The organism is Candidatus Dorea massiliensis AP6 (assembly GCF_964245105.1).
GTDB lineage: Bacteria > Bacillota > Clostridia > Lachnospirales > Lachnospiraceae > Laedolimicola > Laedolimicola intestinihominis.
The window spans coordinates 1-55,727 of sequence record NZ_CAXTKW010000017.1 but is presented as its reverse complement, the minus strand read 5'-3'; the positions used below and the strand labels follow the sequence as shown (position 1 = coordinate 55,727).

59 protein-coding genes and 1 riboswitch (1 of these 60 running past the window's edge) are annotated in these 55,727 nt (G+C 51.2%); of the genes, 53 read left to right on the top strand and 6 right to left on the bottom strand.

Translation table 11 applies throughout. From position 1 onward, the window contains the following. A protein-coding gene (gene srtB, locus ACESZP_RS15815) for a class B sortase (RefSeq protein WP_499709668.1) crosses the window boundary here: on the top strand, nucleotides 1-482 show its 3' portion. The gene continues 268 nt to the left of window position 1, outside the view; the window shows 482 of its 750 coding nt (coding positions 269-750); its start codon lies beyond the left edge, outside the window; the stop codon is at nucleotides 480-482. Between the two features lie 6 nt (nucleotides 483-488). Next, on the top strand, nucleotides 489-1,148 hold the full coding sequence (locus ACESZP_RS15810; protein WP_499709667.1) for a Spy0128 family protein: 660 nt from the start codon (nucleotides 489-491) through the stop codon (nucleotides 1,146-1,148). An 83-nt stretch (nucleotides 1,149-1,231) separates the two neighbouring features. Here ACESZP_RS15810 and ACESZP_RS15805 read toward each other — a convergent pair whose 3' ends face one another. Continuing rightward, nucleotides 1,232-1,825: a folate family ECF transporter S component gene (locus ACESZP_RS15805; protein ID WP_499709665.1), complete on the bottom strand. Its 594-nt coding sequence runs from the start codon at nucleotides 1,823-1,825 to the stop codon at nucleotides 1,232-1,234. A gap of 90 nt (nucleotides 1,826-1,915) precedes the next feature. Next, a riboswitch (THF riboswitch) is annotated at nucleotides 1,916-2,023 on the bottom strand. A 245-nt stretch (nucleotides 2,024-2,268) separates the two neighbouring features. On the opposite strand from ACESZP_RS15805, the gene ACESZP_RS15800 reads away from it, so the two are divergent. The 4 genes from ACESZP_RS15800 to ACESZP_RS15785 all read left to right on the top strand — a co-directional run bounded on the left by ACESZP_RS15800 (nucleotide 2,269) and on the right by ACESZP_RS15785 (nucleotide 5,589). After that, a complete protein-coding gene (locus ACESZP_RS15800) occupies nucleotides 2,269-3,105 on the top strand; it encodes a putative manganese transporter (protein ID WP_440321771.1) in 837 nt (278 codons plus the stop codon). A gap of 131 nt (nucleotides 3,106-3,236) precedes the next feature. Continuing rightward, nucleotides 3,237-4,058: a CPBP family intramembrane glutamic endopeptidase gene (locus ACESZP_RS15795; protein ID WP_499709664.1), complete on the top strand. Its 822-nt coding sequence runs from the start codon at nucleotides 3,237-3,239 to the stop codon at nucleotides 4,056-4,058. A gap of 88 nt (nucleotides 4,059-4,146) precedes the next feature. Continuing rightward, nucleotides 4,147-4,488 carry a hypothetical protein gene (locus tag ACESZP_RS15790; RefSeq protein ID WP_499709662.1) on the top strand — a complete coding sequence of 114 codons (342 nt, stop codon included), beginning with the start codon at nucleotides 4,147-4,149 and terminating at the stop codon, nucleotides 4,486-4,488. A 63-nt stretch (nucleotides 4,489-4,551) separates the two neighbouring features. Beyond that, on the top strand, nucleotides 4,552-5,589 hold the full coding sequence (locus tag ACESZP_RS15785) for a DUF5692 family protein (RefSeq protein WP_440321766.1): 1,038 nt from the start codon (nucleotides 4,552-4,554) through the stop codon (nucleotides 5,587-5,589). 86 nt (nucleotides 5,590-5,675) lie between these two features. Here ACESZP_RS15785 and ACESZP_RS15780 read toward each other — a convergent pair whose 3' ends face one another. Both ACESZP_RS15780 and ACESZP_RS15775 read right to left on the bottom strand, forming a co-directional pair. Next, nucleotides 5,676-6,320: an SdpI family protein gene (locus ACESZP_RS15780; protein ID WP_178038587.1), complete on the bottom strand. Its 645-nt coding sequence runs from the start codon at nucleotides 6,318-6,320 to the stop codon at nucleotides 5,676-5,678. Nucleotides 6,321-6,323: 3 nt separating this feature from the next. After that, nucleotides 6,324-6,590 carry an autorepressor SdpR family transcription factor gene (locus ACESZP_RS15775; protein WP_499709660.1) on the bottom strand — a complete coding sequence of 89 codons (267 nt, stop codon included), beginning with the start codon at nucleotides 6,588-6,590 and terminating at the stop codon, nucleotides 6,324-6,326. A 269-nt stretch (nucleotides 6,591-6,859) separates the two neighbouring features. Between ACESZP_RS15775 and trxA the strand changes: the two genes are divergently transcribed. The 3 genes from trxA to yfcE are packed head-to-tail and all read left to right on the top strand — an operon-like array spanning nucleotide 6,860 to nucleotide 8,611. Next, nucleotides 6,860-7,171 (top strand): thioredoxin, encoded by a 312-nt coding sequence (gene trxA, locus ACESZP_RS15770; protein WP_499709658.1) that lies wholly within the window; start codon nucleotides 6,860-6,862, stop codon nucleotides 7,169-7,171. A gap of 1 nt (nucleotide 7,172) precedes the next feature. Then, nucleotides 7,173-8,048 carry an NAD(P)/FAD-dependent oxidoreductase gene (locus tag ACESZP_RS15765; RefSeq protein WP_499709657.1) on the top strand — a complete coding sequence of 292 codons (876 nt, stop codon included), beginning with the start codon at nucleotides 7,173-7,175 and terminating at the stop codon, nucleotides 8,046-8,048. Between the two features lie 14 nt (nucleotides 8,049-8,062). Next, the gene (yfcE, locus tag ACESZP_RS15760) at nucleotides 8,063-8,611 is read left to right on the top strand and encodes a phosphodiesterase (RefSeq protein WP_178038583.1); all 549 of its coding nucleotides are present in this window, start codon (nucleotides 8,063-8,065) and stop codon (nucleotides 8,609-8,611) included. A gap of 120 nt (nucleotides 8,612-8,731) precedes the next feature. Here the strand turns inward: yfcE and ACESZP_RS15755 are convergent, their stop codons facing one another. Beyond that, entirely contained in the window at nucleotides 8,732-9,016 is a 285-nt protein-coding gene (locus tag ACESZP_RS15755; RefSeq protein ID WP_178038592.1) for a metalloregulator ArsR/SmtB family transcription factor, read from the bottom strand. 366 nt (nucleotides 9,017-9,382) lie between these two features. Here ACESZP_RS15755 and ACESZP_RS15750 point away from each other — a divergent pair, with 366 nt between their 5' ends. From ACESZP_RS15750 to ACESZP_RS15600, 31 genes are all read left to right on the top strand, one after another. Further along, entirely contained in the window at nucleotides 9,383-10,606 is a 1,224-nt protein-coding gene (locus ACESZP_RS15750; RefSeq protein ID WP_349164005.1) for a C40 family peptidase, read from the top strand. Nucleotides 10,607-10,884: 278 nt separating this feature from the next. Then, entirely contained in the window at nucleotides 10,885-11,259 is a 375-nt protein-coding gene (locus ACESZP_RS15745; protein WP_349164004.1) for a GntR family transcriptional regulator, read from the top strand. Nucleotides 11,260-11,261: 2 nt separating this feature from the next. Further along, a complete protein-coding gene (locus tag ACESZP_RS15740) occupies nucleotides 11,262-12,134 on the top strand; it encodes an ABC transporter ATP-binding protein (RefSeq protein ID WP_499709656.1) in 873 nt (290 codons plus the stop codon). Further along, entirely contained in the window at nucleotides 12,131-12,778 is a 648-nt protein-coding gene (locus ACESZP_RS15735) for an ABC-2 transporter permease (protein WP_349164002.1), read from the top strand. Before ACESZP_RS15740 ends, ACESZP_RS15735 begins: the two co-directional genes overlap by 4 nt. A gap of 115 nt (nucleotides 12,779-12,893) precedes the next feature. Beyond that, nucleotides 12,894-13,850 carry a D-alanyl-D-alanine carboxypeptidase family protein gene (locus tag ACESZP_RS15730; protein WP_178038578.1) on the top strand — a complete coding sequence of 319 codons (957 nt, stop codon included), beginning with the start codon at nucleotides 12,894-12,896 and terminating at the stop codon, nucleotides 13,848-13,850. Between the two features lie 108 nt (nucleotides 13,851-13,958). Next, nucleotides 13,959-15,491, top strand: a complete 1,533-nt coding sequence (gene cls / locus ACESZP_RS15725) for a cardiolipin synthase (RefSeq protein ID WP_499709653.1) — start codon at nucleotides 13,959-13,961, stop codon at nucleotides 15,489-15,491. A gap of 23 nt (nucleotides 15,492-15,514) precedes the next feature. Then, the gene (locus ACESZP_RS15720; RefSeq protein WP_349164000.1) at nucleotides 15,515-15,934 is read left to right on the top strand and encodes a CBS domain-containing protein; all 420 of its coding nucleotides are present in this window, start codon (nucleotides 15,515-15,517) and stop codon (nucleotides 15,932-15,934) included. Between the two features lie 209 nt (nucleotides 15,935-16,143). Next, complete coding sequence (locus tag ACESZP_RS15715; protein ID WP_499709651.1) at nucleotides 16,144-17,538, top strand: acyl-CoA carboxylase subunit beta; 1,395 nt, start codon at nucleotides 16,144-16,146, stop codon at nucleotides 17,536-17,538. A 13-nt stretch (nucleotides 17,539-17,551) separates the two neighbouring features. Next, a complete protein-coding gene (locus ACESZP_RS15710) occupies nucleotides 17,552-18,364 on the top strand; it encodes an OadG family protein (RefSeq protein WP_499709649.1) in 813 nt (270 codons plus the stop codon). A 31-nt stretch (nucleotides 18,365-18,395) separates the two neighbouring features. Continuing rightward, on the top strand, nucleotides 18,396-18,767 hold the full coding sequence (locus tag ACESZP_RS15705) for a biotin/lipoyl-containing protein (protein ID WP_186873490.1): 372 nt from the start codon (nucleotides 18,396-18,398) through the stop codon (nucleotides 18,765-18,767). Between the two features lie 37 nt (nucleotides 18,768-18,804). Further along, complete coding sequence (locus ACESZP_RS15700; RefSeq protein WP_178038572.1) at nucleotides 18,805-19,953, top strand: sodium ion-translocating decarboxylase subunit beta; 1,149 nt, start codon at nucleotides 18,805-18,807, stop codon at nucleotides 19,951-19,953. An 88-nt stretch (nucleotides 19,954-20,041) separates the two neighbouring features. Next, on the top strand, nucleotides 20,042-21,448 hold the full coding sequence (locus ACESZP_RS15695) for an oxaloacetate decarboxylase subunit alpha (RefSeq protein ID WP_178038571.1): 1,407 nt from the start codon (nucleotides 20,042-20,044) through the stop codon (nucleotides 21,446-21,448). Nucleotides 21,449-21,651: 203 nt separating this feature from the next. Then, nucleotides 21,652-22,878, top strand: coding sequence for an aminoacetone oxidase family FAD-binding enzyme (locus ACESZP_RS15690; protein ID WP_178038570.1), 1,227 nt, complete (start codon nucleotides 21,652-21,654; stop codon nucleotides 22,876-22,878). Between the two features lie 11 nt (nucleotides 22,879-22,889). Beyond that, complete coding sequence (gene cmk, locus ACESZP_RS15685) at nucleotides 22,890-23,546, top strand: (d)CMP kinase (RefSeq protein WP_178038569.1); 657 nt, start codon at nucleotides 22,890-22,892, stop codon at nucleotides 23,544-23,546. Between the two features lie 9 nt (nucleotides 23,547-23,555). Then, nucleotides 23,556-24,407, top strand: a complete 852-nt coding sequence (gene ispH, locus ACESZP_RS15680; RefSeq protein WP_499709647.1) for a 4-hydroxy-3-methylbut-2-enyl diphosphate reductase — start codon at nucleotides 23,556-23,558, stop codon at nucleotides 24,405-24,407. Next, nucleotides 24,388-25,497, top strand: a complete 1,110-nt coding sequence (rpsA, locus tag ACESZP_RS15675) for a 30S ribosomal protein S1 (RefSeq protein ID WP_178038567.1) — start codon at nucleotides 24,388-24,390, stop codon at nucleotides 25,495-25,497. The genes ispH and rpsA overlap by 20 nt, the downstream gene beginning before the upstream one ends. Nucleotides 25,498-25,609: 112 nt before the next feature. After that, on the top strand, nucleotides 25,610-26,539 hold the full coding sequence (locus tag ACESZP_RS15670) for a putative ABC transporter permease (protein ID WP_499709645.1): 930 nt from the start codon (nucleotides 25,610-25,612) through the stop codon (nucleotides 26,537-26,539). Between the two features lie 37 nt (nucleotides 26,540-26,576). Beyond that, on the top strand, nucleotides 26,577-27,887 hold the full coding sequence (rsxC, locus tag ACESZP_RS15665; protein ID WP_499709643.1) for an electron transport complex subunit RsxC: 1,311 nt from the start codon (nucleotides 26,577-26,579) through the stop codon (nucleotides 27,885-27,887). Between the two features lie 15 nt (nucleotides 27,888-27,902). Then, nucleotides 27,903-28,853, top strand: coding sequence for an RnfABCDGE type electron transport complex subunit D (locus ACESZP_RS15660; RefSeq protein ID WP_499709641.1), 951 nt, complete (start codon nucleotides 27,903-27,905; stop codon nucleotides 28,851-28,853). Continuing rightward, a complete protein-coding gene (gene ruvA, locus ACESZP_RS15655; protein ID WP_178038563.1) occupies nucleotides 28,850-29,476 on the top strand; it encodes a Holliday junction branch migration protein RuvA in 627 nt (208 codons plus the stop codon). The genes ACESZP_RS15660 and ruvA overlap by 4 nt, the downstream gene beginning before the upstream one ends. An 11-nt stretch (nucleotides 29,477-29,487) precedes the next feature. After that, nucleotides 29,488-30,498, top strand: a complete 1,011-nt coding sequence (gene ruvB / locus ACESZP_RS15650; protein WP_349163993.1) for a Holliday junction branch migration DNA helicase RuvB — start codon at nucleotides 29,488-29,490, stop codon at nucleotides 30,496-30,498. A 34-nt stretch (nucleotides 30,499-30,532) separates the two neighbouring features. Next, complete coding sequence (locus ACESZP_RS15645) at nucleotides 30,533-30,970, top strand: cell division protein ZapA (RefSeq protein ID WP_178038561.1); 438 nt, start codon at nucleotides 30,533-30,535, stop codon at nucleotides 30,968-30,970. Nucleotides 30,971-31,022: 52 nt separating this feature from the next. Further along, entirely contained in the window at nucleotides 31,023-33,251 is a 2,229-nt protein-coding gene (locus tag ACESZP_RS15640; protein ID WP_499709638.1) for a U32 family peptidase, read from the top strand. Between the two features lie 4 nt (nucleotides 33,252-33,255). After that, a complete protein-coding gene (locus ACESZP_RS15635; protein WP_349163990.1) occupies nucleotides 33,256-34,644 on the top strand; it encodes an FtsW/RodA/SpoVE family cell cycle protein in 1,389 nt (462 codons plus the stop codon). Beyond that, nucleotides 34,565-36,076: a peptidoglycan D,D-transpeptidase FtsI family protein gene (locus tag ACESZP_RS15630; protein WP_499709636.1), complete on the top strand. Its 1,512-nt coding sequence runs from the start codon at nucleotides 34,565-34,567 to the stop codon at nucleotides 36,074-36,076. Before ACESZP_RS15635 ends, ACESZP_RS15630 begins: the two co-directional genes overlap by 80 nt. Before the next feature lie 86 nt (nucleotides 36,077-36,162). Next, a complete protein-coding gene (locus ACESZP_RS15625) occupies nucleotides 36,163-36,615 on the top strand; it encodes an NUDIX domain-containing protein (protein ID WP_178038557.1) in 453 nt (150 codons plus the stop codon). A gap of 115 nt (nucleotides 36,616-36,730) precedes the next feature. Then, nucleotides 36,731-37,048 carry a hypothetical protein gene (locus ACESZP_RS15620; RefSeq protein WP_349163987.1) on the top strand — a complete coding sequence of 106 codons (318 nt, stop codon included), beginning with the start codon at nucleotides 36,731-36,733 and terminating at the stop codon, nucleotides 37,046-37,048. A 4-nt stretch (nucleotides 37,049-37,052) separates the two neighbouring features. Further along, nucleotides 37,053-37,946 (top strand): DUF2953 domain-containing protein, encoded by an 894-nt coding sequence (locus ACESZP_RS15615; protein ID WP_499709634.1) that lies wholly within the window; start codon nucleotides 37,053-37,055, stop codon nucleotides 37,944-37,946. Between the two features lie 131 nt (nucleotides 37,947-38,077). Continuing rightward, the gene (locus tag ACESZP_RS15610) at nucleotides 38,078-38,500 is read left to right on the top strand and encodes a spore germination protein GerW family protein (protein WP_178038554.1); all 423 of its coding nucleotides are present in this window, start codon (nucleotides 38,078-38,080) and stop codon (nucleotides 38,498-38,500) included. A gap of 72 nt (nucleotides 38,501-38,572) precedes the next feature. Continuing rightward, the gene (locus tag ACESZP_RS15605) at nucleotides 38,573-38,734 is read left to right on the top strand and encodes a hypothetical protein (RefSeq protein ID WP_178038553.1); all 162 of its coding nucleotides are present in this window, start codon (nucleotides 38,573-38,575) and stop codon (nucleotides 38,732-38,734) included. 81 nt (nucleotides 38,735-38,815) lie between these two features. Further along, a complete protein-coding gene (locus ACESZP_RS15600) occupies nucleotides 38,816-39,745 on the top strand; it encodes a TraX family protein (RefSeq protein ID WP_499709631.1) in 930 nt (309 codons plus the stop codon). Between the two features lie 84 nt (nucleotides 39,746-39,829). Here the strand turns inward: ACESZP_RS15600 and rpmB are convergent, their stop codons facing one another. Beyond that, nucleotides 39,830-40,015, bottom strand: coding sequence for a 50S ribosomal protein L28 (gene rpmB, locus ACESZP_RS15595; RefSeq protein ID WP_158362047.1), 186 nt, complete (start codon nucleotides 40,013-40,015; stop codon nucleotides 39,830-39,832). A 245-nt stretch (nucleotides 40,016-40,260) separates the two neighbouring features. Between rpmB and ACESZP_RS15590 the strand changes: the two genes are divergently transcribed. The 4 genes from ACESZP_RS15590 to ACESZP_RS15575 are packed head-to-tail and all read left to right on the top strand — an operon-like array spanning nucleotide 40,261 to nucleotide 46,172. Next, nucleotides 40,261-40,617: an Asp23/Gls24 family envelope stress response protein gene (locus ACESZP_RS15590; RefSeq protein ID WP_499709629.1), complete on the top strand. Its 357-nt coding sequence runs from the start codon at nucleotides 40,261-40,263 to the stop codon at nucleotides 40,615-40,617. Between the two features lie 24 nt (nucleotides 40,618-40,641). Then, complete coding sequence (locus ACESZP_RS15585; protein WP_499709627.1) at nucleotides 40,642-42,282, top strand: DAK2 domain-containing protein; 1,641 nt, start codon at nucleotides 40,642-40,644, stop codon at nucleotides 42,280-42,282. Nucleotides 42,283-42,285: 3 nt separating this feature from the next. Further along, complete coding sequence (gene recG, locus ACESZP_RS15580) at nucleotides 42,286-44,343, top strand: ATP-dependent DNA helicase RecG (RefSeq protein WP_499709625.1); 2,058 nt, start codon at nucleotides 42,286-42,288, stop codon at nucleotides 44,341-44,343. 20 nt (nucleotides 44,344-44,363) lie between these two features. Continuing rightward, nucleotides 44,364-46,172: an ABC-F family ATP-binding cassette domain-containing protein gene (locus ACESZP_RS15575; RefSeq protein WP_499709624.1), complete on the top strand. Its 1,809-nt coding sequence runs from the start codon at nucleotides 44,364-44,366 to the stop codon at nucleotides 46,170-46,172. Nucleotides 46,173-46,231: 59 nt separating this feature from the next. Here the strand turns inward: ACESZP_RS15575 and ACESZP_RS15570 are convergent, their stop codons facing one another. Continuing rightward, nucleotides 46,232-46,819, bottom strand: coding sequence for a TetR/AcrR family transcriptional regulator (locus ACESZP_RS15570; RefSeq protein WP_499709622.1), 588 nt, complete (start codon nucleotides 46,817-46,819; stop codon nucleotides 46,232-46,234). A gap of 242 nt (nucleotides 46,820-47,061) precedes the next feature. On the opposite strand from ACESZP_RS15570, the gene ACESZP_RS15565 reads away from it, so the two are divergent. The 9 genes from ACESZP_RS15565 to ACESZP_RS15525 all read left to right on the top strand — a co-directional run bounded on the left by ACESZP_RS15565 (nucleotide 47,062) and on the right by ACESZP_RS15525 (nucleotide 55,652). Next, nucleotides 47,062-47,832, top strand: a complete 771-nt coding sequence (locus tag ACESZP_RS15565; RefSeq protein ID WP_499709621.1) for an ATP-binding protein — start codon at nucleotides 47,062-47,064, stop codon at nucleotides 47,830-47,832. Between the two features lie 194 nt (nucleotides 47,833-48,026). Beyond that, the gene (locus ACESZP_RS15560) at nucleotides 48,027-48,188 is read left to right on the top strand and encodes a hypothetical protein (RefSeq protein ID WP_499709619.1); all 162 of its coding nucleotides are present in this window, start codon (nucleotides 48,027-48,029) and stop codon (nucleotides 48,186-48,188) included. Further along, nucleotides 48,185-48,940, top strand: coding sequence for an ATP-binding protein (locus ACESZP_RS15555; RefSeq protein WP_499709617.1), 756 nt, complete (start codon nucleotides 48,185-48,187; stop codon nucleotides 48,938-48,940). The genes ACESZP_RS15560 and ACESZP_RS15555 overlap by 4 nt, the downstream gene beginning before the upstream one ends. Nucleotides 48,941-49,112: 172 nt before the next feature. Beyond that, complete coding sequence (locus ACESZP_RS15550) at nucleotides 49,113-50,489, top strand: aminopeptidase (protein ID WP_499709615.1); 1,377 nt, start codon at nucleotides 49,113-49,115, stop codon at nucleotides 50,487-50,489. A 95-nt stretch (nucleotides 50,490-50,584) separates the two neighbouring features. Further along, on the top strand, nucleotides 50,585-51,730 hold the full coding sequence (gene fucO / locus ACESZP_RS15545) for a lactaldehyde reductase (RefSeq protein WP_499709613.1): 1,146 nt from the start codon (nucleotides 50,585-50,587) through the stop codon (nucleotides 51,728-51,730). A gap of 156 nt (nucleotides 51,731-51,886) precedes the next feature. Continuing rightward, nucleotides 51,887-52,342, top strand: coding sequence for a MarR family winged helix-turn-helix transcriptional regulator (locus ACESZP_RS15540; RefSeq protein WP_499709611.1), 456 nt, complete (start codon nucleotides 51,887-51,889; stop codon nucleotides 52,340-52,342). Then, nucleotides 52,329-53,672 (top strand): MATE family efflux transporter, encoded by a 1,344-nt coding sequence (locus tag ACESZP_RS15535; RefSeq protein WP_499709609.1) that lies wholly within the window; start codon nucleotides 52,329-52,331, stop codon nucleotides 53,670-53,672. Before ACESZP_RS15540 ends, ACESZP_RS15535 begins: the two co-directional genes overlap by 14 nt. Before the next feature lie 355 nt (nucleotides 53,673-54,027). Then, nucleotides 54,028-55,116 (top strand): hypothetical protein, encoded by a 1,089-nt coding sequence (locus ACESZP_RS15530; RefSeq protein WP_499709608.1) that lies wholly within the window; start codon nucleotides 54,028-54,030, stop codon nucleotides 55,114-55,116. Nucleotides 55,117-55,382: 266 nt separating this feature from the next. Next, complete coding sequence (locus ACESZP_RS15525) at nucleotides 55,383-55,652, top strand: TnpV protein (RefSeq protein ID WP_499709606.1); 270 nt, start codon at nucleotides 55,383-55,385, stop codon at nucleotides 55,650-55,652. The last annotated feature ends 75 nt before the right edge of the window (nucleotides 55,653-55,727 follow it).

Sequence of the window (55,727 nt, the reverse complement as noted above, 5' to 3'; positions counted from 1 at the left end):
TGCTGCAGGGAGAAAACGATATGATCTATGTCAATCAGGACGTCTACGGCGAATTTTCTCTGTCTGGCGCAATATTCCTGGCCAGCGCGGACAGTCCCGATTTCTCCGACAGCTACAGCCTGCTCTACGGTCACCATATGGAAAATGGCGCCATGTTCGGCGATGTGGCGAAATTTACAGAAACAGCGTATTTTACAGAGCATCCGGACGGCGTCCTGTATCTGCCGGATAAGGAATTGACTATCCATATTTTTGCGTGTGTGGAGACGGACGCCTATGATGAACAAATCTATCACAGCGGAAAAGACGTGGATGCTTCAGGGCTTCTGTCTCATATCAAAAAAAAGGCGGTACAGTATCGGGAAGCAGTTCGGGGTGAGAAGCTTATCGGGCTTTCCACCTGCGCAGATGATGTGGGAACCAATGGACGCGTGGTAGTATTCGGCTGGCTGGAAGAAACGTCAGCCGGAAGGGAGGTGTAAACACCTGTGAAAAATAAGAAAAAAAAGGTCTGGAAATGGGCGCCGCTTTTCGTTTTTATTCTTAGCCTGTGGCTGCCGGTGAAGACAGAGGCGGCAGAAAAAAGCTGTACGCTCACCATACCGGTGCAGGTCGAAGTGAGTGGTGAAAATATCCCGGGCGGTAAAGATTATAAAGTAACCCTGGAAGCGGTGACAAAGAACGCGCCGCTGCCCATAGAGACCGTGAAGACCCGCACCGGCGCGGGCACGATTACCTTCGGCCCTGTCACCTATGGAGAGGTCGGAACGTATCAGTACCGCATTTCCCAGGATACGGACAGCGCCGAACGCTTCAACTATGACCGGACGGCTTATCTGGTGGACGTACAGGTGATCCGCCGGGGCGATGGAACCCTGACGGCAGAAGTGGTGGCAAAGCGGGAAGGAAAGCAGGAAAAATCCGACGCGATTCGCTTTGATAACCGGTATGATGCGCCGAAAAATCAAAGCTCCGGAGGCTCCGGTGGACACCGGAGTGCAGTCAGAGCCGTCCGGACCGGCGACACACAGCATCCGCTGATGTGGCTGTTGACAGCCGGGGCTGCGGCAATGGCGATAGCACTGATTATCAGAAAAAGTATCGCGAAGAAACGCATTTACAGACAGCGCATGTCGGTTTACCGATAGGCGAAAGGAAAGCAAAAAAAGAACCGCAGCCGGAACCCGATTTTCCGGCTGCGGTTCTTTTGGTTATAAAATCAGCGCTCCATTTAAGATCTGGACACGCTTGCGGGAGTCAGAACACTGGAAATAATCTTGCTGAAGGCCTTCATGAAAATGAAGAGCAGTACCGTATTGATCCCAAGGGAAACGATACATTTTACAAGACGGATGGTGAAGAGATACTTCCATTCCATGCCGTACATAAAATGCAGCCACAGGGTATTCAGCGTGCAGGCCTCCACAAATTCAAAGAAGGCAGCCGCGAAAACACGAACCGGGGTTACCCTGGAGCGATACAGAATCAGGCCGAACGCAAAACCGAGAATCGCGTAGCTTATGGTAAAGCCCGGGAAAAAGGGACCGGTCTGCGGAGCAGCGAAAAAGCTGACCACATCGCCTGCGATACCTGCCGTCATACCCATCACCGGACCGCCGTAGGCAGCTGCAGCAGCCAGCGCCAGGAAAGCAAAGCGGAATTCCAGATACGGGGTAAGCTTCAGATTAAAAAAGGAAAGAGCTACGTACGCGGCCACGAAAAGACCGCACAGACAGATACTCTGTACCTTCCGGAGATTGTTAAACTGTTCACGAAAGGAAAGGGCATCCTTGGAAAAAAAACTGCATAAAAAATACACCTCCATACTTGTGTGTGAGAAACAGGTTACAAAATAAATAATATCGAGACTGCTTATGAAGCCCGATTCCTCCACACATGAGATGTACTCATCTGTAGCAACGGGTGCGGATAATATATCGTAAGACCGAGTCAAAGCTCTCCTTTTCGTTTCGCGGCGACTCCCCAGCCTGCGAACACTTGACGCATAAAATCCTACTTCGCTATTATTTATTTTTCGTTCAGATTGTATCCGAACAGGTACATTATAACATAGATTTTCCAAAAAGCAAGAAAGATTATCAAAAATTTAACGAAACTTTGAAAAAGCCTCCTTGCATAATCCTTCAGAACATGGTATCCTAAAAACCAATGTCGATTTTGGCATATCGCAAATCATTCCTGTGACAAAAATTTCTTATCGTAAAGCGAGGGCTTAGATAAGACGTTTCGATAGAAAGAGGTGTAAAAATGATACTGGATGCAATCCTGGACGCGCTTCTGGATACCGCGAAGACCGTGCCGTTTCTGTTGGCCGCCTTTCTGCTTCTGGAGACGCTGGAGCATTATTCCAATAACTTTATGAATCGTGCCCTGGGAAAAATGGGCAAGGCAGGCCCTCTGGTGGGAGCCATCTTTGGCTGCGTTCCCCAGTGCGGTTTCTCCGTAGCAGCGGCGAACCTGTATTCCGGCGGCGTTATCACTCTGGGAACCCTGATGGCCGTATTCCTGTCCACCTCCGACGAGGCCATCCTGATACTGTTCAGCCATCCGGGCAGCGGCCGGGTCATCGGACAGCTTCTTCTGGGCAAAATGCTGATCGGCATTGTGGCCGGATACCTGTTGGACTTTTTGCTTCGTAAGAAAAAGGAGCACAAGCACATCGAAGATATGTGCCGCGGCTGTGGCTGCAGCGACGACAGCGGCATCGTAAAACCGGCTGTGCGTCATACCATTCAGCTGACCATCTATGTCTTCGTTTTCACCGCCATCCTGAACATCGTACTGGGATGGGTGGGTATGGACGCCCTGACCACCTTCCTGGGCAAAGACACCTGGTTCCAGCCCTTCCTGACCGCGCTTCTGGGACTCATCCCCAACTGCGCTTCCTCAATTCTCATCACTGAGCTCTACCTGGCCGGGGGCCTGAGCCTTGCGTCCGCCATGGGCGGTTTATGCGCCGGAGCAGGCGTCGGCCTGGCAGTCTTATTCCGGGAAAATCATCCGGCGAAGGAAAATGCAGCCATCGTAGGTCTCCTGTACCTGCTGTCCGCCGGAGCGGGCCTGTTGCTGGAATTTATTTTATAGTAGAAATCAAGACAAAGGGATTCTGTAAAAAGCAGGATCCTTTTTATATAAAGCTTCTGAAGGTAGCCAGACCGGAACAGATATGATAAGATAGAAAAAAGGGACAAAAGAAAAGATAAACGGAGGTGCCTATGAAAAAAGCAGGAGGATATTTAAAAAGCATATTGCCGCTGGTGGCTATGCTGGGAATACAATTTGCGGCTTCTACGGTTCAGATGATAAGGTTCATGGTGCAATATGGCGTGGAAGAGGGAACACAGATATACATGAACGATACCATGACGGTATTGCTGATCTCTGACGTACTGCTGCTTGGTGTAGCAGGCCTCTGGTATTATATCAGTGTGGTACGGTGGCGGGAGAAATACGGGATCCGGGAAATGTCACTGTTTCAAAAAAAAGATCTGGTAAGCCTGCTTCTGATGGCGGTGGGCGCGCAGTTTCTGATAGGGATTCTGATGAGCGGCTGGGAGGTGCTGGATCCGAAATCCATGCAGGAGTACACGGAGCTGATAGAAGACGCGGGTCTTGGAGAAAGTGGAATTTCCGCGATCCTGGCGACGGTCATCATTGGCCCGATTGCGGAGGAGTTGATCTTCCGCGGCCTGACGGTCGAATATCTGAAGCGGGCGGGAGCCTCCTTCTGGGTGATCAATATCCTGCAGGCTCTGTTTTTTGGCATTGCCCATCTCAACCTGGTACAGGGAAGCTATGCCTTTCTGATAGGCCTTCTGGCCGGATATCTGGTGCTGCGCTATCGTTCCATCTGGGCTGGGATTGCCTTCCATATGCTGTTTAACGGGTATTATCTTTTGGAACCGCTGGTAGCCGGAGCCTTGGGCTTTTTGCCTGAGGTGCTGCAGGCGATCTGCTTCGTGGTATTCGGCCTGCTTCTGGTGGCGCTGCCCCTGCGGAGACTGATACGGAAAACAGAAGAACAGGACATGGAATAAAACCGAAATGGGATTTGAGAGATGACTTTTTCACCAAGCATCTCTCATTTTTTTGTCTATGTTTCCGGATTGACCGGTAGCCTGGGCTATGATACAAAAGCTGGAACGGCTGTTCTGCGCGATTCCCACCAAGTATTACAATATCGGCCTCAGTCGGCTCTTTGAGGTGGCCCGGAAGTATCCAAAGCAGTACAGATACCTGATGGAGGCGGTGAATCAGGGCTGGATCCTTGCGGAGCAGTATCTGGAGCGGGGCGTACGGGAAGGTAAGATCCGAAAGGATATCTCCGTTCCGGTGGTAATGGGGATGATCCGGGGAACGGTAACCTGTTTTACGGAGAGCGATATTCTCTATAAAAACGGGCTGACCTACGAGCAGGGAAAAGAAGAGATGGTTCAGATCATCATGAAGGGGATAAGAGCAGCGTGAAAGACGCTTCCCGCAGTTACCTGTTGTGAGGATTGCAGAAATAAGAAAAAGGAGAGTGAGACAATGTTTTTTCAGATTTATGGAGAAACCGCAGGCTGGCAGCTGTTAGGCTGGCTGCTGGTCTTTGCCGGACTGGTATTGATGAACGAGGTGGCAAGACGGACCAAATGGGGCGGAATCGCGTGTTTCCTGGCTCTTCCCGCAGTGCTGACGGTGTATTTTATCGCGATCTACATCGGAGCGGCGGCGGGCGCAGAATGGGCGTTGCAGAATGACACCTACGTACATATGAACAGCTGGTTCCATTACGCCAAGCTGTACGCGGCGACGGCGGGCTGTATCGGATTTATGGTACTGAAATACAATTGGGGAAAACTGGGAAAATCACACTGGTTTAAAGCCTTCCCCTTTGTGATTGTGGCAATCAACATTCTGATCGCGGTGGCCTCTGATTTTGAATCCGCTATCCGGGCCGGATCTCTGGCAGGCGGCTGGTGGCTGTCCTCAGAGGGCGTATGGCTGTATGGCGGCTGGTGGAATGTGCTGAATGGCCTGGCGGGTCTATTCAATATCGTATGTATGACCGGCTGGTGGGGCATTTACTCCTCTAAAAATAAGCAGGATATGCTGTGGCCGGATATGATCTGGGTATACATTCTGGCATATGACATCTGGAATTTCCAGTATACCTATCTGAATCTGCCGACCCATTCCTGGTACTGCGGTCTGGCACTGCTTTTGGCACCCACCTTTGCGGCGGCTCTCTGGAATAAGGGCGGCTGGATCCAGAACCGTGCCAATACCCTGGCTCTGTGGTGTATGTTCGCACAGGTATTTCCGCTGTTCCAGGACGCCAGCCGTTTCACTACGGTGACCTCCGTCTACGGCGAGGGCGGCATAGCCGCGGCAATGGGAAGCACTATGCCGGTTACCGCGAATCCTACGGCGCAGGGACTGATTTCTGTGATTGCGTTTGCAGTCAACGTATTTAGCTTCGCTTATATCCTGAAGCAGGCGAAGGTACAGAAGAAGAATCCGTGGAAGGAAGAGATTTTCGTGGATACGAAGGATTATCAGGAGGCAATGGCCAGAACCAGATAAGGCTTTGGAACAGTTACAGGGGCGTGCTCGGGACGGAAAAATTCCGCTCCGGGCACGCCCCTTATTGAAGATATTGAAGAAACGGATTATGAGCCGGATTGCTTCCGGTATACCAGCCAGGAATATACGTAGAGCCAGAGGGTGCCTGCAAGAATAAAGCCAAAGGCCAGCACGGTCATAAGCCTGGAGGGGAAGACACCGGACAGGATCAGGAGAATTCCCATGATACAGAAGAGAACGCCGCCCATGGCGTGGGTTTTCTTCCAGACATATTCATTTTCCAGGGTCCAGGGCGTCTTGATTCCCATGGTGTAATTGGTGCGAAGCTGCGGCATATAGTTGCCGATGGCCAGAAAGAGAATTCCCACGGCCACGGGAACCACCTGCTCGATCCGCACCGGAAGGCCGAAAATGACAGCGTCGGTAGCCCAGGTAAGGCAGATCAGAAACAGGGTCATAGTGTAAATAAAAATATCAAAGGCCTTCTTATGGAGCGTGTAGCTTTTCTTCCTTGGATCGATATAGGGCAGCAGCTTCATGAAAAAGAACAGGATACAGGGCAGCGCCGCAAGGAACAGGGTCACGTATTTGTTGGAATAGCCGTTGACCGTCCCGTCAAAGCCCCAGTGGGTGGGGACGATGTCCGGCATTCCCGGCAGCAGGCAGGCGTGGGCCAGCAGAGAGACTATGGAAAGTCCGATAAAAAAACAATCCTTTTTCGTTAATTTCATTTCTTAGTTTCCTCCTTTGGAAAAATCAAAAAACCATTTCATAAGTTCCTGGAAAACAGTCATATTCAGGCTGTAGACGATATTCTGGCCTCTGCGCTCGTCCAGCACCAGTCCCGAGGACTTCAGGACATTCAGGTGATGGCTGACGGAAGGCTTGGAGATATCGAAGCAGCCGGCGATTTCCCCGGCAGTCAGATCTCCCTCGGTCAGCAGCTCCAGAATCCGCCGCCGGGTGGGATCCGACAAAGCCTTAAAAGCATCATTTAACATAGTGACTCCTTTCCTGATATTCAGAAACCGATATTTAGATAGTTAGATGAATATCTAAATATCTAAACACAAAATAGCACACAGGAATAGAAAAGTCAAGAAAATTTATAGATGATAAATTTTACATAAAGGCGGCAGAAGCTGGACACATTGAGAACAGGAAAATGTAGATTTTTCATTCTGGATGTGGTAGAGTAAAGCAGTAAGAAAAATAAAACGCGCCGGGCCGGGAGAACCCGGCAGCGGGCTCATATAAGGAGGTTATCATTATGGCAGTGATAGAGATTACAGAAGCAAACTTTGAGACAGAGGTATTGAAGTCTGACGTTCCCGTACTGGTGGATTTCTGGGCTGTATGGTGCGGACCCTGTCAGATGCAGGGGCCTATTATCGACGAGCTGGCGGAAGAGGTACAGGGCGTTAAATTCGGCAAGCTGAATGTGGATGAGAACATGGGACTGGCGCAGAAGTTCCGCGTTATGAGCATTCCGACCCTGATGCTGTTCAAGGATGGACAGGCCGCAGCCACGGTCGTAGGTCTGCAGTCCAAAGAAGCTGTAAAGAAGCTGCTGGGAGTCTGAGATGGCATACGACGTAATCATAGTAGGCAACGGACCGGCCGGGTTGTCGGCGGCCCTTTACACCAGCCGGGCGAATCTAAAGACCCTGGTCATCGGCAAGGACAACGGCGCCCTGACCAAGGCGGATAAAATCGAAAATTATTTCGGCATGGCAGAGCCCATATCCGGCTGCGAGCTGGTGGAGAATACCAAGAGACAGGCGAAAACGTTGGGAGCAGAGCTTACAGAGGACGAGATTTTCCATATCAGCTGGAATGGAAGCTTTCGGCTGGAAGGCCGGAGGGAAACCTATGAAGCGAAGGCCGTGCTGCTGGCTACCGGAACCGCGAGAAAGACCGCGAATATCCCGGGATTTTCGAAGCTGGAGGGCCGTGGCGTCAGTTACTGTGCGGTCTGCGACGCATTCTTTTATCGTGGCCGGAAGGTGGGCGTCCTGGGAAATGAGGACTATGCCATCCATGAACTTGGTCAGCTTCTGCCTGTAGTCGGCGAAGCTGTGATCCTGACTAACGGAAAAGCGCTCACTACAGCAGCTCCGGAGGGCGTGGCTGTGATAGAGAAAAAGCTGATTTCCGTAAATGGGGAAGAACAGCTGGAAAGCGTAAGCTTCGATGACGGTGAGACCCTTGCCCTGGACGGCTTATTTGTGGCGCTGGGAAGCGCCGGAGCCGCCGAGCTGGCCCGGAAAATCGGAGCCATGACAGAAGGACGGAACATCAAAGTGGATGAAGAAATGGCCACCAACGTACCGGGACTTTACGCAGCCGGAGACTGCACCGGAGGTCTTTTGCAGATTTCCAAGGCAGTAGGCGAGGGCGCAAAGGCTGCCATGAGCATGATCCGTTTTGTGCGGCAGCAAAAAAATAATTCAAACTGAAGGAGAAACAAAAAATGAAACTGATGATAGCGTCAGATATTCACGGTTCCGCGTATTACTGTGAAAAGCTTCTGAAAGCCTACGATGAGGAGAAAGCAGATAAGCTGCTGCTGTTGGGCGACATCCTGTACCACGGTCCCCGCAATGACCTGCCGAAGGATTACGCGCCCAAGCAGGTGATTGCCATGCTGAATCCCAGAAAGCAGGATCTGCTGTGTGTGCGCGGCAACTGCGATACGGAAGTGGATCAGATGGTGCTGGAATTTCCGATACTGGCGGACTACTGCATTCTGTATCTGAATGAGCGGATGATTTTCGCCACCCATGGCCATGTGTTCAACGAGAAGAACCTGCCGCAGCTTAAAAAGGGTGACATTCTGCTCCACGGACACACCCATGTGCCTGTATGTAAGGAGACGGAGGACTATATTTACCTGAATCCCGGATCCGTATCCATCCCGAAGGAGAACAGCTGGCATGGCTATATGATTCTGGAGGATGGCACATTTGTCTGGAAGGATCTGGAAGGAAACGTACAGAAGGAATTCTGCCCGCAATTATAACGGATAGCTGTCTGTATGGCAGGGCAATTCATGGAAAATAGTGTATGAAAAAGAAAAGCTTCCGAATCCATGCGGTAAAAACCGTTTGGAATCCGGAAGCTTTTTTGACAACATCCTCTCTTATTCTTCGATATGCTCGAGACCCTGGCAGAGAATATTGACCACATGATCGTCGGCCAGAGAGTAGTAGATGGTTTTGCCGTCCCGACGGAACTTTACCAGGCGGCTCTGCTTTAAGACCCGCAGTTGGTGGGAGATAGAACTCTGGGACATTTCAAGCCCCGCGGCAATATCATTGACACATTGTTCCCCGTCACGGAGTACAAATAAAATTTTGATCCGTGTGGAATCCGCGAATACCTTAAAAAATTCAGAAAGATAATAAACCTCGTCATCGGCGGGCATCAGTTCGCTGCTCAAAATGCGATCCCTCCTTTTTCAAATGATTGAGAAAGCTATATTGATTGTAACACAAGAAAAAATCGGTGACAAGAACAATATTTGAAAATATGATGATATGAGAATATATATATGCTTATTCATATATAAAAAACAGTGGAAAAACGTCGGAAATCTAGTATATAATATGAGATATTCTGCCACAGACTGGAGCTCCTGAAAAAGTGCTGTATAGATAAAAGTACGCAGATGGGAATTTTCCAGAAAAAGGAAACTGAAATTGCCCATTATCACTTGAAATAAGGCAAAAAACCAGCTATAATTAGAATATCTATGAGCAGGGAAAAACATAAGAATACGGAGATTATTTTGATGAAAAAATTCAGATATACAGGTAAGAAAATGGCAGCCCTGGTGCTGGCCGGGGTGATGGGATTTTCTATTACGGCGTCGGCGACCACAGAGTCAGAGATTAAGAAGCAGCAGCAGGCGACCCAGAAGCAGCTGGACGAAATCAATTCCCAGATGAAGTCCATCGAGAGTCAGCGCAACAGCGTGCTCAGCCAGGTGAATTCCCTGAACTCCGAGCTGACGACCCTGGTGCTGAATATCGAGCTTCTGGAGAGCGATATTGAGGCCAAGGCCGAAGAAGTGGATCAGGCTCAGGCTGATTACGAGGCGGCCAAGCAGAAAGAGGAAGAGCAGTACGAAGCCATGAAGCTTCGGATTCAGTACATATACGAAGAGGGAGATATGGATTATCTGTCCCTGTTCCTGCAGGCGGAGAATTTCTCCGATTTTCTGAACCGGGCGGATTTCGCCCAGGAGATTCAGACCAAGGACCGGGAAATGTTCCTGGAATATCAGGAAACCAAGCAGGAGGTAGCGGATCTGCTGGAGGAGCTGGAGCAGGAAAAGGCTGATATGGAGGATCTGCAGGCGGAGTATGAGGATCAAAAGAGCGCCACGGAGGCCGCTTTGTCGCAGAAGAAGGCAGAGCAGGCAGATTATGACAGTCAGCTGGCTGCTGCCAAATCCCAGGCAGCGACCTATAAGAAGCAGCTGCAGGATCAGCAGAAGCAGCTCAAGAAGCTGGAAGCTGAGCGGAAGAAAAAGGAAGCGGAAGCGGCGGCAGCGGCGGCGAAAAACAGTGAAGCATCCAAGTCCGGCACCATTTCCACCGGATCGAATTCCGGTTCGGGCAGTTCCGGTTCCGGGAGCAGCTCCGGATCTTCCACATCCGTTTCCGGAGGCGGATCTGGCGCGGCGATTGCAAGCTATGCCCTGAAGTTTGTGGGTAATCCCTATGTATCCGGCGGCACCAGCCTGACGAACGGCGCGGACTGTTCTGGCTTTACCTGGGCGGTCTATCAGAATTTTGGGATTTCCATTCCCCGACAGTCTGACGCCCAGGGACATTCCGGCAAGTCTGTCAGCTATGCGGACGCCCAGGCGGGAGATATCATCTATTATGGCGGCCATGTGGGGATCTACATCGGCGGCGGACGCATCGTCCACTCCAGCACACCCAAGACCGGCATCAAGATCAGCTCGGCTACCTACCGGGGTATTCTTTCGGTGCGGAGATATTATTAAAATGAAATAAACAGACAGCGTGTACAGGCGTCTGCTTTCGGGAAACCGGAGGCAGGCGCTTTTTAGGTAACAGGAAATTCCTATGGAATCCCCCATTACCTAAAAATATTATCGCACTGCGGCGGAGAGGTAGCATGTCGTTTACACGACCCGCCGTAAGTAGCATCCTGCAGTATCAATTCGTTAAACAGAATAAAAAGTGGTTGACTATAATGTATATATATGATATATACATTATATAAACACAACACACACAAAGAAAGCAAGGAAAACAGCCTATGAATATCATCATCAGTAATTCCAGTGGCAAGCCCATCTATGAACAGATCACAGCTCAGATTAAGGGGCAGATTATGAATGGATCCCTGAAGCCGGGAGAGGCGCTGCCTTCCATGCGGCTGCTGGCAAAGGAGCTTCGGATTAGCGTGATTACCACCAAGCGGGCCTACGAGGAGCTGGAACGGGAGGGCTTTATCACCACGGTAGTAGGTAAGGGAAGCTTCGTAAAGGAAGCAGATCAGGAATTTGTCCGTGAGGAGCGGCTGCGGGCCGTGGAAGGGCACCTGCAGGCAGCAGTGGACGCGGCCAGACAGTGCGGTATGGACGAGACGGAGCTTGTGGACATTTTGAAATTACTATTTGAGGAGGCGTGAATATGAACAGTGCCATAGAAGTAAGACATCTGACGAAGCAGTATCCGGGTTTTGCACTGAAGGATGTGAGCTTTCAGATCCCAGAGGGCAGCGTCGTGGGCTTTATCGGAGAGAACGGTGCGGGAAAAAGCACGACGATAAAAGTGATTCTGGATTTGATAAAGCGGGACGGCGGAGAAATTACACTGCTTGGCGAGCCGGACGGCGCAAAGGGCGAGACATTGAAAGAACAGATCGGCGTGGTTTTTGATGAGAACTGCTTTCCGGATTATCTGAACCGGAGAGATGTGAATCGGATGCTGAAGGCCATCTACAGAGGGTGGCAGGAGGAACGCTTTGGAAAGCTCTGTGATCGGTTCGGGCTCCCGGGGAAGCAGATGATCAAAGAATATTCCAGAGGCATGAAAATGAAGCTTTCCATCGCGGCGGCCATGTCCCATCAGGCCCGGCTTCTGATTCTCGATGAGGCGCTTAGCGGTCTCGATCCGGTGATGCGTGCGGAGATTCTTGATATGCTCCGGGAATTTGTTATGGACGAGCGGCATACGGTGTTTCTGTCCTCCCATATCACCAGCGACATCGAGAAGATCGCGGATTACATTTTGCTGATTCATAAAGGGGAGATTCTTCTGTATGAAGACAGGGATACGCTGTTGGAGGAATACGCCTTGATCCGATGCAGCGCCGAAGAGGCCGCGAAGCTGAATCCGGCCATCGTGGTGGGCGTCCGCCGGGGCCGGTTCGATACGGAGGTGCTGGTGCGGAGCCGGAAAGGGCTGGAGGCAGATGAGTATCTGGTTATGGATCGGGCAAGCCTGGAGGATATTCTTCTTTATACGGCGGGAGAGCCGGGAAATGAGAGGTGTGCGGGATGAAGGGACTGATTTTGAAGGATTTGTATACACTGCGGCAGATGGGGAAGATCTATCTGATTTGCATGGTGTGCCTGGTGATCTGGGGCCTGGTTACAGACAATCCAACCGTGCTTTCCAGCCTGCTTCTGGTATATGGGCTGATGCTTTTAATTACGACAGCCTCCTACGATGAAGCCTCCCATTTTAACCGGTACGCGCTTACCCTTCCCCTGACGCCAAAGAAACTGGTACAGGCGAAATACCTGTTTGCGCTGCTTCTTTTCACGGTTATGGTGACGCTTGGGATTCTGGTCGGCGCAGGTATGCTTGCGGTGCTGGGAGCAAAGGCAGAGATGGGGTACGGAGAGCTTCTGGCGTCCACATGTTCCATCAGTTGTATTTATCTGATGACAATTGTTTTCATATTGCCCTGCATCTATAAATTCGGTGTAGAAAAGTCCCGGTTTTTATTTGTAGCGACTTACCTGCTTGTATTTGCCGGCTTCGCGCTGCTGTTCAGTATAGATAACATGAAAACATGGCTTTCCGGACTGGGTGATCGGGGATTCCTGTCTATAGGCGCAGTCTTCGGAGCGCTGGCTATCGTGGGGCTGATTGTGTCCTACCACATTTCCATCCGGATTGTGGAAAATAAGGAATGGTAAGGAAGCGCATTCACAAAATCTTAAGAAAGATTTCAGAAAAAGGGTCTGGCAAATCAGGCTCTTTTCTTTTATACTGAAGAACGGACAAAAGACGACAAAAAACGAAGGAGACCTTATGACCGGACGACAGAAAAAAAGAGCCTGGATTTTCACAGGAGCGGTGTGTACCATGCTTGGCATGGGTGCTTTTATCGGCCAGGTATATGCCCAGAGCCTGGAGGAACCGGTGCTGACTACGTCGGAGGAAGCGCTTCCGGATGTGCTGGAAGCGGAAGAGACGAAAGAATTTGTGACAGAATATACAGACGGTGAAGAAAAAACGGAGGATACGGAGGAAAATCTGCCGGAGGACTGGAATCTGATTCTGGTCAATAAGACCCATCCGATTCCGGAGGATTATCAGGTGGAGCTGAAAAGCATTGGCAGCGGACATCAGATAGACGCCCGGGCCTATGATGATTTCAAGGCTATGATTCAGGCGTCCAAGAAGGATGGCGTGACCATCTATGTAAGTTCATCTTATCGGGATATGAACAAACAGATTACACTGTATGAGAAGAAGACGGATTCCTACCTGCAGCAGGGTTATTCTCTGGAGGACGCACTGTCAAAGGCAGGACAGGTGGTGGCGGTGCCGGGCACCAGTGAGCATCATCTGGGGCTGGCCATTGATGTGGTTTCCTCTGAGTACCGGAAGCTGGACGAGAAGCAGGAGAATACGAAAGGCTTTCAGTGGATGAAGGAGCACAGCTGGGAATATGGCTTTATCCTGCGCTATCCAAACGGAAGCACGGATATCACGGGTATTATCTATGAGCCCTGGCATTTCCGCTATGTGGGCCTGGAAGCGGCAAAGGAGATCTACGAGAGAGACATTACGCTGGAGGAGTATCTGGGCGCAAGGCCGGTATCCGAGGGTGAGGCAGTAACCTACGATTACAAGCCGGAGAAAAAACAAAAGCAAAAACACGAGGCACCGGTAACAAATGAAGAATCTGTGCCGGAAGAAGCGCCGGCAATAAATGAGACACTCATGCCGGAGGAAACTCAGGCAGCCGGTGAAGGACTGTAAACAAAAAGTTACAGTCCTTAATTTTTTGTAAAATCAGGTTCCTGCCGGTTGGAAAGTATCAGAAAATATGATACCATAGATCGGTACGAAAGAGAGGGGACATAAAGCATGAAGAAGATTCTGGGAAAGCTGCTGAACCGGATTGTGATATTCGGTATTCTTCTGGCTGTTCAGCTGGGTTGGTTTCTGCTGACTTTTACAAAGCTGGTTAATTATTCCACGGGCCTGTCCCTTGTTTTCCGGATTATAAGTATCCTGGCAGTGCTGTGGATCATTAATACGGAGGATAATCCGGCCTACAAGATCGCGTGGATCATCCTGATTCTGGTAGCGCCGCTTCTGGGTGGCCTGTTCTATATGGCGGTAGGTCACAAGCGCCCGGCCAAGGGCATGCGAAAAAGGCTGGATGCGGAGCGGAAGCGTACGGAAGGGGAGCTTAAGCAGCAGGAAGAAATCATGGAACGGCTTGGCGAGATGGATCAGGGAACGAAAGGAGAGTCTTATTATCTGGCCGAAGCCGGAGGCTATCCGGTCTGGGATCATACTTCAGCTGTTTATTATAAGATTGGAGAAGAGTACTATACTTCTCTTCTGGAAGAATTAAAAAAGGCGGAACACTTTATTTTTATGGAGTTCTTCATCGTAGGCGAGGGTAAGATGTGGAACAGCATTCTAAAGGTTCTGGAGGAAAAGGCTGCGGCCGGTGTGGATGTGCGATTTATCTACGACGACTTTGGCTGTGTATCCCTGCTTCCGCCCGCCTACAGTCTGATTCTGGAATCCAAGGGCATCAAGAGCTTTGCCTTTAATCCATTTATTCCATTATGGTCGTTGGTAATGAATAACCGCGACCATCGGAAGATAGTGGTTATCGACGGTCATACGGCTTTCAGCGGCGGCGTGAACCTGGCGGACGAGTACATCAATGAAAAGGTGCGCTTTGGGCACTGGAAGGACACGGGCTTTATGCTGAAGGGCGAGGCGGTCTGGAACTATACGGTCATGTTTCTGCGGATGTGGAACGCCCACCGGCATACGGACGAATCCTATGAGGCTTTCCGGCCCCATGTGTGGCATCCGGAAGCCTTCGAGGGTCAGGGCTTTATACAGCCCTACAGCGATTCGCCTCTGGACGACGAGCGCCTGGGTGAAAATGTGTACCTGAACATCCTGAATCGCGCGAAGGATTATGTGTATATCTTCACTCCCTACCTGATCGTGGATCACGAGATGCAGACGGCTTTGTGCCTGGCGGCCAAGCGGGGGGTGGATGTGCGGATCATGACGCCGGGCATTCCGGACAAGAAGACGATTTTTCAGCTGACCCGTTCCTATTATCCGGTGCTTCTGAAGGCAGGCGTGCGGATTTACGAGTATACGCCGGGCTTCCTCCATGCCAAGTCCTTTGTCTGCGACGACGAGGCGGCCGTGGTGGGTACGATTAACATGGATTACCGGAGTCTGTATCTGCATTTTGAATGCGGTACCTTCTTCTATCAGAATCCACTGGTGATGGACGTGAAGCGGGACAGCCTGACGACCATGGAAAAGGGTAGGGAGATTGCCTTAAGCGACACAAGACAGGGCTTCTTTGGAAGTCTGTTCTGCGCGGTGCTCCGGGTATTTTCACCGCTTCTGTAACCGAGAAAGGGGTTTTATTACAAATGAATATCTTATTTTTCCTGAAACCGAAAGCGGAGGTGTCCTACCTCTACGAGGATTTTTCCATGCGTCAGGGCCTGGAGAAGCTGGAGCGCAGCGGTTATACCGCGATTCCGGTCATTAACCGTCAGGGTGAATATATCGGCACTATCACCGAGGGCGATTTCCTGTGGTCCCTGAAAAATAAGTTCGCACTGGATTTAAAGCAGGCCGAGGAGGTCCCGCTTACCATTGTGAAGCGCCGGATGCGCTGCGAGCCCATTTCCATTGATTCCAATATGGAAGACCTGGTGTCCAAGGCCATGAACCAGAATTTCGTGCCGGTTATCGACGACAAGGGCATCTTCATCGGGATTGTGACCCGGAAGGATATCATTGAATTCTGTTATAAGGCATATACGAAGACAGAAAAAACTATTTGAATAGGAAATTAAGAAATGTTGAAAAAGGAATGACGGCAGTTCATTCCTTTTTTATAGATCTATAACAAGTTTTTATGTAAAAAGCAAAATTTGTTGCACATTTCATATTGATTCTCTGTCTATTTTTTGCTAAAATTGATCCCGATATCGTTTTGTATCAATGGTAGTTTATACAATACACTATCAAATAAATATATGGAGGGCTGGAAATGAGTAATACAGCACAGAGCCCGGCAAGCAGAAGAATTGAAGGTCTGCTGGACGGGAACAGTTTTGTGGAAATCGGCGGACAGGTGACTGCCAGAAGCACTGATTTTAATCTGCAGCAGTCTAAGTGCCCGTCTGACGGAGTAGTTACCGGCTATGGTCTGATTGACGGTAATCTTGTCTATGTGTACAGTCAGGACGCTTCCGTACTGAACGGAACCCTGGGTGAGATGCATGCGAAGAAGATTGTACGTCTGTACGAGCTGGCATGTAAGATGGGAGCGCCGGTCATCGGTCTGATCGACTGCGCAGGTATCCGTCTGCAGGAGGGCGTAGACGCCCTGAACGCATTCGGAGAGGTTTATACCCAGCAGGCGCTGGCGTCCGGCGTAGTTCCGCAGATCACGGCAGTGTTCGGTCACTGCGGCGGCGGGCTGGCTGTCGTACCGGGACTTTCTGATTTTACCTTTATGGAGGAGAAGGACGCGAAGCTTTTCGTGAACGCTCCGAACACCATCGCAGGCAACAGCACCCAGAAGTGTGACAGTGCTTCTGCTAAATTCCAGGCAGAGGAAGCAGGCAGCGTCGATGTAGTCGCTGACGAGGCAGGTATCCTGGCTCAGATCCGCGCACTGGTTGCAATGCTTCCGGGCAACAATGAGGAAGAGGGCTGCTACTCTGACTGCGCGGACGATCTGAACCGCGTATGCGCAGAACTTCAGGGCGTGGAGTATTCCGCATCCTACATCCTCTCCACCATCGCTGACGGCAAGGCTTTCTTTGAGACCAAAGCAGCTTACGCCAAGGATATGGTGACAGGCTTTATCCGTCTGAACGGCATGACCGTAGGCGCGGTAGCCAATGGAGAGCAGGAGATGACGGCACGCGGTGCCCAGAAGGCAGCAGAGTTCGTAGAGTTCTGTGACGCGTTCAATATCCCAGTTCTGACCATTACCAATGTAAAGGGCTTTAAGGCTTCCCTGTGCACCGAGCGCAATATCGGTAAGGCAGCAGCGAAGCTTACCTACGCATTTGCGAACGCGACCGTTCCGAAGGTAAATGTAATCGCAGGCGAGGCATTTGGCAGCGCTTACGTGATCATGAACAGCAAGGGAATCGGCGCAGATCTGGTATACGCATGGAAGGACGCGAAGATCGGCATGATGGACGCTTCCCTGGCGGCAAAGGTCATGTACGCGGACGCGGACGCCGCAACCCAGCAGGAGAAGGCGGCAGAGTACGCGGCTCTTCAGGACAGCGTAGACGCAGCGGCTGCACGGGGCTATGTGGACACCGTTATCGAGGCGCAGGATACCAGAAAGTATGTGATCGGCGCGTTTGAGATGTTATTTACCAAGAGAGAGGACCGTCCGGCGAAGAAACACGGAACTGTCTAAGAGGAGTGAGAGTATGAAACGAAGCTTGAAAAAATTATCGGCTCTGCTGCTCCTGATGGGACTTTTTGTACTGACCGGCTGCGCTGCCAAGGAGACTCTTCCGAACGAGGAGGTATACCAGGGCAAGCTCGACAGCTATGTGGAGATGCTGGTTGGTACAGATAAAGAAAGCCTGGATGCGAATCTGAGCAATCTTCAGGAGAATTATGATGATTTTGAGCAGCAGGTAGCTTTGTATCCCTATATCGGCGGAACCGGACAGAAGTTTGATTTTACGGCAGACGCATACTTAAGCCTGCTGAAATCCTATGATGCCAATTTCGATGAGTTCGGTGATTTTGTAGGCCTGAAGGAATATGAGGGCGGCACCACCGACAAGGATGGCAATGTAACCTACACTGCTGTCTATGAGTTCACAGATCATAACATGCGTCTGGCTCTGGAGTTTGATAAGGACGATGTGGTTACCACGGTAACCATGGACCCGATCTACAGCAAGGGAGAGATTGCCAAAAAGGCAGCCCTGAATACCCTGATTGGTATGGGATCTGTATTCGCTGTGCTGATTCTTCTGGCGTTTATCATTTCCCTGTTCAAATACGTATCCGTATTTGAGAATCGGGGAAAGGCAAAGAAGGATGTGGCAGAGAAGGCGGCAGCGCCCGCACCTGCTCCTGTGGCACCTGCGGCACCTGCATCGGCAGACGATCTGCAGCTTATCGCAGTCATCACTGCGGCAATTGCGGCGGCAGAGGGTACATCTACAGATGGCTTTGTAGTACGTTCTATCAAGCGCAGAAGCAACAATAAATGGAAAAAAGCATAACGCATGCTCATATTTAGGAGGATTCATAGAGATGAAAAATTATACAATTACCGTAAATGGCGTAGCTTATGATGTAGTCGTTGAAGAGAAGGGCGCAGGCGCAGTAGCAGCAGCTCCCGCAGCGGCAGCTCCCGCAGCAGCACCGGCACCGGCAGCAGCTCCGAAGGCAGCAGCTCCCGCAGCAGCAGGCGCGGTAGCAGTAAAGGCTTCCGTACCGGGCAAGGTACTGAAGGTAGAGGCAAGTGTCGGACAGGCAGTGAAGTCCGGTGACAGCATCATCATTCTTGAGGCAATGAAGATGGAGATCCCGGTAGTAGCACCCCAGGACGGCACCGTAGCAGGCATCAACGTAAGCGTAGGCCAGGCTGTAGAGTCCGGAGATTTACTGGCATCCCTGAACTAATGGCATAGCCTTAAGAGAAATCAACGGAGGTTAAGACATGGGATACATTTTAGAAACCCTGGGAAACCTCATGCATCAGACTGCGTTTTTTAACCTGACCTGGGGAAATTACGTCATGGTCCTGGTGGCATGCGTGTTCCTGTATCTGGCTATCAAAAAAGAGTACGAGCCTCTTCTTCTGGTTCCGATCGCTTTTGGTATGCTTCTTGTAAATATTTATCCGGATATTATCGCAAGTCCGGAGGAAACTTCAAACGGAGTAGGCGGACTTCTGTACTACTTCTATGTACTGGATGAGTGGTCTGTCCTGCCGTCCCTGATCTTCATGGGCGTCGGAGCCATGACCGACTTCGGTCCGCTGATCGCGAATCCGAAGAGCTTCCTTCTGGGAGCGGCAGCTCAGTTCGGTATCTTCGCAGCTTATCTGGGCGCTATGCTCATGGGCTTTTCCGACAAGGCAGCAGCGGCTATCTCCATCATCGGTGGAGCAGATGGCCCGACTTCCATCTTCCTGGCCGGAAAACTGGAGCAGACCGCTTTGCTTGGACCCATTGCGGTAGCTGCGTATTCCTATATGTCTCTGGTTCCGATTATTCAGCCGCCTATCATGAAGCTGCTGACGACCGAGAAAGAGCGTAAAATCAAGATGGAACAGCTTCGTCCGGTATCCAAGCTGGAGAAGATCCTGTTCCCGATTATTGTAACCATCGTTGTCTGCCTGATTCTGCCGACCACCGCTCCGCTGGTAGGTGCCCTGATGCTGGGTAACCTGTTCCGCGAGTCCGGCGTGGTACGTCAGCTGATGGATACAGCGTCCAACGCCCTGATGTACATCGTTGTTATTCTGCTTGGTACCTCCGTAGGAGCAACCACCAGCGCAGAGGCATTCCTGAATATCAGCACACTGAAGATCGTAGCCCTGGGTCTGATTGCGTTCGCGTTCGGTACCGCGGCCGGCGTTCTTCTGGGCAAGCTTATGTGCGTACTCAGCAAGGGCAAGATCAATCCGCTGATCGGTTCCGCCGGAGTTTCCGCAGTTCCGATGGCAGCCCGTGTATCACAGAAGGTAGGAGCGGAAGCAGATCCGACCAACTTCCTGCTGATGCATGCCATGGGACCGAACGTAGCCGGAGTTATCGGTACGGCCGTAGCAGCCGGAACCTTTATGGCAATTTTTGGAATTTAATGATGCCGGGCTCAAAAAGTCAGATGGCGTTCGTGCCTGCACGATAAGACATCTGACTTTGGGAGCCGTAATAATAGGAGGAACTATTATGTCAGATATGAAACCGGTACAGATTACCGAGACTATCCTGCGTGACGCACATCAGTCTCTGATTGCTACACGTATGTCCACAGAGCAGATGCTGCCCATCGTGGAAAAACTGGATCAGGTAGGCTACCATTCCCTGGAGTGCTGGGGAGGAGCTACCTTCGACGCATCCCTTCGTTTCCTGCATGAGGATCCCTGGGAGAGACTTCGTAAAATCAAAGACAAGGCAAAGAAAACTCCGCTGCAGATGCTGTTCCGTGGACAGAACATTCTGGGTTACCGTCCCTACGGCGACGACGTCGTAGAGTACTTCGTACAGAAGTCCATCGCAAATGGTATTGATATTATCCGTATCTTTGACTGCCTGAACGATCTGCGTAATCTGCAGACAGCAGTAAAGGCTGCCAACAAAGAGAACGGCCATGCACAGGTAGCGCTGTCCTACACCCTGGGCGACGCGTATACACTGGAGTATTGGACCACCATGGCGAAGAACATCGAGGAGATGGGTGCAAACTCCATCTGTATCAAGGATATGGCAGGCCTGCTGCTTCCGTACAAGGCTACGGAGCTGGTTAAGGCACTGAAAGAGACCGTTAAGATCCCGATTCAGCTGCATACTCACTATACCTCCGGCGTGGCTTCCATGACCTACTTAAAGGCAGTAGAGGCCGGCGTAGACGTCATCGACTGCGCCATGTCTCCCTTCGCTCTGGGAACTTCCCAGCCGGCAACCGAGGTTATGGTTGAAACCTTCAAGGGAACTCCCTATGATACAGGATATGATCAGAAGCTTCTTGCTGAGATCGCGGATTACTTCCGTCCCATGCGCGACGAGGCTCTGGAGAGCGGCCTGCTGAATCCGAAGAACCTGGGCGTGAATATCAAGACCCTGCTGTATCAGGTACCGGGCGGTATGCTGTCCAACCTGACCTCCCAGCTGAAGGATCTGGGCGCTTCCGACAAATACTATGAGGTACTGGAGGAGGTTCCGCGTGTACGTAAGGACTTCGGCGAGTGCCCGCTGGTAACTCCGTCCTCCCAGATTGTAGGTACACAGGCTGTTATGAATGTGGTAGGCGGCGAGCGTTACAAGATGGTAACCAAGGAGTCCAAGGACCTGCTGTCCGGACACTATGGAAAGACTGTAAAGCCGTTCAATCCGGAGGTTCAGAAGAAGTGCATCGGCGATGCCGAGGTGATCACCTGCCGTCCGGCAGACCTGGTTCCGAACGAATTAGAGACTCTGGAGAGCGAGATGAAGCAGTACGAGGAGCAGCCGGAGGACGTTCTGACCTACGCACTGTTCCCGCAGGTAGCAACCGACTTCTTCAAGTACAGAGACGCACAGCAGAAGAAGATGGACGCAACGGTAGCAGATACCGAGAACGGGGCATATCCGGTATAATCGGATTTTTGAAAAATCAGATTTTGAAATCGCAGATTGCCGATCCGGCAAAAATGTGGTACACTAACAGCGTTGGCGAATTTTCGCCGACGCTGTTTTTACATTACGAAGTATCCGTATGAAATTCACTATTTCACCCGAAACGATGTGACATTGTGATGATGAGCTGCTACAGGTGTACAGATAGAAAGAGAGAAATTTGCATGAGCAAGGTATTGATCGTGGGCGGCGGCGCAGCCGGTATGCTGGCTTCCATTTTCTCGGCCAGAAACGGCCATGAGGTCCACGTATATGAGAAAAATGAAAAGCTGGGTAAGAAGCTGTATATTACGGGAAAGGGTCGCTGTAATCTGACCAATGCCTGCGACATGGACGCTCTTTTCGCCAGTGTGCGGACCAACAGCCGTTTTTTATACAGCGCCTTTTACGGCTTCACCAACCAGGACGCCATGGCCTTTTTCGAAGAAGAGGGTCTGAAGATCAAGACGGAGCGGGGGGAACGTGTCTTCCCGTTGTCGGACAGATCGGCGGATGTGCTGGATACGCTGCGGCGCAGTATGCGGCGTGCTGGCGTAGAGGTTCACTTGAATACAGAAGTAAAAGATATTATCGTTGAAGCGGGAGAAGCCAGAGGTCTGATTTTGTCAGATAAAACCCGGATAGAGGGTGACGCGGTTATTGTGGCCACGGGCGGTCTTTCCTATCCGGTAACCGGTTCCACAGGCGACGGCTACCGTTTCGCAAAAGAGGCGGGCCATAAGGTGACCGACTGCATCCCGTCCCTGACTCCTTTTAATATCCGGGAACAATTTGTAAAGGATTTACAGGGACTTTCCCTGAAAAATGTGGAGCTTCGGATCTGCAATGGAAAGAAAGAGGTATTCCGGGAGTTCGGAGAGATGATGTTCACCCATTTCGGTATCACCGGACCACTGGTGCTGACAGCCAGCAGCTACGTGGGAACCCTGGCGGCAAAGCAGGAGCTTAAGGCGGTACTGGATCTGAAACCCGCGCTCAGTGAGGAACAGCTTGACCAACGTATCCTAAGGGAGTTTGACGCAAATCACAATAAGAGCTTCAAAAATGTGATCGGCAGCCTGTTCCCGGCTAAATTAACGCCGGTGATGATTGGCCTCAGTGGCATCGACCAAGATAAGAAGGTACATGATATCTCCCGGGAGGAGCGGCAGGGCTTTGTGAAGCTGACCAAAAGCCTGCCTATGACCGTGACGGGGCTTCGGGATTACAAAGAGGCGATTATTACCAAAGGCGGCGTGGCTGTGAAGGAGATCAATCCTTCCACCATGGAATCAAAATTCGTAAAAGGATTATACTTTATCGGTGAGGTACTGGATCTGGACGCAGTGACCGGCGGATTCAATCTGCAGATTGCCTGGTCCACGGCCTACGCAGCCGGTAATGCTGTATAGAGGAGGAACCTATGACATATCAGATAGCGATTGACGGACCGGCGGGAGCCGGAAAAAGCACCATTGCTAAGGCAGTGGCGAAGAAGATGGGGTACATCTATGTGGATACGGGAGCTATGTACCGTGCCATGGCGCTGTATTTGCTGCGCCGGGGGATTAGTGCGGACGAGAGCGGAAAAATCAGTGCGGCAAGCCGTGACGCTGATATTACGATTGCATACAAGGACGGCTTACAGCAGGTATTATTGAACGGTGAGAACGTAACCGGATTGCTCCGCACCGAGGAGGTAGGCAATATGGCTTCTGCGTCCTCTGTAAATAAGGACGTACGCCTGAAGCTGGTGGAGCTGCAGCGCGCCCTGGCCGAGCGGGAAAATGTGGTCATGGATGGCCGGGATATCGGCACTTATGTGCTTCCGAAGGCCAATGTAAAGGTCTATCTGACCGCGTCCAGCGCCTGCCGCGCCAAGCGCCGCTATGACGAGCTGACGGAAAAGGGTGAGACCTGTGATCTGGCGGCCATTGAGGCTGACATTATCGAGCGGGACAAGCGGGATATGGAGCGGGAGTTCGCACCTCTTCGTCAGGCGGAGGACGCGACTTATGTGGATTCCTCAGATATGACCATTGATGAGGTAATCACGGCAATTACCGATCTGATTCACTAGGAGGTGCCTATGGAAGTAAGGCTTGCGAAGACGGCCGGGTTCTGCTTTGGCGTGCGCCGGGCCGTGGACACGGTATACGAACAGGTGGAGCAGGCGGAGGGCCCCATTTACACTTATGGCCCCATTGTACACAATGAAATCGTGGTACAGGAACTGGAGGAAAAGGGCGTAAAAGTTCTGAACTCCGAAGAAGAACTGAAAAGCCTCACCAGCGGTACAGTCATCATCCGGGCCCACGGCGTGGGGGAAAAGGTGTATGAGCTTCTGAAACAGCAGGGCGTGAATCTGGTGGATGCCACCTGTCCTTTTGTGAAAAAGATTCACCGTATCGCCCAGAAGGAAGAAGCCAACGGACGTCACATCCTGATCATCGGTAATGCAAAGCATCCCGAGGTGGAGGGCATCCGTGGCTGGTGCGAAAAACCTGCCTACGTGGTGGAATCCCTTGAAGAAGCGGAAAACTTTGCCCTGCCGATGGGTGAAAAGCTCTGCATTGTGTCCCAGACGACATTTAACTACAATAAATTTGAAGATATAGTTGAAATTATTTCAAAAAAGGGTTATGATATAATTGTTTTAAATACGATCTGTAGTGCAACCGAGGAGCGTCAGACCGAAGCCCGGGAAATTGCGTCCGATGTAGACGCGATGATAGTGATCGGAGGAAGTCACAGCTCCAACACACAGAAGCTATTTGAAATATGTAAAAAAGAATGTGAAAATACTTACTATATACAGTCACTTGATGATTTGGATTTGAAGACATCGCAGTCCATCCGTTGCGTAGGTATTACAGCAGGGGCTTCGACCCCAAACAAAATTATTGAGGAGGTTCAAAAACATGTCAGAATTAAGTTTTGAACAAATGCTTGAAGGTTCACTGAAAACAATAAGAAACGGAGAGGTTGTCGAAGGCACTGTGATTGATGTCAAAGAAGATGAAGCCATCTTGAACATAGGCTACAAATCCGACGGTATCCTGACCAAGAATGAGTACAGCAACAGCCCCATCGACCTGACCACAGTCATCCATGTAGGTGATACCATGGAAGTAAAGGTTCTGAAGGTCAACGACGGCGAGGGACAGGTTCTCTTGACCTACAAGCGTCTGGCAGCCGAGAAGGGCAGCAAGCGTCTGAAAGAGGCTTTTGAGAACGAGGAAGTGCTGACAGCACCGGTTACCCAGGTTCTGGACGGCGGCTTAAGCGTTGTTGTAGATGAGTCCAGAGTATTCATCCCGGCAAGCCTGGTATCCGATACCTATGAGAAGAACCTGGCGAAGTATGAAGGTCAGGAGATCAGCTTTGTTATTACCGAGTTCAATCCGCGCCGTGGCCGCATCATCGGTAACCGTAAGCAGCTGATCGTTGCTGAAAAAGCTGAGAAGCAGAAAGAGCTCTTCGAGCGCATCCATGTAGGCGATGTGGTAGAGGGTGTTGTAAAGAACGTAACCGATTTCGGTGCATTCGTAGATCTGGGCGGAGCAGACGGTCTGCTTCATATCTCTGAGATGTCCTGGGGACGCGTAGAGAACCCGAAGAAGGTATTCAAGGTTGGCGAGAAGCTGAATGTCCTGATTAAGGATATCCGTGATACCAAGATCGCCCTGAGCCTGAAATTTGAGGATCAGAATCCGTGGCTGTATGCTGCTGACAAGTATGCAGTAGGCAACGTAGTTACCGGTAAGGTGGCAAGAATGACAGATTTCGGCGCATTTGTAGAGCTTGAGCCGGGTGTAGACGCACTGCTTCATGTATCCCAGATTTCCAGAGAGCACGTAGAGAAGCCGTCTGACGTACTGAGCATCGGTCAGGAGATCGAGGCAAAGGTTGTAGACTTCAATGGCGAGGATAAGAAGATTTCTCTGAGCATGAAGGCACTGCAGAGCAACGAGACAGCCGGCGATGTGGCAGATGTGGACATCGACGCGGTAGCAGCTGAGGAAGAGTAAGAAAAGAATTACAAACGGATATACACAGACGGGAGGACAGGCACTTTGGCGTGCGTGTCCTCGCGCCTTGTCTGGGCATAATTTTGTGAAATACACAAGGAGAAAGGACAGTATGTGGAATATACAGATTGCAGGCGTGGACATTTACCATATCGTCAACTGGTTTTATATCTATAGCTTCTTGGGATGGCTCTGGGAAAGCTCCTACGTATCCATAAAGGAGAAGAAACTGGTCAATCGAGGCTTTGTGACCGGTCCGGTCTGCACCATCTATGGCTTCGGGGCTGTCATCGTCTATCTGATTCTGAAGCCCATCGCCGGAAATATTCTGTTGCTCTATATCTGCGGCGTGATTGTGCCGACAATTCTGGAATATGTTACGGCGGTTCTGATGGAGGCTCTGTTCCATACCAGCTGGTGGGATTACAGCAAGAATAAGTTTAATTTTCAGGGGCGCATCTGTCTGGGCGCATCCCTGGGCTGGGGAGTGTTTTCCGTGATTCTCTTTTATGTATTTCAGCCTTTTGTGGACTGGATTGTGAGCCTGTACAGCGTGGCGACCGGAAAGCTGCTGGTGAGCGTGGCGACCCTGGTATACGCGGTAGATTTCGGCATGTCCTACATGAACGCCATGCAGATTGGCGAGAAACTGCGGAATATGGACGCGGTTATGGACGAGCTGTACGAATATATCCAGAATACGAAGCTCTATGAGAGCACCGAGGAACTCAAAGAACGGCTGGCCCATTACCGTCTGCCTGAGTATGTACCGGAGCTGAAACAGCGTCTTGAGGATCGGGTCAATGCAATGGTAGCCTTTGCGGGTGAGTCTCCTGAAGAATTTAAAGCCCGTCAGGAAGGACGTCTGGCAGAGCTGGCCGAGCGTTTCGGCGCTGCGCAGAAGCGCTTTGAGCGTTTGAAAGGTATGGGTAACGTATTTACCAGACGTACCATGAACGCTTACCCGAACATGAAGTCCCGGGCGCAGGCACTGAAAGAGCGTGCGGTACAGAAGGTTGGCAAGGGTTCCAGAGAACAGTAACGAGTTGAAATAAAAAATACCGGAGTGATAAAAATTCATGGCACATGTGACCTTTAAGGGCGGAGTGTTTCCGCACAAGAGAAAGCGGTTTACAAGAGAAAAAGCATTGGAGGAGTATCTGCCGAAGGGAGATCTGATCTATCCCCTGCGTCAGCATATCGGCGGCACGGCAGTGCCGGTGGTAGCTGTGGGAGACCGGGTACTGGAGGGACAGCTCCTTGCGAAGGCCAGTGGCGATATCTCTGCGCCGGTTCATGCGTCGGTGTCCGGTACGGTAAAAGCGATTGAGCCGCGGAAAACCGTATCCGGAAAAGAGATTTTGTCTGTGGTAGTCGAAAATGACGGTCTGTACGAAAAAATGCCGGTTTCGGAGATAAAGCCCTGGCAGGAGCTGGAGGTTGGGGAGCGCCTGCGCCGGATCCAGGAGGCCGGAGTGGTCGGTATGGGAGGAGCCGGATTCCCGACCCATATCAAGCTGTCAGTACGGAATCCCAAGAGAATCCGTTATGTCCTGATCAACGGTACCGAATGTGAGCCCTATATGACCAGCGATTACCGTAGAATGCTGGAATCGCCGGAGTGTCTGGTTGAGGGACTTCGGATTGTTTTGAGTCTTTTTGAGCGTGCTACCGGTATTTTTGCCATGGAGGATAATAAACGGGACGCCATTACAGCCATGCAGATGGCCAGCGGAAGTGAACCCCGGATGGAGGTCCGGGTACTGGAAACCAAGTATCCCCAGGGTGCGGAGCGTATGCTGATCTACGCCTGTACCGGCGCGGAGATCAACACGTCCCAGCTTCCGGCAGACGCGGGCTGTATCGTACTGAATGTGGAAACGCTTCACGCCATCTATGAGGCGCTGGTTCTCGGCCTTCCGGTGACGAAGCGGGCAGTGACGGTGACCGGAAAAGCGTTGAAGGAACCGAAAAATTTTCTGGTTCGGATCGGCACCAGTTTTTCGGAGCTTCCGGAGGCAGCGGGCGGTTACGCGAAGCAGCCGAAGAAGTTTGTCTGCGGCGGTCCCATGCGCGGTGTGGAGATGAAGAACCTGGAGGTTCCGGTGACGAAGACAGCAACCGGATTTCTGTGCATGAGTCAGGATTATACGGATAAGCCGGGCGCCTGCATCCGATGCGGTTCCTGTACAGAGGCCTGCCCGATTTATCTTTTGCCCACAAAGCTTGCGGACGCGGCGGAGGCCGGAAAAGAGCAGGAGTTCCGGGATATGAACGGCATGGAATGCTTGGGCTGCGGAAGCTGCAGCTTTGTATGCCCGGCCAGAAGACAGCTGGCTCCGTCCATTCAGGACATGCGCCGGAAGCTGCTGGCACAGGGAAGAAGATAGGGAGGAAATGAGACGATGGAAAAAAATTACAAATGGATCTTTCCTCATGTGAAGGGAACGATGACGACAGCAGGTATGATGCGGATGATGCTTCTGGCGCTTTTGCCTGCGGAGATTTTCGGCGTCCTTCATTTCGGACCGCGGGTACTTCTGCATCTGCTGATTTGCGTTGTCACCTGTACACTTACAGAATTTACCATTGAAGCGTTTCGGGATAAGCCGCTGACTGTGGCGGACGGAAGTGCCATGGTGACGGGGGAATTGCTGGCCCTGATGCTGCCGGCAAACGCGCCTCTGTGGCTTGGAGCCTTAGGAGGGCTTTTTGCTGTCGGCGTGATCAAGATGCCTTTCGGTGGCCTTGGAAAGAACCGGCTGAATCCGGCTCTTTCCGGCTATTGTTTTCTGTTTCTGGCTTTTCCGAAATATATGAAGGATTACAGCTTCGGCAACTATGGTTCCCGGACGCTTCTGGGGCAGCTTTTGTCCGGACAGACCGTAGATCCCTATCCGATGCTCTGGGGCAATACCAACGGCAGTATCGGTACGGTATCGGCGGCGATGTTACTCCTTGGCGCGGTGCTGCTGCTGGCCTTTGGTATCATTCATCTGCGGATTCCGGCGGCGATTGGGATCTCCTTCCTGATTACATTGTTTCTCGGTGCGGGAAAGGGCTTTGATCAGCTCTATTTTACCACCCAGTTTCTGGGAGGTGGTCTGATTCTGGGAGCTTTCTTTGTGGCGACGGACTGTGTGACGTCACCGATTACGAGAAAGGGCCAGATCTGGTACGGCGTTCTGATTGGCGTCATGACGGCGGCGCTTCGGCTGGCCGGGATAGAAGAGGGTATGGTGTACGCGATACTGGTATCAAATCTGTGCGTGCCGTTTATTGAACAACTGACTGTACCGAAGCCCTTCGGAAGAAGAAAACCGGTACAGGTTACACAGAACAGGAGACAGCCATGATTGCGTATATCAGAGGTACACTGGCTTATATTGAGCCAGAGGAGAGTATGGCAGTGCTGGAGACCGGTGGAATCGGCTACCGGATTCTCATGTCCGGACGGGATCTGGATCTTTTACCGGCGGCAGGCGAGGAGCTTCGCCTGTATACCTACCTGCAGGTGCGGGAGGACGCATTTGTGCTTTTCGGCTTTTTTACCCGGGAGGATCGGAAGCTGTTTCAACAGCTTTTGAGCGTCAATGGTATCGGTCCGAAGGCGGCCCTTGGAGTGCTTTCCGCCCTTTCCGCGGACGATCTCCGCTTCGCGGTGTTGGCGGATGACGCGAAGGCCATTGCAAAAGCTCCTGGTATCGGCCTGAAGACAGCCCAGAAACTGATTCTGGAGCTGAAGGATAAATTAAGCCTTGAGGAGGCCTTTGAGGCGCGTCTGGAGAATAGCCAGGCAAAGGCGGCAGCTGGAGCGGCTCCCGATCTGAGCGAGGCCCGGAACGAGGCTGTGGAAGCTCTGACAGCCCTTGGCTATTCCGCTTCCGATTCCCTGAAGGCTGTGCGGAAGGTGGAAGCAGCCGACGGTATGAATGTAGAAGATATTTTAAAAGCTGCGTTAAAATATATCAGCTTCTAGGAGACAGATAGATGGGAAAACGTATCATTACAACGGAGGCTATGGAGGAGGATATCCGCACAGACTACAGTCTGCGGCCTCAGACGCTGGATGAATATATCGGCCAGGAGAAGGCTAAGGAAAATCTGAAGATCTATATTCAGGCGGCCAAAGCCCGGGGAGAATCTCTGGATCATGTGCTGTTTTACGGACCGCCGGGACTGGGCAAGACGACTCTTGCCGGCATTATTGCCAATGAGATGGGCGTTCACATGAAGGTGACTTCCGGTCCGGCTATCGAAAAACCCGGTGAAATTGCGGCTATCCTCAACAATCTGTCTGAGGGTGATGTGCTTTTTGTGGACGAGATTCACCGGCTGAACCGACAGGTGGAGGAGGTTCTGTACCCGGCCATGGAGGACTTTGCCATTGATATCGTCATTGGAAAGGGCGCTTCGGCCCGGTCTATCCGGTTGGATTTGCCGCATTTTACATTGATTGGCGCGACTACCAGGGCGGGACTTCTGACAGCGCCCCTGCGGGATCGCTTTGGCGTGGTTCATCATCTGGAGTTCTATACAGACGAGGAGCTGCAGACCATTGTGGAGCGTTCGGCGGACGTGCTGGGCGTGGAGATTGACCCGAAGGGAGCCCTGGAGCTGGCCAGACGTTCCAGGGGAACTCCGAGACTGGCCAACCGGCTTTTGAAACGGGTACGTGATTTCGCCCAGGTCAAATATGATGGGAAGATCACGAAAGAGATTGCGGATTTCGCGCTGGATCTGCTGGAAGTGGATCGCTATGGTCTGGATCAGATCGACCGGCGGATTCTTATGACCATGATTGAGAAATTCATGGGCGGCCCGGTAGGCCTGGACACCTTGGCGGCGGCTATCGGTGAGGATTCCGGCACGATAGAGGATGTCTATGAACCGTATCTGATCAAGAAAGGTTTCATTAACCGGACGCCCCGGGGACGTGTGGTCACAGAGTTGGGATATCATCACCTGGGTGTTGTGCCGGATGGCGGTAATGTGATATAATAGAGTATCGAAAAAACCAAAGGACGTGAACGAGATGGCGATGAAAAACGCAGTGGAAGTGGTGGTGGATGGCCGGGTCTATAAGATCAGCGGCTACGAAAGCCAGGAGTATCTGCATCAGATAGCAGTCTATATCAACGAGAAAATGACCGAGTGCCACAGTACGGAAAACTACCGGAAACAGAGCGGCGATCAGCGGCAGCTGATGTTGAGTATGAACCTGGCGGACGACTATTTTAAAGCCAAGAACCAGGCTGAGAAGCTGACCGCGGAGCTGGAGAAGAAGGAGCGGGAGCTGTACAGCGTCCGTCACGATCTGATTGAGGCCCGGCTGGAGATCGAGAATCTGAAAAAAGAGAAGAAGGCAGGCTCCGGACAGAATAACCGCAGAAATGAGCAGCATGCGGGAAAGCAGAATAATGTTGGAAATAATGTGAATTCTGTGAACAGTGGAAACAATACACAGAGATAAATGGAGAGGGCGCCAGACGGATTTTTGGCGCCTTTTTTGTGGAGGAGGAAACATGAGACATCAGACAGAGCTTCTGGCTCCGGCAGGTTCCTTTGAGAGCCTGCGGGCCGCAGTCAACGCGGGAGCGGACGCCGTATATATCGGAGGCACAAGGTTTGGCGCCCGGGCCTATGCGGAGAATCCGGACGAAAAGGGCCTGTGTGAGGCTATCGAGTTCGCTCATCTGCACGGCTGCGATCTGTATATGACAGTCAATACGCTTTTGAAGGATTCGGAGATGGAGGAGCTTGGAGCTTATCTGAAGCCCTATTATGAGAGCGGTCTGGACGCAGTCATTGTCCAGGATATGGGTGTCTTTTCCTATATTCGCGAGAACTTCCCGGATCTGGATATTCACGCCAGCACTCAGATGACGGTGCTTGGCGCGGAAGGAGCTGAATTTCTGAAAAAGCAGGGAGCTGCCCGTGTGGTGACAGCCCGGGAGCTGTCGCTGCAGGAGATTCGCCGGATTCATGATACCGTGGATGTGGAGATTGAGAGCTTTATTCACGGAGCCCTCTGTTACTGTTATTCGGGCCAGTGCCTGATGAGCAGCATGTTTGGCGGCCGCAGCGGCAACCGTGGCCGGTGCGCTCAGCCCTGCCGCCTGCCTTATCAGTTGAAGGGTGATGGAAAGCTGCTTGGCAAAAAGGGCGAGGAGTATATCTTAAGTCCCAAGGATATGTGCACCATTGAGATTCTGCCGGAAATTCTGGCGGCAGGCGTCTGCTCCCTGAAAATCGAGGGTCGGATGAAGCGACCCGAGTACACGGCAGGCGTAGTGCGCATTTATCGGAAATATCTGGATCATTACCTGGAATATGGAGGGGATAAATATCGTGTGGACCCGAAGGATTATGGGGAACTGCAGGCACTTTATAACCGGGGCGGATTTTCCAGAGGCTATTATCAGGTACACAATGGCCGCGATATGATTTCCCTGACCAGACCCAGCCATTTTGAGGAGAAGGGAAAGAAGGCCATGCAGGAAAAGCAGCGATATGAGGCGCTGCTGCAGGAGATTCGGAAGGAATATCTGGACAGGGATAAGAAGGAAACCATCGAGGGCAGCTTCCGCATTTCCCTGGATGGACCGTCGGAGCTTGCGGTGCGGTATCGGGACGCAGAGGTGCGCGTGGAGGGCGAGCCCGGTCAGGTGCCGAAGAATCAGCCTATGACGGAAGCGGATATCCGCAAGCAGCTTATGAAGACCGGGGATACTCCCTTTATATTCGGAAAGCTCGCGATACAGATGGACGGCGATATCTTCTGCCCCAACGGGCAGCTGAACCGGATGCGGCGGGAGGCTTTGGAGAAGCTGACAGAGCAGTGTACGGCAGGAACGCACAGAGCATCCGGAGATATACGGAAGCTGCTTACATGCAACGGGGCAGGCGGAGATACGGACAAAAAGGCACAGAAGCCAGGTCATTTTCCGCTTCGGGTACAGTTGGAGCGGGCAGAATATCTGCCGGAAGTGCTGGATTTTCCGGAGGTACAGGCAGTCTATCTGACCAGCGAAAAGCTGGATTTTGAACGGCTGCCGGAATATGTAAATGTCTGCCACAGGGCAGAAAAGGAATGTCTGCTGGTACTGCCGGCGATTTTCCGGACACCCGCCAGACGGTGGTTTGAGGAGCGGACAGAGCTGATAAAGCAGGCGGGATTGGACGGCCTGGTACTGAAAAACCTGGAAGAGCTGGAATTTGTAAAAAATCAAGGGCTGGAACTGCCGCTGATTGGTGATCACAACCTCTACAGCTGGAATCAGGAAGCCGGCACATTCTGGAAAAAACAGGGAATCACAAGAGAAACACTTCCGCTGGAGCTGAACGACCGGGAGCTTAAGGAGCGGGGAGCCCGAGATGCCGAGCTCATTGCCTACGGTTATCTGCCGCTGATGACTACGGCAGGTTGTCTGCACCGGACGGTGGAGCGCTGTGATCAGAAGGAGACGGTACGGATGCTGGTGGATCGCTATAAGAAAGAATTTCCGGCTGTCAATTACTGCCGTTACTGTTATAATGTAATCTATAACAGTGAACCGCTGTCTCTCCTGAATAATAAAGAAGAGGTCGAGCGGCTTGCGCCGGAGGCGTTACGTCTCTGCTTTACATTGGAGAGCCGGAAGGAAATTCGAAGAATCCTGAAGGATTACACAGAGGTGTTTTGCGGCGGCGCGCCGTGCCGGAGACCGGAGTACAGCTACACAAAGGGACATTTGAAACGGGGAGTACAGTAAATATATGGTATTCTTGATTACCGATTTATCCAAATACGCGTTTATTATCCTGATTGCGCTTTATACATCCTTAAGCTATTCGGTGCTGCGAAAACGGGATCAGGAGGAGGTGCGCCACGGTTTTCGGCTGCAGATTCTGAACCTGTTCCTGATTCATGCCCTGGCCTTTGTGGTGCTGTACATGCAGACCGGGGAAATGAAGCTGGCGGTATTCTACGCCTTTCAGTTCTTTTTGCTGCAGGCGGTGTTGGTGTTCACCCGGATTATCTATCCGAAGGCAAATCGGCTGGTGCTGAACAATATGTGTCTGCTGCTGGCCATTGGTTTCATCATGCTGACGCGGCTGTCATATGACAAGGCAGTGCGTCAATTTCAGATTGCGGCGGTGGCACTGGCGGTGGCACTGATTGTGCCGGTACTGATCCGAAAATGCGGCTTTCTGCAGAAGCTGCCCTGGCTTTACGGAATCGGCGGGCTGGCGCTTCTGATGGCCGTGGCCGTAGTGGGCAAGACCACCTCGGGCGCGAAATTATCACTGGTTATCGGCAAATTTGTGTTCCAGCCCAGTGAGTTTGTGAAAATTACCTTTGTATTTTTTGTGGCAGCTATGCTGAGTAAGAGCACGGAATTCGCGGATATTGTGCGGACGACCATTCTGGCGGCGGCCCATGTGCTGGTGCTGGCAGTGTCCAGCGACTTGGGCGGGGCACTGCTGTTCTTTGTAACCTACCTGGTGATGCTCTATGTGGCCACGAAGAAACCTCTGTATTTCCTGGCAGGTCTGGGAGCGGGATCGGTGGCGGCGGTCATCGGCTATCATCTGTTCGCCCACGTGCGGGTCCGGGTGCTGGCCTGGACCGACCCCTTCAGCGTCATTGAAAATGAGGGGTATCAGATCACGCAGTCCTTATTTGCCATCGGAACCGGACGCTGGTTCGGCATGGGACTGAATCTGGGCATGCCCAATAAGATCCCGGTAGTGGAGCAGGATTTTATTTTCTCGGCTATTGCTGAGGAAATGGGCGGTATCTTCGCCGTATGCCTGATTTTGATATGCATGAGCTGTTTTATCATGTTTATCAATATTGCCATGCAGATCAAGAACCGATTCTACAAATATACGGCGTTGGGCTTCGGGACCCTCTATGGTTTTCAGGTGTTCCTGACCATCGGAGGAGCCATCCGCTTTATTCCGTCCACAGGCGTGACATTGCCGCTGGTGAGCTACGGCGGAAGCTCCCTGGCGTCCAGTATCCTGATGTTTTATATTATTCAGGGTATGTATCTCTTAAAAGAAGACGAGGATTTGCAGATTGAAAAAGAACGAGCAGCCAAAGCAAGAAAAGCAAAAAGAGTCAAAGACGGGCAGAGCAAAAAGCAGGAAAAATCATGAGCTGGCGGTGATTACGTACCTTTTCATCGGTCTGTTTGCGCTGATGACAGGCTATTTTATCTATTTTGACGCGATCTTAAGTCCGGATGTAATCAACAATCCCTACAACGCCAGGCTGGACGCCTTTGCAGAGCGGAATATCCGGGGAAATATCCTGGCCTCGGACGGCACAGTGCTGGCGGAGACGAAGGCAGCGTCGGACGGTACAGAGACCCGGGAATATCCCTACGCCAATCTGTTTGCCCATGTGGTGGGCTATTCTACCCGTGGAAATACAGGCATTGAGCAGTTAGCCAATTACTACCTGCTGACTTCCAGTATCTCACCGGCAGAGCAACTGAAAAATCAGGTGAAAGACCAGAAAAGTCAGGGGGATAATGTGGTGACCACCCTGGATATGGATTTGCAGCGAACCGCTTACGACGCCCTGGGCAAGAACCGGGGTGCGGTGGTAGTGCTGGAAGCACAGACCGGACGGGTGCTTGCCATGGTGTCCAAGCCGGACTACGATCCGAGTACTATCAATGAAAAATGGGATACGCTTACGGCGGAGGATTCCCCGGAGAGTGGCAGCGTCCTCTACAACCGCGCGACCCAGGGACTCTACGCGCCCGGCTCCACGTTTAAAATTGTGACGCTGCTGGAGTATATGCGGGAAAATCCGGATTCCTATGCAGACTTTTCCTTCAATTGCAAGGGAAAGGTTACAGAGGGAAACTATACCATCAGCTGTTATAATAAGAAGGCCCATGGAGCCGAGGATTTGACAAAGGCCTTTGCGAAATCCTGTAATTCAGCCTTTGCCACCATTGGCCTGTCGCTGGATGAGAGTGCGTTTAAGAGTACCTGTGAGGAGCTGCTGTTCAACACAGAGTTGCCGTCACCTCTGACTTATTCCAAGAGCTCCTTTTCCCTGAAAACGGACGCCACGCCTGCAGAACAGATGATGACAGCCATCGGCCAGGGGGAGACGCTTGTTTCACCCCTTCATATGGCTCTGATTGCCGGCACCATTGCCAATGACGGCGTGCTGATGAAGCCTTATCTGCTGGAGGAGGTGCGAAGCGCGAAGGGCGCGACGGTGAAAACCTTCGATACGGAGGAGTACGGCTCCCTGATGACGGCGGACGAGGCCGCTGCACTGACCGAATATATGAAGGCCGTGGTGGAGAGCGGAACAGGAAGCAAGCTGAAGGACCTGGGCTTTGAGACCGCAGGTAAAACGGGAACAGCTGAGTACACCAGTGATAAGAGCAAGAGCCACGCCTGGTTTGTAGGCTTTTCTGATACCGGGGACCGGGATATCGCGGTCTGTGTGCTGGTGGAGGAGCGCGGCAGCGGTAGCGAGTACGCAGTGCCCATTGCACGGCAGATTTTTCAGGAATGGTACGGGAATAAGGCTCTGAAGGATCTGATGAACGGGACCGAGTAGAAGGTGATAACAAACGCTTGTCAAATCTCCCAAAAAGCGCTATACTATACCTAGTTTTTGAACACACCAGGACAGGAGGTTTTGCAATGATTGAAGCAACCAGTTGTGGCGGTGTGGTAATATTTCGAGGTAAGATCCTGCTTTTGTACAAGAATTACAAGAACCGTTATGAGGGCTGGGTATTGCCGAAGGGGACTGTAGAGCCGGGAGAAGAGTACAAGGAGACGGCGTTAAGAGAAGTGCGCGAGGAAACGGGCGTAGATGCCGCGATTATCAAGTATATTGGCAAGAGCCAGTATTCCTTCACGGTGCCGGAGGACACGGTAGAGAAGGACGTTCACTGGTATCTGATGATGGCGGACAATTATTACAGTAAACCACAGCGCGAGGAGTATTTTGTGGATTCGGGATATTATAAGTATCACGAGGCCTACCATCTGCTGAAGTTTTCCAATGAGAAGCAGATTCTGGAGCGGGCCTACAATGAGTATCTGGATCTGAAAAAGAGTAATCTCTGGGGCAATAAAAAGTATTTTTAGAAGAAACGAGAGGAAAGAGGGTGTCGCGGATAGGTTTCGATACCCTCATTTTTCGAATTTAGGACAATAGCGTAAGCGCAGAGCGGACAGACTGTTGTCTGGAGAGGATTTCGGAATGCAGTGGGCGGAAAATCTTTATCTGACTGACAAAACGGCGAAAAAAAAGGATAAGATTATAAGAAAAGCCAACCGTGGTATGGGGATGGTCAGCATCTATCTGATCACCCTGGCTTCCAATCCGGAGAATCTTTTTGATATTTTTCACGCGGCCCATCTGAAGCAGCCGGCCTTTTATAAGCAGGATCTTTTTGTGGTGGGTATCGCGTCGGGTTACGAGGAGGCCCTGGAGCTGGTACAGCGGATGGTAGAGGACATCTATCGGAAGACCGGCGGCTTCGCCGTGCGGGAGTATTTTGGCAGGACGGAGAACTGACAGTATGCTGCATATAATCTGGATTATCTTGAAAATCATACTGCTCATACTTGCAGTGGTGCTGGGACTGGCTTTGCTGATTCTGGCATTGCTTCTTTTGGTGCCGGTTCGGTACGAGGCCCATCTGAAAAAGAAAGAGGAATTTTTCGTGGAAGCAAGGGTGCACTGGCTACTTCAGCTGGTACGGGTACCGGTGAGCTTTCGGAACGGGGAACTGTCGGCGAAGCTGAAGGTACTTATTTTTACCGTGAAGGATTTTCTGGCGGATGAAAAAGAGATAGAGGATGGGATGAAAGAAGTTTTCGCGGACGCAGAGGAGGACGCGGGGAAGGCGGCAGAGCAGGAGATCTGCATAGAGCCCGTAGAAGAGGAAACAGAAGAACTGGAGCCGTGGCCCGCCCGCAAACAGCGGAATCTCGGAATTTTCGGGAAAATTACTGTTTTTCTGAGAACGCTTGCGGGCTTTCTGAAAACTATCTGGCGCTGCTTAAGCTCTATTCCGAAAAAATTAAAAAATCTTAAATATACATTACACCGGTTCTATGTTAAAATAAAACGAATGAAACGCTTTGCCACGGACGACCGCACAAAGGCGGCACTCAGTCTTGCCTGGAGCCAACTGAAAGGTTTTCTGTTGAAACTGCTTCCGAACAAAGTGCGGGGTGACCTGCGTTTCGGAACGGACGACCCGGCGCTGACCGGAGAAATTCTGGGCGGCATCAGTATATTTTATCCTCTTTTCATGGATAATGTGAAGGTAGTCCCTGATTTTCAGGAGACTGTGCTGGAGGGTGAGCTGTATCTGAAGGGCCGCATCCGGCTGCTGACCGTCGCGCAGATTGCCTGGAGGCTGTACCGGGACAAAAATGTTCGTTTTGTATACCGAATGGTGACCTGACGTGCCGATATGACAAAGCATCCTGAATCACGCTGCACCTTTTTTACGCACAACAGGCGTAGGTGGTTTGGGTAGTGCGAAATCGCGATAAAAATTTATAATCATAGAAGATATAATAAGGAGGCTTTCTTATGAATAATACATTTGATACCACCGTAGAGTCCCTGTTCAAGGGCATGGACAGCTTTATCACTACAAAAACCGTAGTCGGCGACGCAGTTACCATCGGCGATACCATCATTCTGCCGCTGGTAGACGTATCCTTCGGCGTGGGAGCCGGAGCCTTCGCGGGCGATAAGAAGCAGAACGCAGGCGGCGGTATGGGAGCGAAGATTTCCCCCAGCGCTATTCTGGTAATCTCGAATGGCGTCACCAAGCTGGTCAATGTAAAGAATCAGGATACTGTAACGAAGATTCTCGACATGGTTCCGGATTTCGTGAACAAGTTTGCGTCAGGCGGCACAAAGAATGAGAGTCCGGTGGCAGACGCCATCCAGGACGCAGTAGACGTAATCGAAAAGGACGAGCCGGAGGCAGATCCAAAGGCAGAGTAATCGGCTGCCTGGATACACATTTCAAAAAAAAGGACATAGAATAGAATAAGAAATAATATGCCGGGAGCCGTTATGAAACAGCTGCTTGGTTTTGTGATGTTCTGGATAGGCGTCGGAATCCTCACCACCTTTTTTATGCCGGTCAACGGCTGGTTTGTGCGGGCGCTGGCGGCCTTTTCCCTGATGATTGTCGGGTATAATCTGTTCTCGTCCGGAGGAAAATGCGGAAGATAAAAGATTATTGTTCACATGCACTGTCCCGCGGAGCGTGTTATTGAGAACGGAGTGAACAATAACGATAAAGGGAGATAGAAAATGTCTGTAACTACATTGAAGCGGATAGCGCTTGTGACCATGGTGCTGGGGTATATCGGATCGCTGATTCCGGGTATGCCGGTGTTTCTGCAGTGGCTCGGAAAGCTGTCCGCGCCGCTGTTCTTTTACTGTATGGCCTGGAGCCTTACGAAAACCAGTGATAAGAAAGCGTATTTCCGGCGGCTCTACATCGCCAGCGTAGCCATGGCGGCCTTTAACCTGCTCATGTCCGTTGTGGCACAGAAGACCGGCCTGGTCACCGCCGTCACCACCAATATGTTCGCGACCTTATTTGCGTCTGCTTTTCTGGTGGATCTGATTGAATACGCGAATCGCCATCCGAAGCGGAGATTGAAAATCTGGTTCACATACATTTTTTATCAGGTGGCTGTCGCGGGTGTATGGGCCGGACTCTATGAAATTGTGGAAGTGCCCTATGCAGTATTGAATTTCGGTTCGGCTCTGCTTGGAAGCGCGCTGACCTGCGAGGGAGCGCTGATGTATGTGCTGATTGGCGTGCTATTCTATTTTACGAAGGAGGACAAGAGTAAGAAGCGGATGATTCTCGGATACCTGGGTATCTTTCTTGTATTCTTTGTAAATTCCGCCTTTGGTCTCTGGGGAAGATTGTTTTCCCTGGTGGGCCATGATGTGCTGGTGGCTCTGATGGAGATTATGACGGGGCTGGTGCTCTGGGGAGCGTCTTTCCGTCCGATTTTTGATCTGTCCCATATGCTCCATAATGATTTTCAGTGGATGATGATTTTTGCCCTGCCGCTGGTGCTCGGCTGCAATGAAGAGCTTGGCTTTTGTAAGAAGAAGCGGAAGCGGGACAAGCTGTCACCGCAGTTCCGGAAGTATTTTTACTACATATTCTACCCGGTACATGTATATGTGCTGTGGTTCATCGGGGCTGTGATTATGAAATAAAACGCAGGATTCTTTCTTATTTTCTATAAAAGGGACACAAAAAAAGGAGCGGCACACGCTGCTCCTAATTTCTCAATCTTAAACTTAAGCTCTCTCAACTGCTCCGGACTTCAGACAGGATGTACATACATACATCTTTCTGGCAGCGCCGTTAACCTTAACCTTTACAGACTTAACATTGGATTTCCACATCTTGTTGGAACGTCTATGTGAATGGCTGACGTTGTTTCCGAAATGAGCGCCTTTTTCACAGATTGCACACTTTGCCATGTTTGCACCTCCTCTTGAACGATAGTGAACCTATATATAGGCTCGCAACATAAGTTATTCTAGCAGATGCCACTATATTTTGCAAGTGGAAATTTAAAAATATTACAATTTTTTAGAAAGTATGAAAAATAGCTTTCTTTTCGAGGTAAAACAGGTTATAATACACTATATCTATGTCATCTGATAAGCAAAGAGAGACATGGGCTTTTTTGATGTAATAAAAAATAAGAGTGGAGGTAATGATAATGAAGGGACTTATGAATACGCAGATGGGCGCTGTCATGATCGACCCGGAAGTTATTGCCAGATATGCAGGTTCCGTAGCAGTGGAGTGCTTCGGTATCGTTGGAATGGCCATGGTAAATATGAAAGACGGACTGGTAAAGCTCCTGAAGGGAGACAACCTGACCCGCGGCGTGAACGTACAGATCAACGACAATAAGATTATGCTTTCTTTCCATGTAATTGTAGCGTATGGCGTCAGCATTTCCGCTGTATCCGACAATCTGATGAGCAATGTAAAGTACAAGGTGGAGGAGTTCACCGGAATGACCATTGAGAAAATCAACATCTTTGTTGAGGGTGTTCGGGTCATAGATTAATTTCAGGAGGAGTTTTTTGTCATTATGAAAACAATAGAGGTAAACACGCTTACAAAGATGTTTTTAGCCGGAGCTAAGAACCTGGAAGCGAAAAAAGAGTGGATCAACGAGCTGAATGTATTTCCGGTGCCGGACGGCGATACGGGAACCAACATGACGCTGACCATCATGTCTGCGGCTTCCGAGGTCAACAACCTGTCTGAGCGTACCATGGAGACAGTAGCGAAGGCTATTTCCTCCGGATCCTTAAGAGGAGCGCGCGGAAACTCCGGCGTTATCCTGTCCCAGCTGCTCCGCGGCTTCACTAAGGGAATCAAGGGGTATGAGACCCTGGACGTGATGACCATTTCCAATGCATTCCAGAAAGCAGTAGAGACTGCGTACAAGGCGGTTATGAAGCCGAAGGAGGGAACGATTCTGACGGTGGCCAGAGGCGCGGCTGATAAGGCGGCAGAGCTGGCTCTGGAGGAAGAGGATCTGGACGTCTTCTTTGCAGGTGTGATTGAAGAGGCGGAGCGTGTGCTGGCGACTACTCCGGATCTCTTACCGGTTCTGAAAGAGGCGGGTGTGGTAGATTCCGGCGGACAGGGCCTGGTGGAGGTCCTGAAGGGCGCTTACGACGCTTATCTGGGAAAAGAGGTGGATTACACCTTTGAAGCGCCGAAGTCCGCTCCGGTGAAGATCAGCGCGGAGACAGAGGCTGAAATCAAGTTCGGTTACTGCACCGAGTTTATTATCGTATTAGATAAGAAGTTTGAGCATAAGGACGAGATGGAATTTAAGGCTTTCCTGGAGTCTATCGGTGATTCTATTGTGTGCGTGGCTGACGATGATATTGTAAAGATTCATGTACATACGAATCATCCGGGTCAGGCCATCGAGAAGGCGCTGACCTACGGTTCCCTGTCCCGGCTGAAGATCGACAATATGCGTGAGGAGCATGAGGAGAAGCTGATTAAGGATGCATCTAAGATTGCGGCGCAGCAGAAGGCAGAAGAGCCGAGAAAGGAGATGGGCTTCATCTCCGTATCCATCGGTGAGGGCATCGGCGAGATCTTCAAGGGTCTCGGCGTGGACTACCTGATCGAGGGCGGCCAGACCATGAATCCCAGCACCGAGGACATGCTGAACGCCATTGACAAGGTCAATGCGGAGCACATCTTCATTTTGCCGAATAATAAGAACATCATCTTGGCTGCCAATCAGGCCAAGGCTCTGTGCGAGGATAAGGATATTATCGTGATTCCTACAAAGACTGTTCCCCAGGGAATTACAGCCATGATCAACTTCATGCCGGATTCCTCCGCTGAGGAGAACGAGACCCGCATGACTGAGGAGCTGGCCAATGTGAAGACCGGTCAGGTGACTTACGCGGTGCGTGATACTCACATCGATGACAAAGAGATCAAAGAGGGCAATATCATGGGCATCGGCGACCACGCGATCCTGGCTGTGGGCGAGGATGTGGAGCAGACTACGCTAGATATGTTCAAGGAGCTCATCGACGAGGATTCCGAGCTTATCAGCATTTACTATGGCGAGGACGTGAAGAAGGAGGATGCGGACAAGCTGGGCGAGGATTTAAGCGATCTGTATCCGGACTGCGATATCGAGGTTCATTTTGGCGGACAGCCGATTTACTATTATGTAGTTTCTGTGGAGTAGAAAATGAATACAGCTTCCCCAATTACAGCCTTAAAAGGTATTGGAGAAAAGACGGCTGCGCTCTTTCACCGTGTCGGGGTAGACACGGTGGGAGAGCTCTTGTCTTATTATCCGAGGACATATGATGTATATGAAAGACCGGTGTCAATCGGTGCTCTGGAGGCCGATAAGATACAGGCCGTGACCGGCTTTATCCGCCGGATCCCGGATGGCAGGCGAGTGGGCAGGTATCATATTACCACCGTGTCCTTAGAGGAAAATGGCCTGCACCTGCAGCTTTCCTGGTTTAATATGCCCTTTCTGCGAAACAGCCTGTTGCCCGGCTGCATCTATATCTTCCGGGGACGGGTGCAGAAGAAAAAGGGTCGAACCACCATGGATCAGCCGGAGATTTACGCGCCGGAGGACTATGAGAAGCTGCTGGACACTATGCAGCCCATCTATGGACTGACCGGCGGCCTGTCCAATAAGACTGTGACCAAGGCGGTGCGCCAGGCTTTTGAGCAACTGGATCTGGACACAGAATATCTTCCGGAGCGTATCCGGAACGAACAGCAGTTAGCGGAATATAACTTTTCCCTGCGGGCCATCCATTTTCCGGTGAAGCGGGAGGATCTGCTGTTGGCTAGAAAGCGGCTGGTCTTTGATGAGTTTTTCCTGTTTATTTTAGCCCTGCGGCAGATGAAAGAGCAGACCGAAGACACGGTCAATGAGTGCGTGATTCATCCGGGAGCGTCTGTGGAGCAGTTGCTTTCATCACTGCCATACGAGCTCACCGGAGCCCAGAAGCGGGTCTGGCAGGAGATACAGTCCGATTTGGCCGGAGAAACGGTCATGAACCGGCTGGTGCAGGGAGACGTGGGATCCGGTAAGACGGTCATTGCGCTACTGGCATTGCTTTCCGCGGTGGAGAGCGGCTATCAGGGGGCGCTGATGGCACCCACCGAGGTGCTGGCAAGACAGCATGCGGAGAGTATCCGGGAGCTGATTTCCGGGCTTTCCATGGACGTATGCGTGGAGCTGCTGACCGGATCCATGACGGCCAAGGAGAAACGGGAGGCTTATGCGCGCATTGAGAGCGGTGAGGCGCGGATTATTATCGGAACCCATGCGCTGATTCAGGAGAAGGTAAACTTTGCCCGTCTGGGACTGGTGGTGACAGATGAGCAGCACCGGTTTGGTGTTCGCCAGAGGGAGACACTGGCGAGTAAGGGACTTCATCCCCATGTGTTGGTCATGAGCGCCACGCCGATCCCCCGGACTCTGGCTATTATCATTTACGGGGATTTGGATATCTCCGTCATCGATGAGCTTCCGGCCAATCGTCTGCCCATCAAGAACTGTGTGGTGGACGAGAGTTATCGGCCTAAGGCCTACCGTTTTATCGAGCGGGAAGTGGCCGCCGGGCGGCAGGTGTATATTATCTGCCCTATGGTGGAGGAAAATCCGGAGATCGAGATTGAAAATGTGGTAGATTATACGGAAAAGCTGCAAAAGGAGCTGGCTTCTGGCATTGCTATTGAATATCTGCACGGGAAAATGAAAGCCGCCGAGAAGAATGACATTATGGAGCGCTTTGCGGCAGGCGAAATCCAGGTGCTTGTCTCCACGACCGTTATCGAGGTCGGCGTCAATGTTCCCAACGCCACAGTTATGATGGTGGAGAACGCCGAGCGCTTCGGCCTGGCGCAGCTACATCAGCTAAGGGGGCGTGTAGGACGCGGAAAGCACCAGTCCTACTGCATTTTCGTTAGCGGATCCGACAGTAAGGATACTAAAAAGCGACTGGAGATTCTGAAGAAATCCAATGATGGCTTTTATATCGCTTCAGAAGACCTGAAGCTTCGGGGACCGGGCGACCTGTTCGGAATCCGCCAGAGTGGAATTCTGGAGTTTAAGATTGGAGATATTTTTACAGATGCGTTGATCCTGCAGGCTGCCAGTGAGGAGGCCGCGAAGATCGAAAAATTAGACCCGGAGCTGAAGCTGGAGGAGCATCAGGGGCTAAAGGAGAAGCTTTTGGAGTACCGGACGGCAGGAATAGCGCGCATGAGTTTGTAAGGAGAAAAGATGGAAGTATTATGAACATTTTAAATATCGAGCACGTAAGCAAGCTTTATGGAGATAAATGGATTTTTGATGATATCTCCTGCGGCATTCAGGAGGGAGAAAAGGTCGGAATCATCGGCATCAACGGCACGGGCAAGACGACCCTGCTTCGGATTATCGCAGGTACCGAGGAGGCTGATCAGGGGCAGGTCATTATGCAAAATGGCGTAAAGCTGGCCTTCCTGTCCCAGGCGAACACATTTCCGGATGGTTCCACGGTGCTGTCCTATGTGGCAGGCGGTGAAGTCACCGAGTATGACGCAAAAAATATGCTGAACACCTTAGACATCCCGGATGTGGAGGCACAAATCGAGACCCTGTCCGGCGGGCAGAAGAAACGGGTGGCCCTGGCACGGACCCTGCTGCTTTCGGCGGATATTCTGATTCTGGACGAGCCCACGAACCATCTGGATGAGGAGATGATCCGCTGGCTGGAGGCCTGGCTTCGGAAATTCCGGGGAACCGTGATTCTGGTAACCCATGACCGCTATTTTCTGGACCGGGTGACCAACCGGATTCTGGAAATCAGCCGTGGGAAGCTTTACAGCTACCAGGCCAATTATTCCGGTTTCCTGGAGCTGAAAGCTCAGAGGGAGAAAATGGAGCTGGCCACGGAGCGGAAGCGGCAAAGCGTTCTCAGAATGGAACTTGAATGGGCAGCCAGAGGCTGCCGGGCCCGGAGCACCAAGCAGCGGGCCAGACTGGATCGGCTGGAGGCCCTGAAGGCCGGAAAGGCCCCGGTTTTCGATAAGACTGTGGAGCTGGATTCAGTGGAGACACGTATGGGCAAAAAGACCATAGAATTGCATCATGTATCTAAGGAATATGAGAGCCGAAAGATCGTTGAGGATTTTACGTATATTTTCCTGAAAAATCAGACTATCGCGTTTGTTGGCCCAAATGGCTGCGGAAAGTCCACGTTACTGAAAATGATTGCGGGGCAGATTCCGCCGGATACCGGCGACGTGGAGGTGGGCGAAACCATCAAGCTTGGCTATTTCGCCCAGGAGCTGCCCCAAATGGATGAGAACCAGCGGGTCATCGACTATGTAAAGGACATCGCCGAGTACATTCCGACCCGGGATGGTCGGATCACGGCATCCCAGATGCTGGAGCGATTTCTTTTTACGCCGGATATGCAGTATGCGCCCATCGGCAAGCTCTCCGGCGGGGAGAAGCGGCGGCTCTATCTCTTAGGCGTCCTGCAGACCGGTCCCAATGTGCTGGTTATGGACGAGGTCAGCAATGAACTGGACATTCCGACCCTGACCATTCTGGAGGATTACCTGAATTCCTTTATCGGCATTGTAATTCTCGTTTCCCATGACCGATATTTCCTGGACAATGTGGCAGACCGGATTTTTGCCTTTGACGGCAACGGCCATTTCCGTCAGTATGAGGGTGGCTATACCGACTATATGGAAGCGCTGGCCCGGGAGCATGGCGCGGCAGCCACGGATTTTGGCGGCGCTTTAAAGAGCATAAAAGCAACGGGAGCTTCCGAACCCGGCGGAAAAAAGAAAGCCACCTGGGACAAGGGTGAGAAGAAGCTGAAATTCACCTACAAGGAACAGAAGGAATTCGATACCATCGAGGACGATATCGCCGTGCTGGAAGCGAAGATCGAGGAGCTGGACGGAGAGATGGCAGCCCACGCCAGCCAGTACAGCCGCCTGACGGAGCTTACGAAGGAGAAGGAAGAGACACAGAGCTTGTTGGATGAGAAGATGGAGCGGTGGATGTATCTGACGGAATTGAAGGAGAAGATTGACGCCCAGTAGGTGCGTGGCAAGGAGAATATTGACAGACAAAACGCCGTTATCGGATGAAATGCGGATCACTATTCCCTCTGATCCTGGATCAGAAATGATTCCAGCCCCGCGCGGATAAACTGATCGATGGCCTGCTGTATCTTTTTCCAGTCGGAGCAGTGATTGCGCAGCATGACTTTATTGATGGACAGACAGCCGTTCATCTGGAAATAAAAAATGGCTTCGGCTTCTTCAAAGGTAAGGAGACTGTGTGACATCAGCCAGGTCACATAGTCTTCTTTTGTCGTTTCCGCCATTTTTTCTATGATTTGTGCGGAGATGGTGTCGTCGAGAAAAAGCGCCTGATATCGGTCGCTGCTGTGCAGCCTGTCACAGAAAGGATAGGAGCAGTTCCCGGAGGCTCTTGCAGGGCAGAAGACATGGTCGATGACGCTGGTGGTTTCTTTCAGGATTTCGCTTAGAAGATCATCCAGCACATCGGCAGTATCATAATAGTGGAGATAGAAGGTTCCCCGGTTGATTTCCGCAAGCCTGCAGATCTCAGTGACTGTGATTTTGGGATATTCCTTTTCTTCCAGGAGCGTTAAAAATGCTTCCTTTATGACCTGGCGGGTATAACGCGTCCTCCGGTCTTCTTTCTGTGTCTTTTCCGGCATGGGAATTTCCTCCTTTTTCGATGATTTCTATTGGAGTTTCTGAACAGAATACGGAAAACTGTTCAGAAACCTACAGACAGCTTTAAATTGATGATTGTATTTTCGGATACTTTTATTATAATCAGTTTGTAAAGAAAATCAACATATTGTTTATAAAAAGAACACCCTGTATCAGGACGGCAGCAGAATAATTGCTGAACGCAGGAAAATGTGGATTTGGCACAGGAAAGGATGGAGAGGATATGGGACATGTGATTGCAGTAGCCGGCAAAGGCGGTGTGGGAAAGACCACGCTTACCGGCCTTTTGATTCAGTATCTCTGCCAGAGCGGGAAGAAGCCGGTTCTGGCCGTGGATGCGGATGCCAACTCAAATCTCAATGAGGTGCTTGGCGTGGAGGCGGGCATCACCCTTGGAGAGCTCCGGGAGGAGATCGAGCGGGCGGGATCGGACAGCCGGTATAAGATTCCCGTCGGGGTAACGAAAAAGGATTATCTGGAGGCCCGGCTGGCAGACGCCCTTACAGAGGAGGATGACTTTGATCTGATGGTCATGGGGCGCAGCCAGGGGCAAGGCTGCTACTGCTTCGTGAATGGCCTGGTTCAGACGCAGGTGCAGAAGCTGCAGAGCCATTACCCTTATGTGGTGGTGGATAATGAGGCAGGAATGGAGCATGTAAGCCGTGGGCTCCTGCCGATGATGGAGAACGCAATTTTAGTCAGCGACTGTTCCAGGAGAGGCGTGCAGGCAGCCGGACGGATTGCTGCTTTGATGAAGGAGCTGAATTTTAAGCCAAAGAAGGTGGGACTGATTATCAACCGGGCTCCGGAGGGGAAGCTGGATGCCGGAACACTGGAAGAGATACAAAATCAGAACCTGGAGCTCCTTGGAGTAGTGCCTCATGACGATATGATTTACCGCTTTGACTGCGATGGAAAGCCCATTGTACAGCTTCCCATGGACTCTCCAGTGCGGAAAGCCCTTCAGGAGATTGTGGAAAAGCTGGAACTGTAGTCGGGAGGAACAGCCAAAAAATGGAAAGGAAAAAGAAAGGTCGTATCAAATATGAAGCTGGAATACGCAAAGGATAACCTGACACAAGTTTCAGGGCAGATGTATCTTCCGGCTTGCGAGAAATTACGGACCCCGGATAGAAAGCAGGTGCGAAAATGAGTGATATATTACCTACATGCCAGGAAGCACGCGGTATGACGACGATTGAAGAGATTGACTGCCCCAAATGCGGAGGCGTGATAGAGCTATTTATACGGGATGGGCAGACTGTGGGAGAAAGCATCTGCGATCAGTGCGGTTTTGCAATACCGGGTGACGTGCATCTGTCCCTGTATCTTGAGGAGGTGGCAAAGTGAAAATATCTGTATGTGGAAAGGGTGGAAGCGGAAAAAGCACCATCGTATCGCTGCTGGCGGAAAGATTTGCGGCGGCGGGAAAAGAAGTTCTGATCATCGATTCTGACGAATCGAACTATGGACTGCACCGGCATCTCAGTATGGAAAATCCAAAGGAATTTACCGGTTTTTTTGGAGGGAAAGAGGAAGTTCTGAAGGATATGATGCTATCTAATTTTACGCATCAATTCTTTGAAGGACAGTGGAAGCTTAGTGATATTCCGAAAGGGTATTACACAGAAAAGAACGGAATCAAGCTGATGGTAAGCGGAAAGATTCATCAGGCGAACGAGGGCTGTGCCTGCGCTATGGGAACGGTGATGAAGCAGTTTGTCAGCAGATTAACGCTTGAGGAAAATCAGATCGCTATTCTGGATATGGAGGCTGGAATTGAGCATTTCGGGCGCGGTTTGGATGATGAGGTGGATCTGATTCTGATGGTCTGTGATCCTTCCTATGAGTCTGCCAAGCTTGCGGTGAAGATAGGAGAGCTGAGTGGAAGGCTTCAAAAACCCGTGTATTATGTATTGAATAAGGTGGACGAGGAAAGCAGGAAGGTGCTGGAGCAGGCCATAGGAGATCCTGAGCGGATACTGGCAGTTCTGCCTGTAGAGCCAGAACTCACAAAGGCAGCGCTGCTTGGCCAAAAGCTGATTTTGGAGAACAGTGAGCTTAATCAGGCAGCAAAGAAGATCTGCAGGACGCAGATATAACAAGTTCAGATCTTTGTTCTGGCTTTTTCAAGTGAATTTTGGGGAGGTTAAATTGACGCCCAGTAGGTACGGTAATGAGAAAAACAGAGATAGAAATGTGGTTTCAAACGTGATAAAATCAAAGACAGAGTAATAGATACGCACAATATTGTGATAGAAAGAAGGAACACACATGGATTCACTTACTTACAAAAGAACAAACGTCTACGAAACCGCAGATGAGACCCTGATGACTGAGATCTTCGATTTCGCTGAGGGCTACAAGCACTTCCTGGACGAAGGAAAGACTGAGCGGGAGTGCTGCGCCTATGTGGAGGCGGCTGCGAAGGCAGCAGGCTACGAGGCTTTTGATTTTGGCCGCAAACTCAAGGCGGGCGACAAGATTTATTACAACAACCGCGGGAAAAATATGTATCTGATCAAGGTGGGCACTGAGAATATCGCGAAGGACGGCATCCGTATCATCGCCTCTCATATCGACAGTCCCCGTCTGGATCTGAAGCAGCTTCCCCTCTATGAGTCCGAGGGCGTGGCTCTGGGCAAGACCCATTACTACGGGGGCCTGCGCAAATATCAGTGGGCGGCCATGCCCCTGGCCCTGCACGGCGTGGTGGCGTTGAAGGACGGCGCCACCGTGCAGGTGAAGGTGGGCGAGTCTGAGGGCGATCCGGTATTCTACATCAGCGATCTCCTTCCCCATCTGGCGGCCAAGCAGAACCAGAAGCCCCTGGGCAATGCCATTGAGGGTGAACAGCTGAATATCTGGTTTGGCAACATTCCCTACACGGCAGCTACTGAGGACGATGAGAAAACCGTCAAGAACAATGTGCTGCACCTGCTGCATGACAAATACGGTATCACCGAGGCGGATTTCATGAGCGCCGAGCTGTCCATGGTTCCGGCCTTCAAGGCCCAAGATGTGGGCTTCGACCGGGCCCTGCTCGGAAGCTACGGACACGACGATCGGGTCTGCGCTTACCCGGCATGGAAGGCATGCCTGGACGAGACCTCTGACAGACATACGGTGATGATTGTCCTGGCGGATAAAGAAGAGATCGGAAGCGAAGGAACCACCGGTATGCAGAGCGCTATTTTCACGGACCTCATTGACGAGCTGGCAGCCTCCTTCGGCGTAAGCTCCGCGGCTATCCGGGCCCATTCCAAGTGCTTGTCCGCAGATGTGACGGCGGCCTACGATCCCAATTACCCGGAGGTCTGCGAGAAGAACAACTCCGTATTCCTGTCCTGCGGCGCAGGCATCATGAAGTTCACCGGAGCCAGAGGAAAGAGCGGGTCCAACGATGCCAACGCCGAGTTTCTTGCATATTTGCGGAACCTGTTCGACGAGAACGGCGTGGTATGGCAGACCGGCGAGCTGGGCAAGGTGGACGAAGGAGGCGGCGGAACCGTGGCCAAATTCATCGCCAAGTTTAACATCGACACGGTAGACATCGGCGTTCCGGTTATTTCCATGCACTCGCCCTGGGAGGTGGTATCCAAGGCAGATCTGTATGAGAATTATCTGGCGTTCAAAGCATTTATAAAGTAAAGATTTGCTTTGGCAACTCTTGATTTTTTGAAACAAAGCGTTAAAATAATAACAAGGGAAATGGTTGGTTCAAAAGAAAAAGGAGACGATATATTATGGCAAACAGAATTACATTGAATGAGACCTCTTATCATGGAGCTGGCGCGATTCAGGAAATCGCCGGAGAGGTAAAGAATCGGGGCTTCCACAAAGCGCTGATATGCACCGGCCCGGGTCTCTACAAGCGCGGAACCACAGGAAAGGTAACCAAAGTGCTGGAGGATGCAGGCCTGGCATACGAGGTTTTCTGTGACATTAAGTCCAATCCGACCATTGATAACGTAAAGGCCGGCGTAGAGGCATTTAAGGCAACGGGCGCTGATTACATCATTGCCGTTGGCGGCGGTTCTCCCATGGACACCGCAAAAGCCATCGGTATCATTATCAACAATCCAGAGTTCGCGGATGTGAGAAGCCTGGAGGGCGTAGCACCCACAAAGCATGCCTGTGTACCGATTATCGCAGTGCCGACCACAGCAGGAACCGCTGCTGAGGTAACCATCAACTATGTCATTACCGATGTGGAGAGAAAGCGGAAATTCGTGTGCGTAGATACCCACGATATGCCGATTATTGCAGTGGTTGATCCGGATATGATGGCAGACATGCCGGCAAGCCTGACCGCAGCCACCGGAATGGACGCCCTGACCCATGCTATCGAGGGCTACACCACTAAGGCAGCCTGGGAAATGACAGATATGTTCCATCTGAAGGCCATCGAGATCATCGGAAAGTCCTTACGCGGCGCGGTAAAGAACGAAGCCGAGGGACGCGAGGGCATGGCTCTGGGTCAGTACATCGCAGGCATGGGCTTCTCCAACGTAGGTCTTGGAATCGCCCATTCCATGGCGCATACCCTGGGTGCGGTCTATGACACTCCCCACGGCGTGGCATGCGCAATGATGCTTCCCATAGTGATGGAGTATAATGCGGACTGCACTGGCGAGAAATACAGAGAAATCGCCAGAGCGCTGGGCGTAAAGGGCGTGGACGAGATGTCTGTAGAGGAATACCGTAAAGCTGCTGTAGACGCTGTCCGGAAGCTTTCAGAGGATGTGGGAATCCCCGCGAAGCTGGAAGCATTGAAGGAAGAAGATCTGGATTTCTTGGCAGAATCTGCTTATGCAGATGCCTGTAGACCGGGCAACCCGAAGGACACCAGCGTAGAAGAGCTGAAAGAGTTGTTCCGCAAGGTGATGTAAAAATAACATTGTAAAGAATAAAAACTGCCCGGTATTTTTGCCGGGTAGTTTTTTGTTCCCCAGTTATTTATAAAATAGGTCTTGACAAAAATCCAATTCTCTATATAATTATCAATGGTAATTAACTTTGGTAACTATATGTGAGGAGATAAACAGATGAACAATCGATTAATCAAGCAGATGTTTGACGCTTGCTACATGGCGAAGCGAACCCGTGATCTGCTTCCCCCGCTGCCGGAGGGCGTACAGCCCTCTTACATTCATTGTCTGGATTGCATTCTTGGTCTGGAAGAGAAAGGAAAACAGGTCCGGATTTCTGATATCAGTGAGTTCCTGAATATTCCAAGACCCGGCGTGACCCGGACGGTCAAGGAGATGGAAGCAAAGGGCTATCTTCAGAAAATGGCTTCGCCGGACGATGGCCGGGTGACCTTCCTTACTGCTACCGAGAAGGGGAAGAGGCTGCATCAGAAATACGATGAGGAATATTTCAACGCCCTGCTGCCGTATTTTGACAGCATTTCCGATGAGGAGGCCGAAACGATGATTACGACCATCGAAAAGTTTTACCAGATTATGAGTGGGAGGAGAGAGACCTATGACAAACGATAAGTCAGATTTTACACAGGGTAGTATATTAAAGAAATTAGTAGCATTTATGATGCCGGTGCTGGGCGCGCTGATTTTGCAGGCGGCCTACGGAGCGGTGGATCTGCTGGTGGTGGGGCGCTTTGGCTCTACATCGGGACTTTCTGCAGTTTCCACCGGCAGCCAGGTACTGAACCTGGTGACATTTGCAGTGACTCAGCTTGCCATGGGTATCACCGTGCTCATTGCCCGGTATCTGGGTGAAAAGCGGCCCCAGTACATCGGACCGGCCATCGGTGGAGGCACCGTGGTGTTCGCAGCAATTTCCGTGGTGCTGTTTCTGATTATGGTAGGACTGGCGCGGCCCATCGCAGTGCTGATGCAGGCACCTGCGGAAGCGGTAAGCCTGACGGCAGCTTATGTGCGTATCTGTGGAGCCGGCATTTTCTTTATCGTGGCCTACAACGTACTGGCAGCCATTTTCCGCGGCTTGGGCGACAGCAATTCCCCGCTTCTCTTCGTGTTGGTGGCCTGTATTATCAATATCGTCGGCGACCTGGTGCTGGTAGCCGGTCTTCATATGGACGCAGCGGGCGCGGCCATTGCGACTGTGGCGGCTCAGGCCTGCAGTGTGGTGTTCGTGGTGGTGCTTCTGGTGAAGCGGGGACTGCCCTTTGCTATCAATAAAGAGGATTTCCGTTGGAACGCTCAGTGTCCGAGATTCCTGAAAATTGGTCTGCCGTTGGCCTTTCAGGAGATCATGACCCAGTGTTCTTTCCTGGCCCTCTGTGCCTTTATCAACCGTCTGGGTCTGGAGGCCTCCTCCGGCTACGGCGTGGCCTGCAAAATCGTTAATTTCGCCATGCTGGTACCCAGCGCCCTGATGCAGTCTATGGCTTCCTTCGTCTCCCAGAATGTAGGCGCAGGTAAACACAAGCGGGCGAAGCAGTCTATGTTTACCGGCATGGGCGTGGGACTTACTGTAGGCTGCGTCGTATTTGCCCTGGTGCTTCTGAAGGGCGACATGCTGTCTGGTTTCTTTACCACAGACGTATCTGTTATCGCCAGAGGCTATGATTATCTGAAGGGCTTCGCCCCGGAGACCCTGGGAACCGCCATTCTCTTCAGCATGATGGGCTACTTTAACGGCAATAACAAAACCGTCTTTGTCATGGCACAGGGCATAATTCAGACCCTTCTGGTCCGTCTGCCTCTGTCCTACTACATGAGCATCCAGCCCAACGCCAGCCTGACCCGCATCGGCCTGGCTGCGCCGATCTCTACGGCGGTGGGAATCGTGCTTTGTATCGGGTGTTATCTGTATATGCAGCGGGGAGAGAAGAAAGTGCAGTAATATAGGCTTATACGAAACTAACAGAATTCAGGTTTTCTGTATTTCAGTGCATGTTTTATGAACTAGCAAATTAATCTTATCTGTACTATTTGATATGCTTCCGGCCAGCGAAGACATCGAGACCATGTTTGCGGAGCAGTATGACACGGCTCTGAAGGGCATCGACGCGGAGCGGATGGAGAAGGCGGCGAAGGTGTTCGGCGTTTAAAAATAAGTACCCTGTATTGGAAAAAAATTGTCGAATTTCCGCCTGATTCCCCTTGACGGAACCCGACCGACCCGTTAATATATTCTAAGGTATATGTAAAGATAACGTAAAAGTTACGTGAAATACAGCAAAGCGAAGGAGATAAGAATGAATAACTGGGAGAATGTGGTTCTGGTGCCGGAATTTGACGAGCAGGGCGTGGCCTGTTATCGGCTGGACGGCGGAAACTACCTGAATGAGTATTATATTGTATCAGAGGCAGAGTCCAGAAAGCTTCTGAATACGCCGGAGATTGTAGGCTATGAGGTGTATAACTGCCTGATTTCCGCCACATCCCAGATGCTTTATTATCTGAAGGAGCAGAAGAAGGTGACCACCGCCAATATTCTCTCCATTTTGAGAGGCGCTCTCAACTATCCGCTGGAGGAGAGCTGTTACCGGGAGCACATCCGTGTTCATGACATCAGCTTCCTGTCCAGTGAGCGTGTCTTTGAAAATGAGGAGATCGCGGGATTGGAGATCAAGTACAGCAAGCTGACCATGGTGCCGGACAGCACGCTGATGATCGGCGATATCATTGCCAGCGGCGAGACGCTGATTCACTGTCTCCGCTATGTGACTGATTTCTACCGGGATCACGGCGCGAAGCTCCGCAATATCATCATCTTCACCATCGGCGGAACCAAGGGTATCGACATTCTGGAGGATCTGACCCGGGATATCCGGGAGTTCTGGCCGGAGTTTGAAGGCTTTATTACCATTTATTACGAGGGTATTTTCAGCACCTACCAGGACAAGGGCGTGTCCGGCATCAATCTGCCGGATGTGGATTTCTACTGGAAGGGCGGCATCGTAGCGCCGGAGTTCCGCAGAGAGACCCTTTCCATGTGCAGTCCGCTCTTTGAAAAATGTATCATTTACGACGGCGGAGCGAGACGGTATGAGATCCACGAGCATGTGGAGGAAGTACTGGAGTTCTGGGAAGGCATCCGTGACCGCGCGGACCGGATCGATTTCCGGGAGCTGCTGGCTGAGAAGCTGGGCTATCCGCTTCCGGTAAGCTATGAGGACTGGGTTCATTATAACCATTATGAGAAGATCCGCCCGGCTGATACCAGGTGGCTGTACCGCCAGGAGCAGGGTTATATCGAGAGCATGAAGAATATCACCTTAAAAGAGCTTGCCGAGCAGAGAATCGGGGAGTTTACCGATGCACTTCGGAAATACATTTTGTAAATAAGAATTAGAAATTCATAATTTCACAGGTGTTTATCGCACCTCATAGAGTTTTAATAAAATCCTCCGAAAACCTTGAAAATAAAGGATTTATCGCAATCAGTCCACCTTATCCCTTTATATGATTTCACACAATGTTACCCTTGTTCTGCACAATCATAAGGGCAAAATCAAGGGCAGAAAAATCTGATAACACAATATAACAAAGTGTGGTAATCGGGAAACTGTGATGTATGTGCGAATAGATTATTTTGGAGGATAACACTATGGAGAAATATATTTACGATGAAAGCAACGGACTTTGGTATGAATTGCAGGGGGATTATTATATTCCTTGCCTTACTTTACCAACCGAAAAAGAAAACAAGCCTATCGGCTTATGGGGACAGCGACACAAACGCTATTTACAGGAATGCAAGAAAGCAGTTTACATCACGCTACTCACAAGTGGCAGATTGAACAGTTATCTTGCTGATATTGACGAACAGGCAACGGAGATGATGTTTCGATTGGTTGAGCAAATGGCTGATAAGTAGGGCGTTACTGAACAGCTCAAAACAGAACGCCCGATGTTGTGGGTTGGCAGAATAAACGAGATACAGGCAAGAGCA

What these genes read in the sequence shown, in the direction of transcription:
- ACESZP_RS15620 (WP_349163987.1), top strand. Translation starts at nt 36,731, where the DNA reads ATGCAGTGGGCGGAAAATCTTTATCTGACTGACAAAACGGCGAAAAAA.
- ACESZP_RS15765 (WP_499709657.1), top strand. Translation starts at nt 7,173, where the DNA reads ATGGCATACGACGTAATCATAGTAGGCAACGGACCGGCCGGGTTGTCG.
- ACESZP_RS15700 (WP_178038572.1), top strand. Translation starts at nt 18,805, where the DNA reads ATGGGATACATTTTAGAAACCCTGGGAAACCTCATGCATCAGACTGCG.
- ACESZP_RS15530 (WP_499709608.1), top strand. Translation starts at nt 54,028, where the DNA reads ATGAATAACTGGGAGAATGTGGTTCTGGTGCCGGAATTTGACGAGCAG.
- ACESZP_RS15690 (WP_178038570.1), top strand. Translation starts at nt 21,652, where the DNA reads ATGAGCAAGGTATTGATCGTGGGCGGCGGCGCAGCCGGTATGCTGGCT.
- ACESZP_RS15535 (WP_499709609.1), top strand. Translation starts at nt 52,329, where the DNA reads ATGACAAACGATAAGTCAGATTTTACACAGGGTAGTATATTAAAGAAA.
- ACESZP_RS15605 (WP_178038553.1), top strand. Translation starts at nt 38,573, where the DNA reads ATGAAACAGCTGCTTGGTTTTGTGATGTTCTGGATAGGCGTCGGAATC.
- rpmB (WP_158362047.1), bottom strand. Translation starts at nt 40,015, where the DNA reads ATGGCAAAGTGTGCAATCTGTGAAAAAGGCGCTCATTTCGGAAACAAC.
- ACESZP_RS15590 (WP_499709629.1), top strand. Translation starts at nt 40,261, where the DNA reads ATGAAGGGACTTATGAATACGCAGATGGGCGCTGTCATGATCGACCCG.
- ACESZP_RS15775 (WP_499709660.1), bottom strand. Translation starts at nt 6,590, where the DNA reads ATGTTAAATGATGCTTTTAAGGCTTTGTCGGATCCCACCCGGCGGCGG.
- ACESZP_RS15790 (WP_499709662.1), top strand. Translation starts at nt 4,147, where the DNA reads ATGATACAAAAGCTGGAACGGCTGTTCTGCGCGATTCCCACCAAGTAT.
- ACESZP_RS15755 (WP_178038592.1), bottom strand. Translation starts at nt 9,016, where the DNA reads ATGCCCGCCGATGACGAGGTTTATTATCTTTCTGAATTTTTTAAGGTA.
- ispH (WP_499709647.1), top strand. Translation starts at nt 23,556, where the DNA reads ATGGAAGTAAGGCTTGCGAAGACGGCCGGGTTCTGCTTTGGCGTGCGC.
- ACESZP_RS15710 (WP_499709649.1), top strand. Translation starts at nt 17,552, where the DNA reads ATGAAACGAAGCTTGAAAAAATTATCGGCTCTGCTGCTCCTGATGGGA.
- ACESZP_RS15570 (WP_499709622.1), bottom strand. Translation starts at nt 46,819, where the DNA reads ATGCCGGAAAAGACACAGAAAGAAGACCGGAGGACGCGTTATACCCGC.
- ACESZP_RS15800 (WP_440321771.1), top strand. Translation starts at nt 2,269, where the DNA reads ATGATACTGGATGCAATCCTGGACGCGCTTCTGGATACCGCGAAGACC.
- ACESZP_RS15750 (WP_349164005.1), top strand. Translation starts at nt 9,383, where the DNA reads ATGAAAAAATTCAGATATACAGGTAAGAAAATGGCAGCCCTGGTGCTG.
- rpsA (WP_178038567.1), top strand. Translation starts at nt 24,388, where the DNA reads ATGTCAGAATTAAGTTTTGAACAAATGCTTGAAGGTTCACTGAAAACA.
- ACESZP_RS15735 (WP_349164002.1), top strand. Translation starts at nt 12,131, where the DNA reads ATGAAGGGACTGATTTTGAAGGATTTGTATACACTGCGGCAGATGGGG.
- ACESZP_RS15805 (WP_499709665.1), bottom strand. Translation starts at nt 1,825, where the DNA reads ATGGAGGTGTATTTTTTATGCAGTTTTTTTTCCAAGGATGCCCTTTCC.
- recG (WP_499709625.1), top strand. Translation starts at nt 42,286, where the DNA reads ATGAATACAGCTTCCCCAATTACAGCCTTAAAAGGTATTGGAGAAAAG.
- trxA (WP_499709658.1), top strand. Translation starts at nt 6,860, where the DNA reads ATGGCAGTGATAGAGATTACAGAAGCAAACTTTGAGACAGAGGTATTG.
- ACESZP_RS15730 (WP_178038578.1), top strand. Translation starts at nt 12,894, where the DNA reads ATGACCGGACGACAGAAAAAAAGAGCCTGGATTTTCACAGGAGCGGTG.
- ACESZP_RS15670 (WP_499709645.1), top strand. Translation starts at nt 25,610, where the DNA reads ATGTGGAATATACAGATTGCAGGCGTGGACATTTACCATATCGTCAAC.
- fucO (WP_499709613.1), top strand. Translation starts at nt 50,585, where the DNA reads ATGGCAAACAGAATTACATTGAATGAGACCTCTTATCATGGAGCTGGC.
- ACESZP_RS15600 (WP_499709631.1), top strand. Translation starts at nt 38,816, where the DNA reads ATGTCTGTAACTACATTGAAGCGGATAGCGCTTGTGACCATGGTGCTG.
- ACESZP_RS15795 (WP_499709664.1), top strand. Translation starts at nt 3,237, where the DNA reads ATGAAAAAAGCAGGAGGATATTTAAAAAGCATATTGCCGCTGGTGGCT.
- ACESZP_RS15615 (WP_499709634.1), top strand. Translation starts at nt 37,053, where the DNA reads ATGCTGCATATAATCTGGATTATCTTGAAAATCATACTGCTCATACTT.
- ACESZP_RS15610 (WP_178038554.1), top strand. Translation starts at nt 38,078, where the DNA reads ATGAATAATACATTTGATACCACCGTAGAGTCCCTGTTCAAGGGCATG.
- cmk (WP_178038569.1), top strand. Translation starts at nt 22,890, where the DNA reads ATGACATATCAGATAGCGATTGACGGACCGGCGGGAGCCGGAAAAAGC.
- ACESZP_RS15550 (WP_499709615.1), top strand. Translation starts at nt 49,113, where the DNA reads ATGGATTCACTTACTTACAAAAGAACAAACGTCTACGAAACCGCAGAT.
- ACESZP_RS15640 (WP_499709638.1), top strand. Translation starts at nt 31,023, where the DNA reads ATGAGACATCAGACAGAGCTTCTGGCTCCGGCAGGTTCCTTTGAGAGC.
- ruvA (WP_178038563.1), top strand. Translation starts at nt 28,850, where the DNA reads ATGATTGCGTATATCAGAGGTACACTGGCTTATATTGAGCCAGAGGAG.
- ACESZP_RS15585 (WP_499709627.1), top strand. Translation starts at nt 40,642, where the DNA reads ATGAAAACAATAGAGGTAAACACGCTTACAAAGATGTTTTTAGCCGGA.
- rsxC (WP_499709643.1), top strand. Translation starts at nt 26,577, where the DNA reads ATGGCACATGTGACCTTTAAGGGCGGAGTGTTTCCGCACAAGAGAAAG.
- ACESZP_RS15740 (WP_499709656.1), top strand. Translation starts at nt 11,262, where the DNA reads ATGAACAGTGCCATAGAAGTAAGACATCTGACGAAGCAGTATCCGGGT.
- ACESZP_RS15540 (WP_499709611.1), top strand. Translation starts at nt 51,887, where the DNA reads ATGAACAATCGATTAATCAAGCAGATGTTTGACGCTTGCTACATGGCG.
- ACESZP_RS15745 (WP_349164004.1), top strand. Translation starts at nt 10,885, where the DNA reads ATGAATATCATCATCAGTAATTCCAGTGGCAAGCCCATCTATGAACAG.
- ACESZP_RS15715 (WP_499709651.1), top strand. Translation starts at nt 16,144, where the DNA reads ATGAGTAATACAGCACAGAGCCCGGCAAGCAGAAGAATTGAAGGTCTG.
- ACESZP_RS15660 (WP_499709641.1), top strand. Translation starts at nt 27,903, where the DNA reads ATGGAAAAAAATTACAAATGGATCTTTCCTCATGTGAAGGGAACGATG.
- ACESZP_RS15695 (WP_178038571.1), top strand. Translation starts at nt 20,042, where the DNA reads ATGTCAGATATGAAACCGGTACAGATTACCGAGACTATCCTGCGTGAC.
- ACESZP_RS15525 (WP_499709606.1), top strand. Translation starts at nt 55,383, where the DNA reads ATGGAGAAATATATTTACGATGAAAGCAACGGACTTTGGTATGAATTG.
- ruvB (WP_349163993.1), top strand. Translation starts at nt 29,488, where the DNA reads ATGGGAAAACGTATCATTACAACGGAGGCTATGGAGGAGGATATCCGC.
- ACESZP_RS15565 (WP_499709621.1), top strand. Translation starts at nt 47,062, where the DNA reads ATGGGACATGTGATTGCAGTAGCCGGCAAAGGCGGTGTGGGAAAGACC.
- ACESZP_RS15560 (WP_499709619.1), top strand. Translation starts at nt 48,027, where the DNA reads ATGACGACGATTGAAGAGATTGACTGCCCCAAATGCGGAGGCGTGATA.
- ACESZP_RS15645 (WP_178038561.1), top strand. Translation starts at nt 30,533, where the DNA reads ATGGCGATGAAAAACGCAGTGGAAGTGGTGGTGGATGGCCGGGTCTAT.
- cls (WP_499709653.1), top strand. Translation starts at nt 13,959, where the DNA reads ATGAAGAAGATTCTGGGAAAGCTGCTGAACCGGATTGTGATATTCGGT.
- ACESZP_RS15780 (WP_178038587.1), bottom strand. Translation starts at nt 6,320, where the DNA reads ATGAAATTAACGAAAAAGGATTGTTTTTTTATCGGACTTTCCATAGTC.
- ACESZP_RS15785 (WP_440321766.1), top strand. Translation starts at nt 4,552, where the DNA reads ATGTTTTTTCAGATTTATGGAGAAACCGCAGGCTGGCAGCTGTTAGGC.
- yfcE (WP_178038583.1), top strand. Translation starts at nt 8,063, where the DNA reads ATGAAACTGATGATAGCGTCAGATATTCACGGTTCCGCGTATTACTGT.
- ACESZP_RS15705 (WP_186873490.1), top strand. Translation starts at nt 18,396, where the DNA reads ATGAAAAATTATACAATTACCGTAAATGGCGTAGCTTATGATGTAGTC.
- ACESZP_RS15635 (WP_349163990.1), top strand. Translation starts at nt 33,256, where the DNA reads ATGGTATTCTTGATTACCGATTTATCCAAATACGCGTTTATTATCCTG.
- ACESZP_RS15625 (WP_178038557.1), top strand. Translation starts at nt 36,163, where the DNA reads ATGATTGAAGCAACCAGTTGTGGCGGTGTGGTAATATTTCGAGGTAAG.
- ACESZP_RS15720 (WP_349164000.1), top strand. Translation starts at nt 15,515, where the DNA reads ATGAATATCTTATTTTTCCTGAAACCGAAAGCGGAGGTGTCCTACCTC.
- ACESZP_RS15575 (WP_499709624.1), top strand. Translation starts at nt 44,364, where the DNA reads ATGAACATTTTAAATATCGAGCACGTAAGCAAGCTTTATGGAGATAAA.